Origin of the sequence: Desulfovibrio cuneatus DSM 11391 (genome assembly GCF_000430005.1) — a bacterium.
GTDB classification, from domain to species: domain Bacteria; phylum Desulfobacterota; class Desulfovibrionia; order Desulfovibrionales; family Desulfovibrionaceae; genus Frigididesulfovibrio; species Frigididesulfovibrio cuneatus.
In genome coordinates this window covers 53,598-111,268 of sequence record NZ_KE387019.1, presented here as the reverse complement: position 1 = coordinate 111,268, position 57,671 = coordinate 53,598, and the positions used below count along the sequence as shown (strand labels likewise).

Sequence of the window (57,671 nt, the reverse complement as noted above, 5' to 3'; positions counted from 1 at the left end):
ACTGCCTACCCCCAAAAAAATGAAGGAAAGGATGATAATGCCAAAAATTATCTGTGTGAACAGCGACGATGACTTGCCTCTGAAACGATCAAGCATGCACATTCTCCGGTGGTGGAACAACGTTGGTGTGAAAATACCACTCTGCCTGTATGCGTTGTGGCAGAATTAGCAGAAGGCTGCACCATTGAAAACGCTGAAGCTCAGTGTTTCCCATGAAGAATAACTCCGGTGCAGACAAAGTTGGGGCACCCCCCCACAACAGGGAGAATGCGTGAAAAAAGAACTTTACGACAGAAAGCTAGCTGCCGTCAATTGTAACCAGCTCTTTGCCCAGGGAAGGGTGAAATAAAACAAGTAAACGTTAAGAAGCGGCGTTCTCAAAGTTTACTTTTACAAGGAACCCCGTGTGAACGAGGAACCCAAAACACAGTTGGGCAGGCTACACCCCTTCTAACGGGTTTCCAGCTTCCCTGTATTCATTTAATTTATTACGCAATGTACGCACGGAAATACCCAAAAGTTCCGCGGCTTGGGTTCTGTTGCCATTGGTTTCCAGCAGCCCCTTCTGGATCATGATGCGTTCCATTTCATGCAGCGGAATAACCCCGCCAGCCAGAGCGGCCCCAAGCTGTGCTGCCCCTGGCAAGGCTGTTTGCCCCTGGGCTTGCAGGACATCTTCAAAGTTGGCCCCGGCTGCGCCATTTCCTTCCTCTTCATCCTCTTCAAGGTCCTGAAACAGGGGCCACTCGTCTGATTCCAGCAAAAAGTGGGCAGGGGTAATGGTGCCACCACCACACAGCAGCACGGCACGTTCCATCATATTTTGCAATTCACGCACGTTGCCCGGCCATTCATAGGTTGTTACCCAGGTAACGGCTTCCGGCGAAAGGGTAACCGGGGGCAAATTGTATTCGCGCACATACATACCCATAAAAAAGGCGGCAAGGCTCAGGGTGTCTTCCCCGCGTTCTTTCAAAGAAGGCAAGCGCAAGGGAATAACGTTCAGGCGGAAATATAAATCCTGGCGGAACTTGCCATCCTGCACCCAGCCTTCCAGGTTGCGGTTAGTAGTGGCAAGCACGCGCACATCCACCTTCAGGGTTTCAGCGCCGCCCACCCTGTCTATTTCCCCTTCCTGCAATACACGCAACAATTTAGCTTGCAAGCCAAGGTCCATTTCAGAAATTTCGTCCAGCAGCAAGGTGCCGCCAGAAGCCATTTCAAACTTGCCCAACTTGCGGGCAATCGCCCCGGTAAACGCGCCTTTTTCATGGCCGAACAATTCACTTTCCAGCAAGTGTTCTGGCAGGGCGGCGCAGTTTACGGCAATAAACGGCTTGTCTTTTCTGTCGCTATGGGCATGCAGGTAGCGGGAAAACATTTCCTTACCCGTGCCGGATTCACCAGAAATAAGCACCGTGGCTTTGGAATTAGCTACCTGCCGGGCAAGGGCCAACACCCGGCGCATAACAGGGTGGGTGCCTACAATGGTGGGGCCTGCCACTTCCGGCTTTGGGCTGCGCCCCCCAAGGGTGGTACTTGCCGGCACTGGGGCTGTGGGCTGGCTGGTGGGCATAGCAGCGCTGATTTTTTCAAAGGTCAGGGGCTCTACCCAATAATCTTTGGCCCCCAGTTCCAGCATACGTGTGGCTTCATCCGGGGTGGGCCTTTCGGAAAACACAATAACAGAAGGGAATTCAGGGTCTTCTTGCCCAACGGCAAGTAAATCTTCAATGGTATACCCTGGCAGCGTGGGGCGCGAAAGAATAAGGGCTGGCACCCCTTTGCGAATAAACGCCGAGGCCCCTTTAATATTTTCCGCTATACCAACTTCAATGCCCGCCTCTTTCATTTGGGGAAAGATGCGGGTGACTGTATGGGCAGGGGCCAAAAAAAGAATACGCGTTTCTTGCATAGCTGTTATTGTTCACCTCAAAAAAGCGTTTTTCGTGGAAGCGCTCAGCGTTCCCAAAAGCCATAAAATCTGTACTTCCTAAGGAAATACCAAGCCGCTGGTGCTTTCATGTGTTTCTCTATCACAGAACAAGACAAGAACACAAGCCGCGGTTTTCTTGCGTTCCTGCGGCGGAGGTTGTGCGGCGTGCCGCCTGCACCCTTGGTCTTCTGCTATTTTGAGGGCATTGTTGCAGGAGTGTTTTGCTGTGCAAGCACCACATAAATTCTTCCCCCTTTGCCAACAGCAACACACCACAGGCCTTGCTCTTTTACCCATACTCGTCTATTCAGCCTGTTTATCCATAGTAACGCCACCCGCAACCCCCTGAACCACCATGGCACACCCCACCTCCCCCCTCTCTTTTCCCATTGATGCCGTGTTCACGTGGGTAGACGGCAACGACCCCCACTGGCTTGCCCAGCGCAACGCCCTTTTGGGCTCTCCTGCCATGGCCCCTGCCGCAGAAGCACTGGAACAGGCACGCTTCCAAGACAACCAGGAACTGCGCTTTGCCCTGCGCTCCATTGCGGCATATGCCCCCTGGGTACGCAAGGTGCATATTATTACTGCAGGGCAAACCCCCACATGGCTCAATACCAGCGCTGCCAACCTGGTGTTCCATGAGGCTATTTTCCCCTCCCATATTCCCCTGCCCGTTTTCAGCAACAGGCCAATAGAGCTGTGCGCCCACCGCATTCCCGGCCTGGCAGAACACTTTTTGTATTTTAACGATGATTTTATGCTGGGCAGGGCCCTGTGCCCCACAGACTTTTTCACCCCGGCAGGCACCCCGCGCATTTGGGCTGTGCAGCGCGGCAAAAAAACCATGCACCGCCTGTTAGAACGGGCACACGAAAATTCCCACATTACGGCGGTGGCAGCCTCCCATAAATTAGTGCTGGGCAAGTTTGGCAAAACGCTTCCCATCACCATGCGCCATTTTCCTAAAACCATGACGGTTTCCACGGCAGAAGCCGCATGGCAAGCCTACCCGGAAGCTGTGGAGCAAACCCTGCATTCGCGCTTTCGCGCGACAACAGACATCACCATGACCATGCTTTACCCCCTGCACACACTGCTTACCGGGGCAGGCACCATGCGCCCTGTAAACGGCGTGCACCAATTGCTAGACGCCCCAAGGGGTATTGCCCACATTGGTGCCTCCCTTGGGGATGCCAACGTGCAAAAAAAGATGCGGGCCATACGCTGGCTACGGCCCCGCACCTTTTGTTTGAACGACTCCCCAGGGGCGAAACAGCAAGACAAAAACTCCCTGGCCCATTTTTTGTCCACCTATTTTCCCACTGCCTCCCCCTGGGAACACAAGGAAATACGCTAATGCTGGCCTCTTCTTCATTTTTCCGCCAAGCCCCCATGGCTTCAAAGCTGTTCTTCCTCAGCCTGTGTATGCTTTTTTTCCTGCTCCCCTTGCAGGCAGACTGCACAGCAACAGTGCTTATTACCTGCGCTTTTGGCTTATGGGCCATATATAAGGAAGGCATTTCCCCGCGCTTTCTGCTTACCCCGGCAAGCATGGCCTTTGGGGTATTTCTGGTCGTGATTATTGCCAGTTCCCTTTTCAATGCAGACACACTGCGCGCCCTGCCCCGCGTGGGCCTTTGGTTGGCATGCGTCCTTATTGGCTTGTGTGCCAGCCGCATATTCCCCCACCATAAATTCCTGTTTGCCGGTGCGTTGCTTATGGCCCTGGTGTATAGTGCCGTGCTGGGCGCGGGCTATTACCTTGCAGGCGCCCACGACAGCATTATGCAGGGTGACAGGCTGAAACTGTTTGCCGTGCACCCTTCCCGCCTGGCCCTGTATGCTGCCACGGGTTTTTATTTTGCCCTGCACTGGGCCATGACTGCCACAAAAAAAAGCACCATTGCCGGGGCCGGGGCGCTTGCCCTGTTATGTGGCGGGCTTATTGTACTTAGCAACACACGGGCCCTGGTGCTTATGCTGCCCGCAGGCATTGTTGTGCTGCTACTGGCGCTGCCTTCCCAAAAAAAAGGAAAGCTCATGGCGCTGGGGGCCGTGCTGGCGGCAGTGCTGGCCTGCGGCCTGTGGCTTACCAAAGAATCCCCTGCCACCCAACGGCTCATCTCAGCCGTGGTTAACCTGCGTAATGACGAAACCTTTGTTTCACGCCTGCCCATTTGGGAAGCAGGGTGGGCTGCATTCACCAAATCGCCTGTGCTGGGCAACGGCATACACAGCTACAAACGCCTGCATAAGGAATACCGCGAAGAAAACCTTGCCCGCTGGCAAAAAGAATACCCCTCCCATGAAGAAACAGTAAAAGCCGCACACAACCTTGTGCTGGGCAGACTTGTGGAGGCAGGGGCGCTGGGCACGGCGGGTTTTTTGGTGTTTTACCTTTGGGGCACGTGCGCTGCATGGCGCAGAAAAGACATTGCCTGGGTTGCCGCCATGCTGGTGTTTTACCTGGGTATAGGGCTGGTGGATGACCCCCTGTGGCGCATGAACGATTCTTACATACTGCTACTTGCCGCTGCGGCACTGGGCTATGGCGCAAACCACCCCGTAAAGGGGCAATTTCCTCGCCTGCCCAACGGAGCATGAATACGCAGCGCAAGCATTTCCCTGCCACTTGTCAGACAAGAAGCACAGTGCTATAGCAACGGCAGCAAAAACCGTGCGCTTTTTCCCACCCTGCGCAACGCACACCACCATATAAGAGTGCCCTTGGGCAAAGTATTTTTTCGCCATGAACATACTTATTATCACCTCTGCCAGTAACCGTAGCGGCGGGGCCCGCCAGGCGTTATACCTTGCCCAGGGTCTGGCAGAACGCGGGCACGTGGTGACCTTTTTCATTCCGCAAAACTCCCCACTGCCTGAACTTGCCCCCCAGTTTACCGGCTTTGTGCGCCTTGGCAAAAAAAACACCTGGAAGGCCAGCCTGGAAGCCGCCATGCCCAAAGACGGCACCCCCTGTGTGGTACATGCCTTCCATAACGCTGCGGTAAAAAAAGCCGCGTGGTGGGGCCTTTTGTGGTGGAAAAAAGCCGTGGTGGTGGCCCACCGCGGGGTGTTGTTCCGCCCTAAAAACCCGCTCCCTTACTGGAGCCCCGGCATTGCCCGCTTTGTGGTGAATTCGGAAATTTGCGCCAGCGTGCTGCGCGGCATTGGCCTTTCCGCCAAGCGGTTGCGCGTGGTGCCCAATGCCGTGCCCGATGAACGCGTTACCCCCAAGCTCCCCCGCGAAGAAGCCCGCCGCAGCATGGGCATTGGCCCGGATAATTTTTTGTTTGGCTGCATTGCCAACAACAACCCGGTAAAAGGCATTGAGCAGCTTATTACCGCCTTTGCCAAATACGTTGCCATTAAGCCCAAGTTTGCCCAGGCTCGCCTGGCCATTATCGGCATTAACCCCTCCCTGTGGGAACCATTGTGCCGCACCATGAGCGTGCTGGATAAAGTAATGCTCATCCCCCCCACGGAAGATGTGGCCAGCCTGCTTGGCGGCATGGACACCTTTGTGCTGCCTTCCCTTTCAGAATCCATGCCCAACACCCTGCTGGAAGCGGTGCGCATGGGCCTGCCCTGCATTGGCACCAAAGTGGGGGCAGTACCTGATATTATAGACACATGCGGCATTTGCGTGGAAGCGGGCGATGTTGCCTCATTAGGGGCTGCCATGGTGCGCATGTTGCACGACTCGCCCTTGCGCATCCGCTTTAAAGCTGCCGCAGTGGAGCAGGCCAAAAATTACAGCCCTGCCACCCGCCTGCAAACCCTGGAAACCATTTATACCGAAGCATTACACCAACGCGGGCTTGCCTGATGCATGGGGAACGCCACGGGGGGGAAGTGTATGCCCTGGCACGCAAGCTGAAAACAGCACCAGAACACTTGCTGGATTTTAGCAGCAACGTGAATATGTTTGCTGCCCCCCTTACCCAGGAACTGGTGGAGCGCACCCCCTACCCCTTTTTACATTACCCGGATAGCGGGGCCAGCGCCTTGCGCGCCCAGCTTGCCACCTTTGAAGGGGTGGAAGATGACCGCGTCCTGGTGGGCAATGGTTCGGCCGAGCTTATATGGTACCTGCTTTCCCGCCTTGCCCCCAGCCATGTCCTGTTTGTTGGCCCGGCTTTTTCAGAATATATCACGGCCTGTGAGGCCCTGGGCATACGTTACACCATTGTCACCCCCCCGGCCGAACATGGCTTTGCCCCCGGTGCAACGGAACTGGGCACCTTGTGGCGCACGGACGCCGACCTTGTAGTGCTGTGCAGCCCCAACAACCCTGCGGGCACGGTGTATGAAAACATGCCGGAAGTGCTGCAAATGACAGCCGCCCCCAGAGTGCTTATTGACAGCACCTACCGGGAATTTCTGGCCGGGGAGCCTGCCTACGAACAAAACAGCCATGCGGCCTATAAACGCTGCCTGCGCCCTGGTGTTTCCTTGTTCACCCTGCACAGCTTTACCAAGTTTTTCTGCTGCCCAGGCATACGCCTTGGCTACGTTATGGGCGACAGGCCCGCCATTGCCCGGCTGGAAGTAAAGCGCCCTTCCTGGACAGTGAGCCCCTTTGCCCTGATGATGGGGGAAACATTCCTGGCCCGCATGGCAGACTACCGCGCCACCCTGCCCACCCTGCGCGGGGCAGTGGCCCACCTGGGGCGTGAACTGCGCCGCCTTGCCCTGTTCAGCCCGGAAGATGTGTGGGAAGGGGTAAGCTTTGTCACAGCCCGCCTGCGCGAACCTGCAAATACCCAGGCCGTTACCACAGCCCTGCTGCGCCAGCATATGCTGGTGCGCAACTGCGACAGCATTCCCGGCATGCCCAATGGCTATGTGCGAATAGCTGCGCGTGAAGCGGATAGCATGGAAAAACTCATTCAGGCCCTTCTGTATTTACGTTAGGAAACACACGACGGAGTGGAGAAATGTATATTATAACCGGCGGCGCAGGCTTTATTGGCAGCGCCATGGTATGGAAGCTCAATACCCTTGGTATTGACGATATTCTTGTGGTGGATAACCTGGCCTGCACCGAAAAGTGGAAAAACCTGGTGCCCTTGCGCTACAATGCGTATATGCACCGCACCGAGTTTCTTGAAAAAGTGCGCGGGGATGGCCTGAAAGGTGCCATTACCGCCATTATCCACATGGGGGCCTGTTCCGCCACCACGGAACGAGACGCCGACTTTTTAATGCAGAACAATCTGGAATATGCAAAATCCCTGTGCCACTTTGCCTTTGAGCGCGGCGCTCGGTTTATCAACGCCAGTTCCGCTTCTACCTATGGTGACGGCTCGCTAGGGTTCAGCGATACAGCCAACCTGCACACCCTGCGCCCCTTGAATATGTACGGCTATTCCAAGCACCTGTTCGACCTGTGGGCGCAGCGCAAAGGCTTTTTGCCGCACCTTGCCAGCTTGAAATTTTTCAATGTTTACGGGCCAAACGAACAGCACAAGGGCGACATGCGCAGCGTGGTGAACAAAAGTTTTCACACCATTGCCGCCACAGGCAAGGTAAGCCTGTTCCGCTCCTGCCACCCGGATTTTGCCGATGGCTGCCAAATGCGGGATTTTGTGTATATCAAAGACTGCGTGGACATTATGTGGTGGCTGCTGCAAAACCCCGCCGCCGGGGGGGTGTTCAACGTGGGCACGGGCACGGCCCGCACCTGGGTAGACCTTGCCACTGCCGTATTCTCTGCCATGGGCAAGCCTGCCAACATCGATTTTATTCCCATGCCGGAACACCTTTTGGGCAAGTACCAGAACTTTACAGAAGCCCCCATGCACACCTTGCGGGCCGCTGGCTATACTGCCCCCATGACAAGCCTGGAAGACGGCGTGCGTGACTATGTCACCAACTATCTCGCCACAGCCTGCCCACACTTGGAATAAGCACAACCAGCACGGTAAAAATGATGTGCCTGTGGCAACAGCCCAAACAGAGCATATGCCCACACCCACCACCCGCATGCGGGTGGTGGGTGTTTTTTAGGTGTCAGCCAACGAAACAAGCTGTGACCAAGATGACAGACGAAAAGTTTTTGCTGCTGGACGAATCCTACTTTCCTGTTGTTGTGGGAATAGCTGGTGGCACCGCAAACTCTGGGACAGACATTTTTGACGTGGCAGAAGTGGAAACAATTACCCCACTCAGTAGTACGGAATGCAAGCAGTCCCCAAAGGCTTCTTTTATGGATAACGTGAAGACAACGTGGACTGCGCTGATGAAATAAATGTAAAGACAACAAAAGAACCGCTGTTCAATCGAATAGCGGTTCTTTTGTGAAAAACGTTTACGCTTACTCTCCAGTTTTTCTCCGTTACAGTAAAAATACTCCGTGCCTACAGGCGCTGGAACATTTACTCGTCAAACGGCAATTCTACTTCTCATCAAATTGCATTGAATGCGTCATGCCCTTCACCGCCACCTGCCCTGCCGCAACAACGGCCTGCCAAAAGGCTGTTTCCACCGTTTTTTGCAACGCCTCCAGGCACGGGCCAGCCCACACCCCAATGTGTTCCTGCCAGAAAAGCACCATGGCTTCCCCATGCTGGGGGCTGCCTTTTGCCGCGCCTTGCAGCAGAATAGCCACAAACAGCATTTCCAGCCCTATGTGGTCTGCTGGCTCGTTCTGGGCAACCAGCTCAAGGCCGAACGTTCTGTACCATTGCAATACTTCGTGCGTTTCCTGGGTAAAGTACAGGTGTTCGGAAGAAACCCAAAACGATTCCCAAAGGGGTACTGGGGCCGTTGGGTTCTGGAACACCCCGGCATACTCTGCTGTGGCTGTTTTGTATTCTTCTTCATTGGTGCCAGCAGTATGCAGCATTTGAGCAAAGGCCCGCAGGGTGGCTTTGTCTGCCTCGCTGGCGCACAGCGCTTCCCATTGTGGCAGGGAAGCACTGTGGGCAGCAAGGGCAGCCGCATTCATACCCTGAAAGCGGTATAACAACATACCAAGACAGGAAAACAGCGAAGTCCCCCCAAGGGAAACTCCTGTTTGAAGCATGGCCTGCATGCTTAAATGCCTATGCGGATGTTGGCTGCATAGAACAGCATTCTTCCGGCAACTTCACCCACAGCAATCAGGGCAAAGCCAATAAGCACCATGGCGTTGCATTTGCACCCGCGCACCAGGCCATAACACAGAATAAATCCACCAAGCACGGCTGCCAGCAAGCGGGGCAGACCAAGGCCATGTGCTATATTCAGGGTTTGCACCAGGGAACCTTCCGGCAGGGCCGCAGCCCCGCCCTGCAAGGCAAGCAAGGGCTGCACCAGGGAAAGCATGATACCTGCCACACACACACCGGCCGCAAGGGAAAGAGCCCGCGGGGCATCTTCCGCTTCCTTGGAGTCATGCAGGAACACAGCCAGCCCGGCCCCGCCAAGGGCCAGGGCAGTGCCAAAAAAGCCCAGTTCCGTGCCGATGGTGTTCCAAAAGGGCACAGCAGGCACACGGTACACCTGGCTGACAACGTACACAGTGCCTAAGCCCACCAGGGCAATAACCGGGTTCAGCTTGTTGCCCCCCACATTAAGCACACGCAGCAGCACCAGCAGGCCAAAAAAGCTTACTGAAGCAATTTCCCGTGAAAGCCACGCCGTGCCCACCTGGGTAAGGGTAAAGGGGGCATGCATAATGTTGGCAAGGTGCATGGTTGACCCGCCCAGGGCCACAACACCACATGCCAAAATCACACGCCACAGGCGCTTTTCCAGGGCAGGGTAATTGTGCACCCCGGCAAGCCACACAAGCAGGGCAAGCCCAGCGCAAAACTGGATAAGCACGGTAAACAGCACAAGAGCAAATTCATAGTGCATCATGACAGTTCCTCTTTATTGGCCAAAAAGGGTTTGCGTGTGTTTGCTGGCTGTGCGTCTTTGTGGGCCACAACGGCAAGGTTTGGCTCTGTCATGCTGGCAGGCGGCAGGGGGGCAATGTTGGCCCTGCCGTATTTGGCAATAAGCTCTTCGCGTGGGCCAAAATCCAGCGCCCTGGCGGGGCAGGCTGCCACACACAAGGGCTTTTGCCCTACTTCCAGCCGTTCACGGCAAAAGTTGCACTTGGTCATGTGCTTTTTGCTTTTGTCCAGTTGCGGGGCAGAATACGGGCAGTTCCACGCACAGTTGTTGCAGCCTACACAGCGTGTTGCATCCACCTGCACAATACCATCTTCGGTTTTGTGCATGGCCCCTGTGGGGCAGGCCTTTACACACACAGGCGATTCACAGTGGTTGCAGGCAACGGAAAGGTAGTAAGAAAACACGTTTTGGGTATACGTGCCATCCGCATGTTCTGCCCATGCGCCGCCAGTGCATTCCGGCACCCGCCGCCAGTTCAGGCCAAGGGGCAGGTCGTGCCCGTCTTTACAGGCAATGACGCATGCTTTGCAGCCCATGCAGCGGCTTGCGTCCATATAAAAAGCATATGATTTTTTCATAATAGTCTCGCTCTGCTCACAGTGTTACAGCTTGGAAACTTCCACAAGGTTTGTGTGCTGTGGGTTGCCTTTTGCCAGGGGGGAAGGACGGTACAGCGTAAGGGTGTTGGCACACCCGCCATGGTCCACCCCGTTGGCGTCTGGCTTATACCAGGCCCCTTGCGGCATGGTAACAACGCCAGGCATAATGCGCGGCGTGACCTTAACCGCAATGCGCACTTCGCCCCTGCCGTTAAACACCCGCACAATTTCGTTGTGCTCAATGCCGCGCTTTTGCGCGTCCAGCGGGTTCATCCAAAGCACCTGGGGCATCACTTCCAGCAGCCAGTCCACAGAAGCATAGTGAGAGTGGGTGCGCCCCTTGTAGTGTGAGGTAATCATTTGCAGCGGGAATTTGGCCTTGCCTTCCTTGTCTTCAAACCCTTCCCAGGTAGCCACATACTGCGGGCTGGGGGGAATTCTGTTGCCCAGCACGGGTTCCAGTTCCCAGGTTTTGCCAATGGTGTGCAACGCCGGGGAGAACAGTTCTATTTTTCCGGAAGGAGTTTTCAGCGGGTTTGCCACGGGGTCGTTGCGGAAGTCCGCAAAACGCACAGGCAAGGCATCCCTGTTTTTGGCCCGCATGAAAAGCCCTACTTTACGGGCTTCTGCCAATGTTTCCGGCAAGGTGGGCATGTTTTTCCGGCAATTTGTTTCATACAGGTATTCCAGCCAGTCTTCCCGGCTGCGCCCTTCGGTGAACTCTTTTTCAATGCCCAGGCGTTTTGCCAGGTCAACGCATACGTCATACACCGGGCGCGATTCAAAAAACGGTTTTACCGGGGTGGTAAAGGCCAGCCAGTCTGTATTCATGGCATAGCTTGGCCCCACAATGTCTGGCTGTTCCAGGTAGCTGGCAGAAGGCAGCACAATGTCTGCCCACTGGGCGCTGGCTGTCATGTGGGTGTCCATCACCACAATCATTTCGCACTTGGAAGTATCGCTCAGCACCCGGCGGGTTTCATTAATGTCGGAATGCTGGTTCACCAGGCAGTTGCCTGCATAGTTCCAAATAAACTTGATGTTGGCAGGAAAACGGTCTGCCCCTTGAATGCCGTCCCGCAGAGCAGTCATTTCCGTGCCGCGCTCCACGGCACGCAGCCACAAAAATGTGGGAAAGCGTGCCTTAACCGGGTTCGTGCCCGCTGGCAGGCGGGGGCTAACGCCGGGGCTGTAGCCGTCCAAGTCGCCATTGTTGCCGCCGCGCAGGCCAACGTTACCCGTTAGTGCCGCCAGGGCAGCCACGGCCATGGTATTCATTTCCCCGGCGGCCTGGCGCTGCAAGCCCCAGCCCTGGGTAATGTAACACGGCTTTGCCCCGCCAATTTCCCGTGCAAGCTGAATGATGCGCGTTGCGGGAATGCCCGTTAGGGCAGCCGCCCACTGGGGTGTTTTGGGGGTGGCGTCTTCCCCTGTGCCCAAAATATAATCTTTGTAGGAAAGGTTGGGGGCAAACCCTTCCGGCATGGAGCTGGCGTCAAACCCTTGCACATGGGTGCGCACAAAGTCGTTATCCACCATATTCTCGGTAATCAGCACATAGGCCAGGGCGGAAGCCAGGGCTGCGTCTGTACCGGGGCGAATGGGAATCCATTCATCCGCAATGGTTATGCAGGTGTCGGTGTAGCGAGGGTCAATAACAATAACCCGGGTGTTGCCCTTGCGTTTTGCTTCCAGCACTTCATACTGCAAGCCGCCGCCGCTCATACGGGTTTCCGTAATGTTCAACCCAAAAAACACTGCCAACTTGGTGTGGGCAATGTCGCTGGTAGGGTTACCGGAATACCCGCTTTGCCCATACAGGTACTTCATGCCGTACTGGTTCTGAGCAGAGCTGTAGTCGCTTGTGCCAAGGGCAAAGCCGCCCATAAGGTTCATGAGGCGGTAGAACGATTCCCGGCGCATCAATGCACCCACCTGCACGCCGGAAGCATACAGGCTGCATATGGATTCATTGCCATACTTGGTTTTACATTCCACCAGCTTGCCAGCAATGGTGCCTAGCGCTTCTTCCCACGAAATGCGCTCAAACTTGCCGCTACCGCGCTCGCCCGTGCGCTTCAGCGGGTATTGCAGCCTGTTGGGGGCATACATATGGCGGCGCATGGAACGGCCCCTGGGGCATGCCCGCACCTGAAATATCCCTTCCTGCCAGTTGTCTTCCACGGAGTTGTCTGTGTCTACCCGCATCACGCGGCCTTCTTGCACTACGGGGCGCAAAATGCAGGTGCTGCCACAGTTGTTGGCACAGACAGATGTTAAAAAATCTTCATGCGGCAAGGCCGGGGCCGCCTGAGCAGCAGGGCAAAAAATAGAGCCAAGGCCCAAGGAACCCACGGAAGCCATTGCGCCAGAAGCAACACCAAACTTAAGCACATTACGCCGGCTTACCGAGTGTGCCCCATGGTTGCTGTGGTTCTTCTTCATGTTATTCTCCATGCAAAATTCACCAGGTTACTCAATTGTAGGGGAACAACCCCTATTTCCATGCCGCTGTAAAAGCGGCTGCAAAAAATCAGTATTCCTGCTCTCTACAACCATGCACCGTGCACCAAGCAAAAACACATCGCCGCTACCAGCGGCAACAGAAAAAGGCCTACTGTAATAGCCCTATTTATTGGTAGCAAAAAGGCAGACAATGGTTACGCTACTAGCATGTGTGTATAAGCAATATCGCATGGTAACAAAGGGCGCAACCTTCCGTCAACGTTGCTATTACGGTAAAAATAATGCAAAGCAAGTCCACTTTACAGCATTCGGTTTCCCTTCTCCATTCCTCAGGCGTTTTTTAGAGTTGCCCCACAAGCCAATACGCAACAAAGCAAGCTGAAAAGGGTATTACATTGCCATGACTCAGAAAATTTCCCATGGCAAACCCTTGCCACGGGCAAAAAAAGTCTTACTACTGTAATTGGCACCCGTTGCACGCCCGGCTCCCCCCCCCATAGATAGAGCATTCTCATCTAAGCCGCTGTTTGTACAAGACATACTGTGGCGGGTGCCTGCAAAAAAAACCTTCCCAGAGCCATTTTCCGCAATGACTTCTTGAAGCATAGGGAGTACGCTCTGGATTCTGTTCCACCACACCTTCACCCAGGAGTTGTTATGAGCGAACCCAAAGATATGTGGCGTTGCCCTGTTGCCAACTGCGGATATATTTATGACCCCGACCGCGGTGACCGCAAAGGCAAAGTTCCCAAAGGCGTGAAGTTTGAAGACCTGCCCAAAGACTGGAAATGCCCGGTATGCGGGGCAAGCCCAAGCAAATTCCAATGCATGGGGTAATTCCACCATTTCCTTAATGAAACACAGCGGGGCTGCACTATGCAGCCCCGCTGTCGTAATTTTGGTGGAAACGCTGATTTTTTCCATTTGGCTGCGTTTCTCGTTTTTTTTGAAGCGGGGCAGGACCAAAGAGTCCAGCACCCGCGTCAAAAAAAGCTCGTGCCTTGCCAAACGAAAAAACTGAGCGTTTCCAACATACCGTTTATTCAGGCTTCCTTAGAAAAACACTGCATTATTACAATACGAACAGTATTCCCTACGACATATTCTACTGGTCCATGAGCATTTGCTTCAAGTCGATTTTGCGCAAACGCGCCTGCATAACAGCGACAAAATAAATACCTGTGCCAGCCACCGCCCAGGCAAGAATAACCTTCCAGCTATTCAGCAGCATTGAATAACTACAGTAGATAAGTGCTATTACAGAAACGCAGCCACCCAGTACCGTAAACCATACAGGGGGCTTTACCAGTGCCTGGTCGTATAGCTTGCGGTTGGCAAAAGGCAGGCAAATAAGCGCAACACCGTGAATAATATACAGCAGGAATATGGCTTGCAAGGTAACGGCCAGAATGGCGTCCAAAGTACGTGTCCACATCAGGAGCAGCGCCATAACCAGTGTAATTATTTGCCCAATATACGGAGTTTTGTACACAGGGTGCAACTTGCTGAACACTTTGGGGGTTAAATGGTCATCGGAAAGAACCAGCAGTAACCGGGGCGGTACCATCATGGTGGCGTTAATAGATGTGGTGCAGGCCATAATGGCCCCAATGGCCACAATAAGCGAACCACCTACAGGCAGGTATTGGGCCGCAGCGTCTGCCATTACGGTGTTAGAAGCCGCCGCCGCCTGGTAGGGCAACACGCCAAACGCCACCAGGGACATGAAGAAATAAATGACCACTGTGGCCACAAGACCGCGCACAAATATCATGGGCAGATTTTTTTGCGCTTCCTTGGTTTCCCCGGCGCTTTGGGCCAAGCTTTCAAACGCAGCGTATGAAATGAACAAAGGCGGAATAGCTGCCATAAAGCCCTTCAGCCCAAAGGGAAACAGGGGCGTGAAGTTTTCCAGCTTGATAGCAAACAGCCCCGGCCCTACAAGCAGTACAATGGCGAGCAACAACAAGACAAACATACCCACCTGGATACGCCCGTAAATGTTGATGCCAAAAAACTGGATACCCGCAAAAAATATGAGCGCAACAGAACCCGCTACGAGGGGATCAACTTCCGGGAAAATAAACTTCACATACTCCCCCATGGCAGTAGCCAAAAGCCCCAAGGCCCCCATGTAGGCAACCCCTTGCAGCCACACCGCCATGAACGCGGGAAATATGGCCCCAAAAGTTCTGGAAATATGCGTATACGCACCGCCAGGGCAGTTGCCCAGCGGCGTGCTCATGAACACAATATACCCCATGGCAGTGGCAAGCACTATGGGCAGCAACGCCAAATAGGCCAGTGGTACTGAAGGCCCCGTGAGCGCACCCGCCTGCCCCACCACAACAAATATACCTGAACCAACAAGAATGCCCACCAAGGTGGCATAACTCTCCAGCTTGCCAAGGGCCTTTTTTAACCCGGCAACGCCGGTGGTTGTGCTTTCAGATGACGACATACCATTATCCTTCGTTAAATGTGTGTGGCAATTTTTTCGTTATATTGGGGAGGCAGAGCCTCCCCAAATAGTAAATTAGTAATTTAGAGCAAACTAAACACTCAACACTTTCTCAGGCCTAACTCATCAAGTTTTGCTTGTGTGGGCAATCCGTTTGCTACATCCCAGCCTCTGGCGGTGTAGTATTCATCCAGCATGGAATCCAGGTCCACCACTTGCCCGGCAGATTCCCCTGTGGGCAGCGACTCTTTCAAAAAACGGTCTGGCAGGGTGTCGTCTTTGCGGCCCATGCCCAGGCGGGCCAGGTACAGGCGCTCCACGTTCACTATACGTTCGCAAGCAAGGCGCACTTCGTCACCATGCCAAGGTTCCCCGGTGAGCATTTCCAAAAGCTGCGCGGTTTCATCCCACAGCATAATTTCCATGTTCACCAGGGTATTTTTACATACATTAAGGGAATCCGAAAGGGCGCAGCGCTCTTCAAAATCTTTCAGCAAACGCCCTTTTCCCTTGTGGGCCAATCGGTTGGCCGACTCTGCCGCACCGTAGCGCCGTATACCTTCTTCATGGTCGTTGGAAAACTCGAAGGAAGGCTCGGAACGCAAATGGTCACCCCCGCGGCTGGCCACAGCAAGGCCTGCGGCATAGCCTTTCAGGCCCCGTGGGTCTGCCATGAACAACTCCAGCCCTTTTACCGACATGCAGTATTCACGGCCCCGGCCCAGCTTGCGGGCGGCTTCGTCTACGCCGTCGGCAAGCACGTCACCAAAGCCTTCGCGTTTGGCAATTTTTTCAATCAGGGCCGCAATGGTGGCTTCATTGCCCCAGCTCAAATCCAGGCCGTCGGCCTCAGCACTGGTCAGCATACCCCGCTGGTGCAGTTCCATGCAGAAGGAAATCACTTCCGCCGTGGTAATCACGTCCAGCCCCAGGCGGTTGCAGCGGTTGCAGGAGGAAAGGGAAAACTCCAGGCTGCTCGCCCCTACCCTGCCGGAAAAGCCCATAAGCCCTTCAAATTCCGGCCCTTCCCCTACCATTTTGCGCCCTTTGTACTCTGTTTTATACACTCGGCTGCAAGGCACCGTGCAGGAAAAACAGCCCCGGTTTTTCACTTTCACCCGCTCGGCCAGGGCTTCACCACTCACCTGATTTATAGTGCCCATGGTGCCTTCCTGAAAATGCTTGGAAGACAACGCCCCCATGTTGTTCAGGGCAGACATTAAAAAGGTGGTGCCCATTTGCAAACGACCAGCATATTGGGGGTGCTGCTTGATTTTAGTAATGAGGTCACACACCATGGCTTCAAATTTTTCCGGGTGGGCAGCGCGTACCGCAGTGTGCCCCAGCACGGCCACGGCCTTCACGTTTTTGGAGGCCAACAAGCGCCCCATGCCCGTACGGCCTGCTGCCCGCACGCCAGAGCAGAAAATGCCCGTAAACACCACCCCGGCATGGGCAGCAGGGCCAGCCACCGCCACCTGCACCCGCGGTGTACCCAGAGTTTTTTTAATGGAGGCTTGGGTTTCCACCACATCCAGGCCTTGTAAATGCGCAGCGGGGTTAAACTGCACCTTGCCGTTGTGAATGAACAGCCATACAGGCTTTTCCGCCTGCCCCTGAATAATGACCTGGTCATAGCCAGCATACTTTACTTCCGGCCCAAAGGCACCGCCCACGTTAGAGTCGCCCAGGTTCCCTGTTTGCGGGGAGCGCCCGCTAAAGTTCACACGGGCAGCCCCCGGCCAGGAAGTACCGTTTAACGGGCCAACGCCTATGTACAGGTTGTTGTCTTCATGCAGCGGGCCAGCCTGCTGCGGTGTTTCATAATACAGCCGCCACATGTTAAACCCGCGCCCGCCAATGAAGCCGCGCATAAGTTCCGTGGGGGTTGGTTCTACAGAATACGTCTGGTTGGTCAGGTTAATACGGAGTGTTTTCCCGGCATATCCCAACATGGCTACTCTCCCTTCCCCTTTAACGATCGTAAACTGAGGGCCCCTGTGGGGCAGCGCTCAATGCAAGCAGGCTTGCCCAAGCATAAATCGCACACTGATGCCTTGCCATTACGCAGCTTCATGGCTGTGAAGGGGCAAGCTGCCGCACAGGCACCGCACCCTGTGCAGGCTTGGGTATCAATCAAAATACCGCCGCTTTCATGCCGGGAAATAGCCCCGAACTGGCAGGCCGCAAGGCACTTGGCATGCCCGCACTGGTGGCAGGTCATGGGGGTGTCGGTGCAGGCTTCGTCGTCCGTAACAATTTGAATATGGGCCTGATGCGGCAAATATTCCTTGAAGTGGGTATAGGAACACACCAGTTCACAGGCCCGGCACCCGGTACACTTCAAGGGGTCTGCCACCAGCCGCTTGGCATTGGCAAGTGGCACAGCAGCCTTGGCAGAAGACAATGCTGAAGTGCCCGGCGCAGCGGTCACGCTGCCATCGTCATCAATCACTTCTATTTTCATCACCACCCCGCCGTCTGGGTCGGGACAAATAAACCGCTCCACGCGGGGAACCCAGTCGTTGGGGTCGTCGGTTGCCCGCTGGCGGGCAGGCAAAAAGGGCATAACGCTTTGCATGGCCCACATGCAAAACCTGCCCCCTTGCGGAAATACCAATGCGCCGGAACGCAACTCAAAATAGTCGCCAGGGCGCATGGGCATGTCACAAAAGCCCCGTACTTCTTCCACCGTTACTCGTAAATTTTTTATGGCCATTTTTTGCCCTCATGGTTCAATAAGCACAGACAGCAGGAAACAATGCACCTGTAGTTGATTCGCTCGCAAGAGTATTAACGGAGGCATTCTCAACTGGCAAGCAACCAAGTTGTGGAAACGCTATTTAATTTCCTTTGGTTGCGTTGCGTTATTTCGTATCAAAATGTTGAGGAAAGGGGATGGGGTGCAGGGGAAGGGGGAAAAAACCCTTTTATAAAAGGGGTTTTCCCCCTTCCCCTGCAAAGTTTCATATCATCAACTTACCCATGGCTTCATAAACTCGGCGACCGTACCCCCTGCTTCCAGGTGGCGCAACAAAGCACTGCCAAACACAGCGGCCTGGGGCTTTACCCGCAGGCTGGCAAGCTGCTGGGGGCTATGAATGCCAAAGCCAAGGGCCACAGGAACTGAAAACACACGGCTCACCCGTTCCAGGGCATCTTCCACCGTGGCATTCATGCTGTTAGTCCCCCCAGTGGTGCCCATGACGGAAACCACATACACATAGCCAGATGCCGTGGCAGCGTATTCACGCATGCGCTCTTCACTGGTGTTCAGCCCCACCAGGGGAATAAGGTCTATGCTGTGTGCACGCAGGGCGGCCCGCATGGGGGCATCTTCCCCCAGGGGCAGGTCTGGCACAATAAAGCCTTCCACCCCGGCCTTGGCGGCATCAGCGGCAAGCCGTTCCAGGCCATGCTGCAAGAAGGGGTTGTAATAGCCCATAAGCACCACTCCGGCCTTCAGGCGCGGGGTAAGCCCGGCAAGCTGTTCCAAAATCCACGGCAGGGTTACGCCCTGCTCCAGCGCAACGCGCGAAGCCGCCTCCACCACCGGGCCGTCTGCCACGGGGTCGGAAAACGGCACGCCCACTTCAATAACATCGGCCCCATGGGCGTCCAGTTCACGCAAAATGCCTACAAACTCTGCTTTGGTGGGGAACCCGGCGGTAATAAAGGGAATGCGGGCAATGCGCCCGGCCTTATTGGCCTGCTCCACACGTTGCTGCAATGTGCTTTTTCCCATTACGCATCTCCTTGCAGGGAAGGAAGCAGCCCTGCCACTATACCCATATCTTTATCACCTCTGCCGGAAAGGTTCACCACCACATGGGAACCGGGGGTAAACTCTTCACGATGTTCCAGCACAAAAGCCAGGGCGTGGGAAGATTCCAGGGCAGGAATAATGCCTTCACGCCGGGCCAGAGTTTCAAAGGCCCGCAACGCTTCGGCATCGTACACCACCCGGTAGTGTACCCGGCCCACCTGGGCAAAGTAGGAATGCTCCGGCCCTACGCCGGGGTAGTCCAGCCCTGCGGAAACAGAATGAGAAGGCTGCACCTGCCCAAAGGCATCTTGCAAGAGCATACTATGCTGGCCGTGCAGTACACCCGGCGTACCAAGGTTAATGGGGGCAGAATTATAGCACCCCGGCTCCCCTGTGCCGCCAGCTTCAATGCCAATAAGGCGCACGCCCTTGGCAGCATCGTCTGAAGCGAAGGGGTAAAACATGCCAATGGCGTTGGAACCGCCCCCCACGCACGCCACCACGGCGTCCGGCAGCCTGCCCATGCGTTCTGCTGCCTGTTTTTTGGTTTCCTGCCCGATAATGCTTTGCAGGTTACGCACCAGGGTGGGGAAAGGGTGCGGCCCTGCCGCTGTACCAAAGCAGTACAGGGTGTCGTCCTGCCGGGCAATCCAGGCCCGCAGCGCTTCGTTAATGGCATCTTTCAGCGTGCTGGTGCCGCTGTGCACAGGCACAACCGTGGCCCCGAACAGCTTCATGCGGGCCACGTTAGGGGCCTGGCGCACAACGTCGGTTGCCCCCATAAAAATGGTGCAGCCAAGGCCCATTTTGGCAGCGGCAGCGGCTGTGGCCACCCCGTGCTGGCCTGCGCCCGTTTCTGCCAGCAAATTCTTTTTGCCCATGCGCTTTGCCAGCAGGGCCTGCCCAAGGGTGTTGTTCACCTTATGCGCCCCGGTATGCAGCAGGTCTTCACGCTTCAGCCACAGGGTAAAGCCCAGATCCCTGGAAAGGTTGTCGCACCGGGTTAAGGGCGTTGGCCTGCCCGCAAAATTGCGCAGCAAATCGCCCAACTCTTCCTGAAAATCAGAGGAGGCCACAATGGTTTCACACGCTTCTTCCAGTTCACGCAGGGGCGGTACCAGGAGTTCCGGCACAAACTGCCCCCCAAATTCCCCAAAGTATCCTTTTTTCATGGCTGGTTCCTTAGTAAGTAATTAACAGTAAATTTAATTGACTTTTATTGGGGGACGCTGTCCCCCAGCCCCCTGCAAGGGACGTGACGCCCCTTGACCCCCATATTTGCCTTGCCCACTGATAGGGGTTCCAAGGAATCATGTCCTTTGAGCCGAAAGCCGTCGCTAGCCTTCCTTTAAGCCGACGGCAGTCGCGAGCATTGCGAGCCGTGGAGCAAGGGCGGAGGGCGTAGGCGGCTTAGCCGTCGGAGCATCTCCACGACACCCGAGCGGAAAAAGGGAGGGCTTGGGGAGGCAGAGCCTCCCCAAAAGCATCGTTATTCTACCCAACACAAACAACAGCAGCGTGCAAAAGGGCATAGTCTTTAATGCCTGGGGCTGTTTCCAGGGCGGAATTCATATCCACCCCGGTGGGGCAGCAGGCAGCAATGGCTTCGCGCACATTATGGGGGCCAAGCCCCCCAGCCAGCAGCCACGGGCGGGGTACTTTTAGTCCGGCCAGCAACTCCCAGTTCATAGCCTTGCCGCTGCCACCGCCACTTGCGCCTGCTTCCAGCAAGAACATGGCACACACCGGGGCAAACCGGGCAAGTTCCTGCTCCAACCCTTGCCACCCCAGCCGTTCAGGCCACAAGACTTTAATGACCCGTTGCGGGCCAACGGCACGGCAAAAGGCTTCATCTTCCCCTCCGTGCAACTGGGCAAAATCAAGGTGCGCTTCCTGCATGGTAGTTTGCACTTCCTCCACCGTGGCCCCCACAAACACTCCCACCCGCCGGGGGGCAGAATGAGGAGTGGGAGAAACCGAAATGCTTTGGACGGGCTCGCAGGAACGTAACGCTGCTGCCAGGGCAGGCGTGACCCGGCGTGGACTTTTGGGGGCAAAGATAAAGCCCACAAAATGAACACCAAGCTGGCAGCACAGGGCCACATCTTGGGGCCGGGTAAGGCCGCACACCTTAATAAGGGTATTGTGCTGGCACGAAGCCCCAACCCCACACGGCCCTTGTTGCCCAAGTGCATTACCCATGGCTGGCCCCGCGCAAGGCGGCAAGGCCCCCGCGCAACGCTGCTCCGCTCCCGCCTGGAGCATCGCCTGCCATAAGGGCACTACCCACCAGGGCCGCGTCATACCCAAGGGCCAGAAGACTTTGCAACTGCTCTGCATTACTGATGCCGCTGGCTGTTATCCAGCATTCACCGGGGCGCTTGGCTGCAATAAGGGCATGGGAAACAGCGGTATCGGTTTTCAGGGTGTCCAGGTCGCGGTTGTTCACCTGAATAATGCTTGCCCCGGCAGCCTGGGCCCTGGCAAGGTCTGCGGCATCAAATACTTCCACCACGGCTTCCAGCCCATAATGTGTGCCCAAGGCCAGCAATTCTTCTAGCAAGTCACCGGGCAGCATACGCACAATAAGCAAAAAGGCAGAAGCGGGCGTGGCGGCGGTTTGTACCACTTGCAGCGGGTGCAAAATAAAATCTTTGCGCAGCAGCGGCAGGCCGGGGCCAAGCATGCGGGGTAAAAAGGCAAGGCTGCCCTTAAACCACTCTTCTTCAGTGAGCACGGAAAGGGCACTGGCCCCGGCAGCGGCATAGGCTGCGGCAACGTCTTCCGGCTCCAGGGCCAGATTGATGTTTCCAAGGGAGGGGGAAGCCCGCTTATATTCGGCAATGACTACCGGGGACCTACCCCCAAGCAACGCACCGGAAAAGGATGGGCGCGGCCCGGCAAAGGGTGCAGGCAGGGTGCCTGCTGCTTCCTGCGCCTCAAGCATGGCAATTTCCGCTGCCTTGGCTTTACGAAATTTCTCAAGCATGCACATACCTCCCCCCTGCACCAGCCTGCACGGCGGCGCGGGCTTGCTGCATGGCCTCCTGCATACGTTGCGGGTCAAACCCGCAAGCAGGGTCTATGTGTTCTTCCCCGGTGTCCAGCCCAAGCAGGTACACGGCCAGGGCCAGGTTCAGGGCCACCATTTCCTGCATGGCTTTGGGGCCCTTGCCTTGCAAAATAAGGCGGAGCACGGCTTCTGCCTCTTCCGGCCCTTCCACGGCAAGGTCTGCTTCCGTACAGGGGGCTACCCCCAGCAGGGCGGGGTTCAAAGTGCCAGGGCGCACGGTGCCACCGCGCACAAACATAAGGGCGCATTCTCCCAGGGGAGTTGCTTCATCGTAGCCCCCGGCACCATGCACCACCACGCCTGTGGCGCGGGGGTCGCGGGCCAATGTGGCTGCCACCAGGGAAAGATGCGCCTGCCGTGCCACGCCAAACACATGGTGGGTGGGGCGGGCAGGGTTCACCAATGGCCCAAGAATGTTGAACAGGGTACGCACACCCAGTTCCCGCCGCACAGGCATAACATGGCGGAAGGAAGGATGGTAGCGCGGGGCATACAAAAACACAAACCCTTCACGCTCCAGGGTGGCGGGCACACTTTCCGGCGGGGTATCCAGGGGCAGGCCCAGGCGTTCAAGCACGTCGGCACTGCCGCAACGGGACGAAACAGAACGGTTGCCGTGCTTGAGCACTTTGTGCCCCATGCCTGCCAGGGTAAGGGCTGTGGCGGTGGAGCAGTTAAAGGAACTTTTGTTGTCGCCCCCGGTGCCCACAATGTCCACCGCCACCCCGGCAACAGGCGGCACAGGCACGGCCTTTGCCAACACGGCATTCACGGCGGCCTCCACTTCTTCCGGGGTTTCGCCTTTGGCCCGCAGCCCCAAAAGCAGCGCCCCGGCCTGGGAAGGAGTCAACTCCCCTTCCATCAGGCGGGTAAACGCTTCGGCTGCCTGCTGGGCCGTAAGGTCTTCCCCTTGGGCCAGTTGTTCAATAATGGCTGGCATTTGTATGGGGGCTGGCCCCGCGCTCCCCTGCATGGTTCCGCTAACGCCCACGTGCTGCTTGCCAAGGGCGGTGCGGGCGGCAAAGGTCAGCTCCGGCTGGGCGGTGAGCAGGCCGGAGGGGAAATTGGCCAGAAGGCGCATGCCTTCCGGCGTAAGCACAGATTCCGGGTGAAACTGCACCCCGGCCCATGGCCTGTTGTTCAGCACAAGGCCCATAACCTCGCCATCTTCCGTGCGGGCAGTCACGTGCAGTGGTTCATTGCCCTTGGGCCGCACCACCAACGAATGATAGCGCCCCACCTGCATGGGGGAGGTAACACCACTGAACATACCCGTGCCTTCATGCACTATGGGGGACTGCTTGCCATGGGCAGGGGTTGTTACCTCCACCGGTGCCCCGGCAAAATGCCCAAGCAACTGGTGCCCCAGGCACACCCCCAGCACAGGTACCTGCTTGGGCAAGCGCTGCAAAAAAGCAAGGCACTGCCCGGCATTTTCCGGCCTGCCTGGGCCGGGGGAAATGCACACCATGGCCAATTCCGGGTTTTCTGCCAGTTGCAGCAGGGAAGGGTCGTCGTTCTTCACCACCACAGGGGTGCGCCCAAGCTGGTAAAAAGCCTGCACCAGGTTGTAGGTAAACGAATCGTAGTTATCTATGAGCAAAAACATATCTAGCTCCTAAGGAAGCACTGATTAAATGGCATTTGGGAAACGCTCAGTTGTTTCGTTTGGCAAGGCACGAGTTTTTTTTGAAGCAGGAGTGGACTCTTCCGTCCTCGACTGTTTCAAAAAAAGCGAAGTAACGACGCCAAACGGAATAAATCAGCGTTTCCCTAAAGCTCTGGGCTGGGTACACAACGGGAGGAAGCAGCAGAACACTGCGGTTCTTCCCCCAACACCACCTGGCGAATTACAGCGGCTTTGGCCTGGCATTCCGCCCATTCCTTTTCAGGAACAGAATCATACACAATGCCAGCCCCGGCCTGCCAGCGCACCTGGCCCTGGCGCACCCACATGCTGCGAATGGTAATGCCAAAATCAAGGTGCACAGCGCTTTTATCCAGCCCAAGCCAGCCAATGGCCCCGGCATAGGGGCCACGGGGGGCGGCTTCTTCCTCTGCTATAATCTGCATGGCCCGCACCTTGGGGGCACCGCTTACTGTGCCTGCGGGGAAAGTGGCTGCCAGCACGTCAATGGCATCATTGCCCGGTGCAAGCTCTGCCCCAATGCGTGAAGTCAGGTGCATCACATGGGAAAAGCGCTCCACTTCCATGAACCGCTCAAGGCACACAGAACCGGGTACAGCCACCCGGCCAAGGTCGTTGCGGCCAAGGTCCACCAGCATCACATGCTCTGCTTTTTCTTTAGGGTCTTGCAGCAGGTCGTCGCCGAACATGGCATCTTCTGCGGCATCTTTACTGCGGGGGCGGGTGCCTGCAATGGGGCACAGGCGCAGGGTTCCCCCTTCGCACGTCACCAGCACTTCAGGGGAGGAACCAAGCAGCACCATGCCCGGCAGGCGCATGTAGAACATGTAAGAGGAAGGATTTACCCGGCGCAGCCTGCGGTATAAGGAAAAAGGACTTTCCGCCAAGGGCGCGGAAAAGGAAGTGGAAAGCACCACCTGCACCGCTTCACCCTGGGCAATCTGTTCTTTCACCCTGGCAACGGCAGCGGTATAGGCTTCTTTCCCCGGCAGCGTGGCGGGGGGGCGGGTTTCATGCTGGCCCTGGGCAGCAACCGTTTCCGGCAAGGGTTGCAGGGGGCCGCCTTCAAGGTAGGGGGTAAGACGAATAATACGATTATACACGTGGTCAAACAGGGTCAGGGTGCCGGGCAACACAAGGCAGGCTTCCGCTTCTTGCGGGGGCAACACCGGGGCTAGGGCTGGTTCCAAAAGCCCGGCAGCCCCATAGCCAAGGTAGCCATACAGCCCACGGGTAATGGCTGGCAAGTCCAACCCTTGGGGGGGCTGCACTTCCAGCGATTCCATAAGGCCACGCACGCCTTCAAAGTAGGGTTTGCCCGCATGGGAATGCAGGGGAGCAAGGCGTGGGTCTGCCGTGGTTAATTCCAGCACACCATTTTGGCACCGGGCAGTAAGCAAAAAGTCCGCAGCAATAACGCTGTAACGGCCCCAGCGCCCGTCTACATCTGTACTTTCCAATAAAATACCCTGTTTTTCACCCACCTGGCGGATAAAAAGTCCCACCGGGGTTTCCAGGTCGCTTTCCAAAAGCGTGGCATGTTGTGCCAAAAGAAGTGCCATGGGGGGCTCCTTTAGTAAGGACGCGGGCCTTGCTGCGGCCCCCCTGGCAAATACAAAAAAGGGCCGCAAGCATATGCCTGCGGCCCTTTGGTTTTTGTGTAACGATACAGCGCTAGACGCGAACCAATCCCGCAGAAAGAGCGCCTTGCCACCAACGACCAAAAGCAACGCCACATTGCGGGGCGAAGCTCAAGGAGCGTGCGGTGGAAATGGTCTGTTCAATCTGGGTAGTCATGGTATTATCCAAAGCTGTGTGTAAATAATTTCTATTTTTATAAAAGCAAAAGGAAAGGGCTGTCAACCTTTTTTTTTGTCATTCCCTAGCAAAAGGGTGCGTTCCGCCTCCGGCATGGCAAACCCATGTTCCTCTGCCGGGAACTGGCCCTGCTGCACGTCTGCCACATAGGCACTCACAGCCTGGGCCACCTGGTCTTTCAAGTTGGCATACTGCTTGACGAATTTGGGTATATGCCCGCTGGTAAGCCCAAGCATGTCGTGCAGCACCAGCACTTGGCCGTCGCACCCGGCCCCGGCACCAATACCAATGGTAGGAATGCCAATGCGCTGGGTAATATACTCTGCCACCACACTGGGCACTGCTTCCAGCACCAGGGCAAAGCACCCGGCTTCTTCCAGGGCTTTTGCGTCCGCCAGCATGGCCTTGGCAGAAGCTGCCGTGCGGCCCTGCACCTTGAACCCGCCAAAAATAGCGGCCCGCTGGGGGGTTAAGCCAAGGTGCCCCATTACAGCAATACCGCTTTGCACCAGCGCCCGCACCTGGGGCAAAATGTGGGCACCGCCTTCCAGCTTTACTGCCCGCACCCCTGTGGCCTGGGCAAGGCGGGCGGCGTTGGCAAGGGCTGCTTCCACCCCGGCTTCATAGGTCATAAAGGGCATATCTGCCACCACAAGGCTATGCTGCACAGCCCCCACTACGGCTTTTGTGTGGCGAATCATATCATCCAGGGTTACGCTCAGGGTGTCGGCTTCCCCCAGCACCACCATGCCCAGGGAATCGCCTACAAGAACAATATCAACCCCGTTGCCGTCCACAAGGCTGGCAAAAGGAAAATCATACGCCGTAAGCATGGCAATTTTACGCTGGCCTTTGGCCTGCCGAATAGCTAAAGCGCTGCTGCGCGGCTTTACGGGAACACTCATGGGCTTATCCTTATGGAAGAATGGAAGAAAAATAGCAAGGAGGAGATTCACCCCTAAGCCCACCCATACCCCACCCAGGCAGGAAGGTAAAGACCTGAAGCGGACCGCTCATTTAGTTACCCGCAAAAATGAATGGCTGCACCACCATTTCCTTCCTTTCCATTTCCTGGTATACTTACATGCCCTGCAAGCCATGGCAGCCTGTACTGGCAGCCTGTACTGGCATGGCCTGCCACCACCTGCCCCCTTAACCCTGGTACCTACGCATGAATGCACTCTTTCTGCTGCTACGCCCCGCCTGCTTCGCCTTGTATGCTGGCCTTTTTCTGCTGTGTTCCCCGGCCCTGGCGCTGGCTGCCCCAGTAAACCAAAGCATGCTGGACTATGACGACTACACAGATGCCGCCAAAACAACGCCTAAAAAGAGAGTGACGAATACACCCCCAAAAGCTTCGGCCAACCCGATGCAACCTGGGCAAACCATACTGCTGGCCCCACTGCGCGTGCTGATGAGCCCAGCCCCCAAAGCCGCGCCACAAGAAACAGCTGAAGCCACAGCACAGGCGGTGCCTCCCATAAATTCTTCCATGGCACAGCCTGCCGCAGCCCTGGAACAGCAGTTTATAGCCATACTCATGGAAACGCTGGCAGAAAGGGGCCTGCGGGCTGAAATGGCTGTACCCACTGCTGCAACCACCACGGAAGCCATGCCCCTGCCCCCCTTGCGTGACGTGCGCGACGAACAAAACAAAGCCCTTGCCCTGCCCAAAGAGGCCAAACAGGCCGCCACCAAGCACAAAGCCCCCGAAGTACCCACCCCGCTGCCCGGCACTGGCACATTGGGGGGGGAACTGGAAATAACGCCTGCCTTGCTTATTGCCCAGGAACCGGAAGCCAAGAAAAAAGAGAAGCGGCGCCTGCGGGCCGAAGCGGCCGCCACCCTGCGGTATTCCATATTACTGGAAATACCGGGCAGCAAGGCCATGCTCCTGCGCGGGGAAAAGCAAGGGGCGGCTGCCCTGCACATTCCTTTTACCCAAGAACAGGAAACACAGGCCACACTTGGGGCCACCACACAAAAACTTGCCTTGCAGCGCCTTGCGCAAAACGTAGCCGATGCCCTTATGGGGCAACTGCCTGTGCCGCAACAAGCAACCAAAGCAAAAACCAAGGGCAAAAAACGCTCCCGCTAAACCACCATTGCCGTGCACGCCCGCTACTGCCCTTTCCCTTGCTTGTAGGAAATGCTTTCGGTATAGTGTGTGTGCAGCATAATAAGGTCGCATAGCACCATGTGGCCCACCGTTGCGCATAAGGCTGTCCTTTCAGAAAAACACATAACCAGCGTTTCCTGAACAATGCAGACGTATTCACTAACCAGCACACCAGGCCAATAAAGGTTTTACCATGTAACCACATCAGGGAAGGAGTGTTTTGTTATGACACAAAGCAAAAGCGATTTCGGGTTCATCCTCAGGCTGCTTTTGGGCATTGCCGCAGGCGTTGCCATAGGAAGTGTGGCAGGTTTGAACACCATGCAAGTGGTAGGTTCCATCAAGCACATTTGCGGGCAGCTAATTTTTTATGCTGTTCCCCTGGTTATTATCGGGTTTGTAGCTCCTTCCATTACCAAGCTTGGGCAAAACGCCAGCAAAATGCTCACCGCAGCTATTGTCATTGCCTACACCTCTTCCATTGGCGCTGCCTTTTTCGCCATGGTTACCGGCTACACCATTCTCCCGCACCTTACCGTTCCCACAGAGGTAGCCGGGCTGCAAGCACTGCCGGAACTGGTATTCAAGTTCAATATTCCTCCCCTTATGCCCGTTATGACAGCCCTGGTAACCGCCCTTATTTTGGGCATTGCCACCTTAATTACCCAGGCCAAAACGATGGAAAGCCTGCTGGACGAATTTGAACGCATTATGATGCTGGTGGTACAAAAGCTGGTGCTGCCCATTTTGCCTATTTTCATTGCCACCACCTTTGCAGAACTGACTTTTGAAGGCAGTATTACCAGGCAGGCCCCTGTATTCCTGGTGGTTATTCTGCTGGCTCTGGCAGGCCACCTTGTGTGGCTGACCGTACTGTATGCTATTGCCGCCATTATTTCCCGGCGCAGCCCCTGGCAGGTGGTGCGCCACTATGGTCCTGCCTACCTCACGGCTGTAGGCACCATGTCCAGCGCCGCCACGCTGCCTGTTTCCCTTTCCTGCATCCGCAAGTCTACCATGGTGCGCCGCGACATAGCCGACTTTGCCGTACCCCTTGGGGCCACCATTCACCTGTGCGGTTCTGTTCTTACTGAAACGTTGTTTGTTATGCTTATTTCCCTGCTGCTTTACGGGGCACTGCCAAGCCTTGGCACCATGGTACTGTTCATTCTGCTGCTGGGCATATTTGCCGTGGGTGCCCCTGGCGTGCCAGGGGGCACGGTTATGGCCTCCCTTGGTATTGTTACCACGGTGCTGGGTTTTGACGCTGCTGGTGTGGCCTTGTTACTGGCTATTTTTGCCCTGCAAGACAGCTTTGGCACCGCCTGCAACGTAACCGGCGACGGAGCCATTGCCCTTATGCTGGACGGCATTTTCAACCCGGAAGCAAAAAACCTGCAAACTGGCGTGTAGGCGATACTGCCAATCATATGATAATACTCGAGAATTGGTATTACACAGCCTGTGCAGACAGGCGCCAAAACCAATTTTTTAAAGATGCAAAGCGGTTGCGCCGTGTTCGCCGCTCCCCAAGGGGAAACGCCTTTTACTTGGAAAGCGTATGGTAGGTAAAACACAGGTAAGCACTTTGCCTTTGCAGCACCGTGCGCACAGCATTACCCAATTTGTATGAAACAAAAAAGCCACAGGGGTAACACTGAATACCCCTGTGGTGAATACATCGGGCAAACCGGACTAAATATCTAGTAATACGTCGCAATTTTCCTGCGGGCAGTGTTGTCCATTTTTTCACACACCTAGTATAGACTTATATATCTTGCCAAACCGAAATTAATTCTGCATACTGCTTGTTCAGTTTCGCAAGTGCAATATACTAAGAGAATGATTAGGAGTTCAAATTCGCGGAACCCCCATTCCCTTACTCAACAAACGTGGCAAACGGAAAAAACTGGTGATTATATTTTGTAGGTGTTTTGCTTCTGGCATCCAACGTACCTTTATCGGCTAAATGTACCAAGTGTAAACAAAGGGTGCCCCAAGCTCACTTGCTTTTCTTGTTTTTCTTTCACGTTTTTTTTCAAATTTGTACATTATAGACAACAATGTTCAGAAAAACGGAGCGCACCCATGCCTCTTAGAGCGCAACACATCCTCCATCGAGAACACATTACCGAGCTGCTTAGTGCAGCTGTCGCCCAGCACCCCCTGGTTGTCATTACTGCCCCCACAGGCTACGGCAAAACAGTAGCAGCCCAAGAGCTGGCCGAGCATTTGTCCTATAAAACTTTTTTCCTTACCGCCCCGTTTGAAGCACAAAGCCTTGCCTACCAATGGGAACGCCTGTGCAGCCAATTGCATGCCCAAGGCGCAGAACTGGCAGAAAACATGCTCCGTATGGGGTTCCCTGCCAACAGCACGCAACTGCAACGCATGCTGGAACAATGGTGCGAAGCCCTGGCCAACCACCCTACCCTGCTTGTGCTGGACGACTACCAGGCAATTACAGCCCCGGAGATTAGTGAATTTTTAGCAGGCCTTGTGCGCCTTCGCATTCCCAGCCTGCACATTTTGGTGCTTTCCCGCAGCCGCCCAGGCTTGCCCCTGGAAGATTTTCGCCTTAAAGGCCTGGCAGCCCTGTTCACCCAAGACCTGCTCGCTTTTTCAGAACAAGACGCCATCAACCTGTTCAAGGCACAAGGCATTTCCAACAACCGTGCGGCAAAACAAGCCTGGAAAGAAAGCGAAGGCTGGCCCGCAGCATTATGGTTAAGCCTATGCAATTTTCAAGCGACAGGGGCCTTATGCCCCACAAGTGACATTGAACACCTGCTGGAAGCCACCCTTCTCCTTTCCCTTGACATGGAAGAACGCCGCCTGATGCTTGCCACTTCCCCCCTGCCAAGCTTTACTCCCCAGCAGGCTGCTTTCATTATGCAAGACCCGGCCACCCCGCGCCGTTTACGTGCCCTCCTGGAAAAGAACGCATTTATCAATTTTGACCCAGGCACTGAAACGTACCGCATGCACAGCATTCTGCGCGACATTCTACAGCGTCGTCTTGCAGAAGGGGTTTCTGCTGCGGCGGCAACCATTGATAAAGGTGCCCTATACCTGCGCACTGGCAATTGGTTTGCAGGCGCAGACGACCCCCTGCTTGCCATGCAATTTTTTACCCGTGCCGGCACCGACGATGCCCTGGTGAGAATTTTGCAATTATTTGAGAACAAGGAAACAACTACCTATTTACCATTAGACCCAGAACGGGTCACCGCCATGGTAAACGCCATTCCATGGCGGGTGCGCATTCGTTGCCCCATGGGATACTTAACTTTTTTATACCATTACATGGCTCATGTGGAAAATTCTCCCATGGGCACGGTGCTAGACGAAGCGGAAGAAATTTTCACGGCAACAGACAGCCTGAGTGAACCCATCAAAGGAAAAGTTTTGGGAGAAATTGAGTTGCTGCGTTCTGTGGACGCATTCAACGACCTGGTTGCCATGCGTGAATACCATATGAAGGCCTACGCCTTATTGAAAAAACAATCCTCCAGCATTGCCCGGCGCGACAATATTTGGAACTTTTGCTGCCCTCATGTGGCATTTTTATACCTTCGCACCCCCGGCACCTATGCCCGCATAGTGGACAACGCCGAAAAACATTTGCACATTTACCAGGAACTGAGCAACGGGTGCGGGGCTGGGGCCCAAGACCTAACCCGTGCGGAATTTCTGCTGGAAACGGGCAGCGTAAAGCGGGTAGAGCATTTCCTCATGAAATCAAACTACCGCGCAACACTGAAGGAACAACATGCAGTTGTTATAGGGGTCAATTTTACCCAGGCACGCCTTGACATTGCCCAGGAACGTTCCGAGCGAGCCGTGCAACTTATGCAAGAAGTGGCGAGCCAGGTGGCAAAAACCACAAATCCTCTTCTTATAAACACTGCCGACCTGTTTCAAGGCTACATTGCCGCCGTACTGGACATGCCCGAAGCCATTCCCCTGTGGCTACGCCAGGGCGACCTGGAAAAAGGACATGCCTTTTACCAAAGCAAAGGCTTTGCGTACCTTGTGCATGCAAAAGCCTTGCTTGCCACAGGCCAGTGGGCCCAACTGGAAGCCATGGCTGAAGACCTGCCAAAGCTTTTCGAACCCTACCAAAACCTGATGGGGTTCATTCATGCCTACCTGCTGCAAGCGCTGGCTGCCCAACACTTCGAAAAAGAGCAAAAGGCAAAAACCTTGCTTCGCAAAGCGCTGAAGCTTGCCAAACCCGACCATATTCTCACCTCCATTGCCGAATATGGCAGACACCTGGAGCCGTTGCTGCGCCAACTGGCTGGTGAAGGCGAACGCGACTCCTACATTACGGCCATTATCGGCCTTGCCAAAAAGCACGCCAAAACCCACAACCCGCAGCCCAAATTGGCCCCCAGGGAACAGGAAGTGCTGGAACTTACCCTGCTGGGGGAAAGCAACGCAGCCATTGCCACAACCCTTGGGATTAAACCCATTACCGTGGGTAAAACCCTTACCCGTGTGTATGCCAAACTTGGCGTAAAAAACCGGGTGGCAGCAGTGCAGAAATGGCGGGAACTCAATAGCTAGGGAAACGCTGATTTATTCCGTTTGACGGCGTTGCTTCGCTTTTTTTGAAACAGTCGAGGACGGAAGAGTTGACTCGGCCCGTCCTGGGCCTCGGCCTTCGGCTCCCGCCCTTCGGGCGGTTTCTAATTCCGCTTTCCTGCGGAATTGTCACTCCTGCTTCAAAAAAAGCTTGCGCACAGGGCCTGTGTCCCCGACCTTGCCAAACGAAAGAACTGCGCGTTTCCAAACTGTTGTTTAATCAGTGCTTCCCTAGGGAAGCGCGTAGTTATTCCGCTCAAGCTTCGTGGAGATGTGCAGGGCTTGGGGAGACAAAGCCTCCCCAAACAAGAAACGTCACGCCTTTTCTGCTACAGGCAACAGCACAGGCACCACGGCCACCAGCGCTGCCGCACCCATAAGAATATACACCAGTTCCATGCTGGTTATGGCTGCCAGGGCACCAAACAGCAGGGGTAGCGTCATGTTCACGCAGCCGCGCACAAAAGAACTGCCAGCAAAAACTTCTTCATAGGACTGCCCAGGCACCACGGCCCCGGCCAGAATGGTTTGCACTACAGGCACAGTGCCTTTGGTTACCATACCCAAGGCAAGGGCCGTGGCCACTATGCCCACTGGGGCACTTTGCCCCACCAGCAGCACCAGCAGGCCTGCCTGCACCACCTCTGCCCCAACAAACACAGACCGGGCACCCCACAAATCCACCAGCCTCCCGCACAGCACCTTGCCTGCGAAACACCCCACAGTAAATCCAAGGGCAAAAGCCCCCATAATTTGCGGGGCAATGCCTTTACCAAGCAACAGCAAGGGCATGAATGTAAAAATATGGTCACTGCCAATGGTATTCAGCACAGTAGCGCTTAAGGCAAGGGCCATTTTTTTCTCCTTAAGCAAAGCAAGGGAAGGGAACACCCGCCCATGGGCTGCGTTCCCGGCTGGGCGGCAGAACCGGACTTTTCGGCGCGATTGCCACAAAAGCCACCCCCCGGCGAGCAAGGCAAGAGTCCCATAACTGGCACATACCACACGCCAGCCAGCTATTCCGGCAATGGGCAGCGCCGCAGCAAAACCCGCCAGGGAAACAAGAGGAATGCGGCCTATGTCGCCAATGGCGGTAAAGTCACTTAACGCTCTGCCAAGGGCGGTCTTGGGGGTTTCCTGGGCTATCCAGGAAAAAGCCAGGGTATGAAACACCCCATGCCCGGCAATGGCAAACACAAAACATGCCCCAACCAGTAACATGCTGGCACTGCATGATGCCACCACAAACCCCATGCCATAGCACAGGGCAACCAGGGCAAGCGCCCCGGCTGTGCTCAAACGACGGGAAAACCACACAGCCCACAGCCCCGCCGCAGTGCTTGCCATAAGCCCTGCAGAAACAACACTGCCTACCATTTTTTCCCCTGCGCCAAAGGCCAGCACCACAAATGCCAGCAACACCGGAACTGAATCATACAGGCCATCCACAAGCACATGGTAGGTGTTGAGCAGGGCAAATGTTTTTTTCGTAATTCCTGCGGGCTGGGCAGCAGCTTTCACAGGTTGCACGCCTGGACTATGCATACATTTTACCCATACAAGGTTACACTGTTCAGGCCAGCTTGTGCCTGGCTGGAAAAAATACGTCCACACACCTTCTTGCCATGAGACAACCCGCAAGCCACAAGCATACGCCTATACCCCAAGCCTTACCTGCTGGCCAGGTACACGTCAAATACAAACTGCCGGGTAATAGTGTCCGGCTATCTTTTTTTCTCTGCCAAGCATTGCCGTAAAAGAGTAGGCAAAAAGAGATGATTATAAAGGCAAGCGACACGCTGCGCTGGGTAATTTTGCGAGCAAAATCGCCCCAATGCTATCCGGTTTTTAGCCGGACAGCATTGACTACCGGGTAAACCAAGAGCAAAATATGTAGACTTTTTTCCTATACGCTATATACATAAAGTTGTTATTTACCACATTGCGACATAATCAACCAACGCACATATGTACCGCAACAGTGTGTGCGGGCTGACAACGGTACAAGGAGAGAAAGTCATGTCACAACTATCTGAACTTCCTGCCAGCGAAGTGGTGTACCTTGACCACCTGAGAACACTGGTGGTGGATGTACGTACGGCACCGGAATATGCCGACATTCGCCTTGCTGGCCCCCATGCATTTATGCCCCTTGATACCCTGGACCCAGAGCAACTGCTGTTGCAGTATGGCATTACCCGCGACACCCCGGTGTATGCGTTGTGTGCCAGTGGGGCACGTGCCCGCAAAGCAGGGGAAGCCCTGCTGGCAGCCGGGTTTACCCGTGTTGCCCTGGTGCAGGGCGGCATTACAGCCCTGAAGGGCGTTGAGGTGCCACTGGCCGGCCCTGGTGCCACCCGCAAGGAGCAGGGCAAGGGTATTCCACTGGAGCGCCAGTTGCGCATTGCCATTGGTATTCTGTTCGTTTTCATCACAGCACTGGCGTGCTGGGTACATCCAATATTCAGTGTGCTGGCCTTCCTGTTCAGTGTGGGCCTTGTGGCAAGCGCAATACTTAACCGCTGCGGCCTGGCATTTTTACTTGCCAAAGCCCCGTGGAATAAACAGCAAAGCTGTTCTGGCAGTAGCTGTTCCATCGGCGGTGCCAACAAACCCGGCGCAAGCTGCCAGTAAGGAGGTTTCCCATGCACACACCCAATGTTCGCGGTTTTTTTGACCCAGCCACTGCCACCTGGACATACGTTGTCTGGTCTACTAATAACGCCGTGGCCCAATGCGCCGTTATTGACAGCGTGCTGGATTACGACATTTACTCCTGCACCACCAAAACCACCTCTGCCGATGCTGTTATCGACTTTATCCAGGAAAAGCGCTTAAGCTTGCAGTGGATACTGGAAACACACATTCATGCTGACCACATTACGGCGGCCCATTACCTACAGCAAAAGCTGGGGGGCACAATTGCCATAAGCAAGCACATTCTGGCTATTGTGCACACGTGGGAGGCCTACTTCCAAAACAGTGCAGACACCCCCCAGGACGGCAGGCAGTTTGACCACCTGTTTGAAGATGATGAAGAATTTACCATTGCCGACCTTCCCGCAAAAATCATGTACACCCCTGGCCACACCCCGGCAGATACCTCGTACATTATCGGCAATGCCGTGTTCGTGGGCGATGCCATGTTCCTGCCCGATGTAGGGTCTGGCCGGTGTGACTTCCCGGGCGGAAGCGCGGAAGATGCCTACGATTCTTCCCGCAAGCTCCTTGCCCTGCCGGGTGACTACCGCATGTATGTGGGCCATGACTACCCGCCAGAAGGCATGCGAGGCCCACGTTGTATGGCAACCATTGACCAGCAGCAGCAAACGAACAACCGCCTTTCCTATTCGGTGGACAAACACAGCTTTATTGCCCGGCGCAATGCAGACGACACAGGCAAACCTGTGCCTCACCTGCTGTTGCCCTCCATCCAGGCCAACCTGCGGGCGGGCCAGTTTGGAGAAGCTGTTAATGGAGTGCAGTTTGTGAAACTCCCGGTGAATATGCTGTAGCGACTCTCCAACAAAACAGACAAAAGGCGGCATACAGCCGCCTTTTGTCTTGTAAAAAATCGCCCCCGCAGGACTATTCAAATGGACAAAGCTGTGGTAACACGAATGCATACTAAATAAGTCGCCTATTATTCCCCCATACCATTCCAACCACAGGACATTGTCATGCGTTTACTGGCAACCATATTCCTTTTTGCCGTGCTTGGGGCAACCCCTGCCCTGGCATTTGGCAACCTTTTTGGCGGCAGCTTTGAAAATGTTTCCCCTGCCAACGGTGTTGTTACCCTTGATGCTTCCGGCCTTGAAAAGGGGCAGTCACAACATTACCGATTGAAGGAAAACGGTAAAACCATCCGTTTTTTTGTTGTGCGTGACAACCAGGGGACCCTGCGCGTAGCCCTGGACGCCTGCGACGTGTGCTGGCGTGAAGACAAAGGCTACATCAACAAAGACGGGGGCATGGTCTGCGTTAACTGCGGGCAGAAGTTTGCTTACAACCGCATCGGGCAGGTGCACGGCGGCTGCAACCCCCACCCCGTGGCCTTTACCGTGGCTGAAAATACCGTCACCATTCAAGCCCAGGTACTGCTGGACGGTGCTGGCTATTTCCCTGGAAATGCCCGATGAACCTGCTTACCCTTCCTGTACGTTATGCCAGGGCGAAATGGCTGCGCACCCTGCTGCTGGTTGCCATATTTGCCCTTGGTGTTGCCTCCATGACCGGTTTGCATCAGGTTTCCCAGGCCGTGGGGGAAAGCCTGGAAAAAAAACTCCTCAGCTATGGAGCCAATATTCTGGTTACCCCCAAGCGTGAAGTGCTTACCGTAAGTTACGGCGGCTATACCCTTGGGGACGTTACCCTTGAGGAACACTGAATTCCCCTTACCAAGGCCATGCAAGGTATTAATGCCATGCCCCTGCGCGCCAATGTGGCCATTATCGCCCCCAAGCTTATAGCCACAGCCAAAATACACGGCAAGGCCAGCGCCGTGGTGGGGGTAGACTGGCAGGAAGAACTTGCCCTGAAAGGCTACTGGGAAGTGCACGGGGAGTTCCCTTCCCCCACCGCCACCCATGATGCCCTGGTGGGTGCCAGCCTGGCCCAAAGTTTGGGCATTGCCCCCGGCCAAACCATACAGGTACAAGGCCAGGATTTTACGGTACGCGGGGTACTACTGCCCACAGGCAGCGACGACGATGCTGTGTTGTTTGCCCCCCTTGCTGCCGTGCAAACCATGGCAGGCAAGCAAGACCAAGCCACCTTCCTGGAAGTGGCGGCCCTGTGTTCCGGCTGCCCCATTGAAGATATTGTACTGCAATTGCAGGAAGCCCTGCCCGGCACAGAGGTAAAAGCCCTGCGTCAGGTGGCGGAAAGCCGTATGTATGCCGTACATTTTGCCCAGGACCTGGCCTTTTATGTCAGCTTGGTTATTCTGGTTACAGCCCTTGCCATGATTATTATGTCCATGCTTTCTTCGGTGAACGAGCGCAAAAAAGAAATCGGCATCATGCGCGCTGTGGGTTTTTCCCGCAGCAGCGTATTTGCCGTGTTTGTTTCCGAAGCCTTGGGCATTGGAGCCCTGGCAGGACTGCTAGGCTATGTGGCGGGGTGCTTTCTGGCAACCTATGTGCTGGCAAGCCTGCACCTGACAGAAGGCCCGGTACAGCTTTTTTCCCTGCAACATCTTTTAGCCACAACCGCGCTTGTGGCAGGCGCTGCGGCCCTGGCCGCCGCATTCCCTGCCTGGAAAGCTTCGCTGGTTGAACCAGCCGATTCGCTGGCGGCGGTATAACAATGCAAAAAACACACACTTCCCCCTTCATTCAAGCCGTGCAGGTAAGCAAGCGCTACCCAGGTGCTGTCAAGCCCGTGCTGGAAGACGTGAACCTGCAAGTGCAGCGCGGTGAATTCCTGGCTATTCTGGGGCGTTCCGGCTCTGGCAAGTCTACCCTGCTCAACACCCTTTCCTCCCTGGTACTGCCCGACTCCGGCAGTATTTATATGGAAGGAACAGACATTTGCAAGGTCAAAGAAAAAGAACGCAACCGCCTGCGCAGCCATACATTTGCCATGGTATTCCAGCAGCACCACCTGCTACCCTACTTAACGGCCCTGGAAAACGTGCTGCTCCCCTTCATGGGGGGACTTGGGCATGTGACCAAAGCCCAGCGGCAAGCGGCCCTGGACATGCTGGAAAATGTTGGCCTGCAAGGGAAAGAAAACTCCCGCCCCGGCACCCTTTCCGGCGGGGAACAGCAGCGCGTGGCCATTGCCAGGGCCCTGGCCCGTGGGGCCAAAGTGCTGTTTGCCGATGAACCCACAGGAAGCCTGGATTCTGTTACAGGCGACGCCATTATGCAACTGCTGCACTCCCTGAACAAGCAGGGGGTTACGGTAATTATGGTTTCCCACAACCCCGAGTATGCCCGGCAGGCCCAGCGCATGGTGACCATGCAGGATGGCCGCATCGTGGGCATTGCACACGCCCCCAATGAGTAACCTATTATGATAAGCGCCCTGGAAATGTTCAAGGTGGGCATTGGCCCCTCCAGTTCCCACACCCTTGGCCCCATGAAGGCTGGCAAAGACTTTGTCCTGCACTTGCAGGCACAAAATCTGTTACCGCAGGTTGTGCGGGTTGTGGTCAATCTGTACGGTTCCCTTTCCCTTACGGGCAAAGGCCACCAAACTGACCAGGCCATTGTGCTTGGCCTGATGGGGGAAGAACCGGGCACTGTAGACATAGACACCATTCCCGCCCGGATGCAGGCCCTTGCCACCAGCCACACCCTTGCCCTGGCAAACGGGGCTGCCTGTGTCCCCTTTTCCCTGGAAGCCGACATATGCTTCCATGAAACAGTACTGCCACTGCATGAAAATGGCATGCAACTGCAAGCCTTCTCCGCCAGCGGGTTGCTGTTTCAGGAAGAGTATTATTCCGTCGGGGGCGGCGTGGTGGTGCGGCGTGAAGAGTTTGGCAAGCCTGTGCCAGACACGCACATTTTCCCCTACCCCTTTGCCTCTGCCGAAGATTTGCTGCGCCATTGCCAGGAAACAGGCCTTTCCCTTGCCAGTTTGGTCATGAAGAATGAATGCAGCCTGCGTAGCAAGGAAGAGGTGACAAATTACTGCACCCATATTTGGGAAATAATGCAGCAGTGCATGCAGCGAGGCATGCAAACAGAAGGATTGCTGCCCGGCCCCATGCGCGTGGGCCGCCGTGCCCCCAACCTGCGCCGCCTGCTGGCAAGCCGCACGGATTTGCGGGAAGACCCCTTGCTGGCCATGGACTGGGTAAACCTGTTTGCCCTGGCTGTAAGTGAAGAAAACGCCGCAGGCGGGCGGGTGGTAACGGCCCCCACCAACGGGGCATGTGGCATTATTCCGGCTGTCATGGCCTACTACAATAAATTTGTGTGCCCCCTGGGGGAAGAAGAGCGCACCCGCTTTTTCCTTACTGCCGGGGCCATTGGCCTGTTGTTCCGCATGAATGCCTCCATTTCCGGGGCGGAAGTGGGCTGCCAGGGGGAAGTGGGCGTGGCATGTTCCATGGCAGCGGCAGGCCTTGCCGAACTTATGGGGGCCTCCCCCCAGCAAACCTGTGTGGCTGCGGAAATTGGCATGGAACACAACCTGGGCCTTACCTGCGACCCGGTGGGCGGGCAAGTACAAATTCCCTGCATTGAACGCAACGCCATTAACGCTGTTAAAGCCATTAATGCAGCACGCATGGCGTTAAAGCGCTCCTCCACCCCGGCGGTTTCCCTGGATAAAGTTATTGAAGCCATGTTTGTGACAGGTAAAGACATGAACGCCAAGTACCGGGAAACGGCCCAGGGGGGGCTGGCTAACGTCGATCTTGTCGGTTGCAGTTAGAAAGGGGTGTCTTTTTTCGTTTGGCGGCGTTGCTTGCTTTTTTGGGAGGGGGGCAGGGTATAAGAATTGACTCGGCCCGTCCTGGGCCTCGGCCTTCGGCTCCCGCCCTTTGGGCGGTTCCCAATTCCGCTTTCCTGCGGAATTGTCAGCATCCGCCTCAAAAAAAAGTCATGCCTAGCCAAGCGAAAAACTCACCCCTTTCTTTTCGTGTTCCTATCGCAGTTATGTAATCTAGGGTACTCGTTACACATTTCCTCGAAGCCCAAGCGGAAAAAAGTTTGGGGAGGCAGAGCCTCCCCAAATTCAATGCAATACTAGCAATTGTACAATGGTCTCCAATTACGTTGTTTGAATGAAAAAACGTTCCACATCCACAGCATCAACCTGTTTTTCTTTCAGGTACTTTTTCCCATACTCCAGGTAAATACCTGATTGCAGGAAGTGGTTGAAGATATTCACGTCCACATGCTGTTCTTGAGCCATTTTTGCCAGCAGGGTCATAGCCTGGGAAAGGGTTTTTCCGTCTTTGTATGGTCTGTCTGAAGCCGTAAGGGCTTCAAATATATCTGCTAGCACCATCACTTTTTCCGCAATGCTCATTTCACTGCCCTTGCGCCGCCGGGGGTAGCCTGTACCATCTATTTTTTCATGGTGGTTGCCAGCAATGTCCGGCAAACGCTTCATGGTTTTTGGCAAGGGCAGGGCAGAAAGCATACAAATGGTTTGCACAATATGGTCGTTAATTTTAAAGCGTTCTTCTTCCGTCAGGGTGCCACGGCGAATGCTCAGGTTATACACCTCGCCATAGTTATACATGCAGGCAGGCAGTTTCATGTCAAACCCAAGGCTATTGCGCGGGTCTGAAGGCTGCACAGGGGGAATACGCTCACCCCAGGGAATGATGTGCGACTGTTTGTCTGCCAGCAGCATTTCCGGCGCAGGCAGGGGTGCGTCTTCCGCATGGGCGGGGGTGCGCAGCAACTCATCGCGAGAAAGCCCAAGACGGTCGTCAAAGTAACGCATCCAGATTCTGCCAGAAATACTCTTCAAACGGGCCACATCGTCATCAGACATGGCCTCACCACCAATATTGCATTTGGCGATAAAGGCGTATTCTTCCTGAAGTGCCTGCTGTTCCCGTGCGCATTCTTCTTGCGCCTGCGCTTGTGGCACGCCAGCCTGAATGGCTTCCAGGCTGCGCATGGCGGCGTCTCTGTGCAGCACCTCAAAGCGCATGCGTATTTCATGAATGCGGTTGTAAATGGTTTCCAGCTTAGTGGCTTTGTCCACCACATATTCCGGGGTGGTAATTTTACCACAGTCATGCAGCCAGGCGGCAATGCGGAACTCTTCTTTCTGGATGGCAGTAAGCCCATAACCACCAAACACAGGATTTTGCGAAGTGCAAATGCTGTCCATAAGCATGGTAGCAAGCACGGGAACACGCTGGCAATGCCCCCCTGTATATTGCGACTTGGTATCAATGGCATCTGCCACCAGTTTAATAATGGAATCAAGCAGGGCTTTTTGAGCCAGAATAAGCTGCCGGGTTTCAATGGCAACAGCGGCGGAACCGGCAATTCTGTGGGTAAACTGGAGCAGTTTTTCCCGCAGGGCAGTGCCTTCCTGCCCGCCTCCCAGCACAAGCAGGCCCGTCAGGTCCTGTTCGCGGTTACGCAGAATAACGTGAATATCCGAACCGAGCTTGTTTTGCTGAATGGATGCCAGCAATTCTTCGTCGCCGGGGTTTGCGCCAGGCAGCAAAATAGCGTCCAGCGGCTGCCCACCCTTATGCACAAAGGGCACCAATTGGTTGCCACTGTCATCCAGCAGGTATACAGCGCCGTATTCTTGTTTGGTCAGGGTTATGAGCTGGTCAAGAACGGAAAGCAGCATTTTTTCCAGGTTCTGTTCCTTGTTCAAGGCAAGGGAAATGGCCTGAAAACTGCCAATGGCAGCAGCCATGTTGCCCAGCACCTTGCCAAGCTCCTGCACTTCACGCACCACAGTGGTAACACCCACTGGCTGCGTAAAGTCAAAATTTTCCAGGGCGCTTATCTGGTTGCGCAATCTGGTTACGGGGTCGATAATAACAGCACGGCTAAAGAACATGCTAAGGGCCGTAACAACCAGGGCAAGCCCCGCCGCAACAGCCATTTGGAAGTATACATTGGTCCAGGCCTGGGCCAGCAATTCCCGTGCAGGTATTGCCACCAGCATGGTAATATCATCTGTTTCCAACGCGCTGATAGTTTCTTTAAAACCAAACCACTCCTGGTTGCCATCATGCAGCCTGAAGGTGAGCTGCCCTGCTTCATCTTTTTGGCTATTGAGCTTAGTCAAAATGGGAACATTCAACGTTGTCAGGTCTGCCAGTTGCAGGGAATCGCCATTTTGCACCAACAGGCGGTCCGTGTCTGGGTAGGCAACAAGCCTGCCATGGGGGTCAACAATGGCAACTTCTGCATGGGTACTCAAGCGCAACGTTTCCAGCAATTTACCCAGGTTTTCTATGGTGGAATCAAGACCAAAAACAGCGTTTCTGCCCTCTGCCTGTAAGGCCATGGTCAGGCCTATTTCTTTGGTGGAATAAAACAGGTAAGGCGAAGTAATTTCTATGGTTTCCGAAGCATTGGCTAACTTGAACCAGCTTCGCTCGCGCGGGTCAAAGCGATATTCTGGCAAGGGGCGCGTTTCCAGCAATTGCAGGCCAGCACTGTAAAGCAGTAACGTGCCTTTTGCCTCGCCTGCTGCATCACGCTCCACAGACTGGACAAGATAGGCGGTGCGTTCCGGCACGGGCTGTGTAAGAAGGGGAATTTCACCTGCATACTGGCGCAACATGAAAAAATCACCGTTCTTGTAGCCCACATAGATAGCGTTGAACAAATCATTACTTTTAATAATTTCAGCCAGCATGGGCAGGCTTGGTAACCGTTCTTCCAGTGTTGTTGCCTCAGCAAGGCTATGGTGGCTTAACATGCGCATGGTCAGCATGGCGGGATCAAGGGTTGCCTTAATGCTGAAATTGGCTGTGTTGGCAAGATGCTTTGCCGTAATGGAAGTGGCATTAAGCAAGTTGCGTTCGGTATTTTTAAACCCTTGGTAGAGTAATAGAGAAGCAAGAAGAACCATGCTGCCCACTACGGAAAAAAGCACAAGAATTTTTAAAGAAACAGAGTTACGTTCCTTCTTCATAGGAAGCTCCGGAGTTTTTCTGGCATATGCCCATAAAAACAGGCGCCCAAATAGTTACTATAACACTACCATACAGTTACATATATCTGTCTATAATGCAATATTCCGGTTCAATGCTGCCCGGCAAAAAAGCCGGACAGCATTGGGGCAAAGCGGTTGCTTAGTGTAAATAAGGGCTCTTCCCCCGCCCGGCAATGCGGCTGTGCTCTTGTTCCGTGGCAGGCACTGGCAGCATAATGGTGAACATGGTGCCCCTGCGCGGGCAGGATTCTACCACAATGTCGCCCCCATGTTCTTCAATGATTCCTTTGGCAATGGGTAGGCCCAGCCCGGTACCGTATTCCTTGGAGCTGTAAAAAGGCTCAAACACCACGTCCAGCTTTTCTGCGGGAATGCCGGGGCCGGAATCGGTAATACGCAGGCAGGCGAACAGGGCACCTTTGCCATCTTCATGCACAAATTCTTCCAGCACCAGGTTGCCGCTATAATCCATGGCTTCGCAAGCGTTCAGCAGCAGGTTCATAATCACTTCCCGCAGTTGTTCCGGGTCGGCTTCTATGCCTGGCATGTTGGCATAGCGGCGCACAGTGGTGCTTACCGGAAAGGCCGCCAGTCTGTTTTCCAAAAGACGCAGGCAGGCGTCCAGTGCGGACCACAGGCTGGTGCGCTGCAATTGCAGCCTGGGCCTGCGTGAAAATTCCAGAAAATTGCTCACCACGCTGTCCACATGGCTGATGGCATCGGTAATTACCCGAAAATCCTCCTGCTGCTTTGCCCCAACTTCCATAGTGCGCTCCAGGGAAAACAGGCGCAGCTTCACAGCCGTTAAGGGGTTACGCACGCTGTGGGCCACCCCGGCAGCCAGCTTACCCACCATGGCCAGTTTTTCCACTTGGCGCAACGTTTGGTGACTTTCATCCAGCTCCACCTGTTTTCTTTCCACCTGTTCGCGCAACGCTTCCACCCTGGCAGCCACACGCCCAAGGGGAGAGTGGGGAATGCCTTCCTGCTCCATACCTTCTGCAATGGCTTCAAGGGGACGCAGCACTTCCCGCGAAACAATGCTCCACAGCAGGGCAAGCATAACAAGCACGCTTCCCACAAGCACCAGCACAGCCCAGGCAAACATTTTGCCGGAATTGGCCGGGGCAAAGGACGTTATTTCCAGTAAGGCCAGGGTAGCAACTGCTGCACAGGCCAGGGCAATAAATATCAAGCTGAAGGCAAGCCGTGCCCCAAGCTGTACAGGCATGGGCAACAGCCGTAAAAAAGAATAGTTCATACCGTGTCCTTTTCTCTTCCTAAAACATATGCAACGTGCACATGCTCTCAACCTAAACCATGGGAAAATTACGTTTTGCGTGCTTTTCCATCATATTTCGTCCTGGCTGCACATACCGAAACAGGCCCTAAATTACAATAAACACTCATTTTACGGGAAAATTACTCTCCCCTATGGGTGTGTTTTGGAGCTTCCTTCCTGCGGGAAGCCACCTTAAGACTATTTCGCAATAATCTTAAACCACAATAACGCTGCGGGCAATGCATCTGCTCCCCTCACAATATGCAATAATTGTTACAGAATGCACAAGCAAACCTCTTGGCGTTTTGCCGAGAATTGGATACACTCACGGGTGTTCATTCTCTATGCGCCTGTACTTACCTGGAACAGCTTCAACGCCAGGAACCATAGTGTGCGGGCAAACAGCCCAAGGCAAATGGCAAGCCAAAACATAAGGGCCAAACGCAAATAGCTGAATTGCCCAAAGCCCAGCCTGTTGCACAACCTAGAAACTGCCCCGCCGGGGAGAGGTGTTTATGAAACCCATTCGACTGCTCATCATTGATGATGAGGCAGACTCCGGAGAGATTCTAAGCATGCGTTTGAACCGCCGTGGCATGGAAACACACTATGCCTCCAGCGGGGAAAAAGGCCTTACCTTTTTGCAAACTACCCCGGTAGATATTGTTCTTCTTGACGTCAAAATGCCTGGTATGGACGGGCTGGAAGTGCTTGCTCACATAGCCGCATTATACAAACAAATGGGCGTTATCATTATTTCTGGCCATGCCGACATGGACTCCGCCGCGCGAGGGCTGGAACTGGGCGCAAGCCATTACCTGCTGAAACCTGTTAATTTTGAGGTTCTCTTGCATAAAATTGAAGATACCTACACCCAGAAACAACTGGCCGGGCAGGATAGCGCATGCTAAGCCTGCTGCGCCGCATGTTCAAAGGGGTTTTACCTGAAGTCCCTGCCCCGCAAAAAGAATCGTTTGCCTCACGCTTTCATCGTTTCAAGCTGTTTTTAAGTGCCCACATTGATGCCTACAGCGAAATGATGACCTTTGAAGAGCGCCTTGCCAGCGAAGTGCCCGTTGGCATGCCTTTTTTGCGGGCCTGTACCGCCCGCCTTGGCATTGCCACCATGCAGTGCATTATGCACGTGCAAGCCCTTGGCGGCCCTGCCTTTGCCCGCCTGAATGAGCCCTTTAATGCGTTGCGGGCCAAAATTCAGCAACAACTGAACGCCAGCACCTGGCCCCTGCAAGGGCCACTGGTTGTGCCCTACCCCGCCGTGACGGAAGAGCACACCCCTATTATTTCTGCAAGCGTGACAAAAATTTCGGCCATTACAAAGCAGCACCCTGAATACGTACCCAGCGGGTTTATTGTAACTGGTGCGGCATGGTGGAATTTTGTGCAGCACCCTGCCCTGCATGATGAAATTGACCGCATCATGCTTATTTCCCAAGAAGACCCCAATAGCTACCACGAAGCGGCTATGGCCATACGCGAGCGCATTCTTTCTTCCTTTAGCCTGCCAGACAACCTGAAAGAAGAACTGGACGCTGCCTTTGAACAGCTCAGGGAAGAACTGGCTGCCCCTGGCAAGTGCCTGCTTATTCGCTGCCTGCCTGTGCGCACTGAACACAGCGCCCTGCGCCTGCCGGAACAGGTTATAAACACCCCCATTACCAGCAGCACCGCCCTGTACGACTGCCTGCTGCGTGCCTTTACCCTGCCCTACCGCCCCCGCGCCATGCTTTACCGGCTCAAGCTGGGCATTCGCGACCGGGCCATGCCTTTTTGCGTGTGCTTTTCCGTTCACTCCGCCCAGCAGGCCCGTGGCAGCGCCCACCGCCCGATGGTGCCCGGCACCCTTGCCAATGAAGTGGAAGTGCACCTTCGCCGCAACTATACCTGTGCGGAAGGAGAATCCACCCTGGACGTAAGCAGCCTGCCCGGCTCCATGCTGGAAGAGTTGCGCCAAAAAAGCCTGGAAGCCCTGGTGTGCCTAAGCGACGCCCCGGTGCCAGGCAACCGCCATGAAATTTACTGGGTTGTGGGGGAAGACGGCACCTTTGCCGTGCTGGGGGCCATGGCCCTGCCAGACCCGGACGCGGAAACCCTGAACATTACCCTGCCAGCAGACCAGGGGTTTATTGCCGGGGGCAGCGCCAACTACCCTGGAGTAGCCTATGGCAAGCCCCACCTGGTGCGTAATTTTAATGACGCCCTGCTGTTTCCCATTGGGGGCATACTGGTGCTGCAACAGGCGGCACCGCGCTGGACATTTTTGCTGGATTTTGCCTCTGGTGCCATTGCCTGCGACGGCTCCGGCGCTGGCCCCTTTGCCCTTACGGCGCGCCGCTATGGCAGGCCAACCCTGTTGCAGTGCCCACAGGTACTGGAAGCCATTGACCCGGATACTGAATTATTGCTTATTGCCAACCCCCACGGCAATTCCGGCTTGCGGCCCTGCCCCAAAGGGGAGAACACCTGCCCGGGGGAAGGGCTGGAAGAGTGCACCCTGCCTACCGTGCACAGCCTGTGCCAACTTGCCCAAGACTATAAAGCACGCCAGTGCAAAGGGCACAGCACCGACCAGGGCTACCTGTGGCTTTCCGGCAGCGACATTGCCATTATGGCCCGCAACCTTGCCCCCCTTGTGGCCAGCCTTTCCATACCCGATTCCGACGCCCTGGACTTCCGGGCAGAGAACTGCACTACGTTTCACGACTTTTTGGCCTATTGCCACGACCACGCCGTGCGCGAAATGTTCCGCCATGGCACCTCCAGCAAATCTGCCCACGTACCGGCAAAGCAACTGGTGTGCGATGTGCCCAAACAGTTCTGGATTATTAACCTGGAAGACGGCTTTTATGGCGACATTAAAGGCCCTGCGGTAAAGCTGGAAGAAATCGCTTCCTTGCCCATGCGCACCCTGTGGGAAGGCTTTTCCGACAAACCCTGGGATGGCCCGCCACAACTTGATGCCAAGGGCTTTCTTTCCGTGCTGTTTGAGGCTACCCAAAACCCCAACCTGGACCCGGCCTCTGGCGCAAGCCACTATTCAGAAAAAAATACATTCCTTATTTCCCGCCAGTTTTGCAGCATGCGCTGCCGTTTTGGCTTCCACTTTCTTTCCCTGGACTGCTTTTTAAGCAGCCGCCCGCGGGAACGCTTCATTGTGTTCCAGTTCAAGGGAGGCGCTGCCAACCTGAGCAGACGCATACGCCGCGTGCATTTTGTGGCAGAACTGCTGGCCCAGTTTGACTGCTCCACGGAAATTGTGGGCGACACCCTGACAGCTCGGATGGAAGGTGGGGAAGAAGAACAACTGCTCAGCACCTTACGGGTTATTGGCTACCTTGTTATGCACACCCGCCAGCTTGACATGATTATGACAGACGAACAGGCACTTACCATTAAACGCCTGCAAATGCTGGAAGATATGGTGGTGCTGGCACGCCGTCCCCCCATGCAACTACCTTAGGAAACGCTGAGTTATTCCGTTTGGCTACGTTACTTCGCTTTTTTTGAAACAGTCGAGGACGGAAGAGTCCACTCCTGCTTCAAAAAAACTCGTGCCTTGCCAAACGAAAAACTCAGCGTTTCCAAAAAGTTACTTCATCAGCAGTTCATAAAGAGAACACTGAATTATTGTTTTCGGCACTACCACCAGCATGTATTCCTTCCCTATTTCCCCAGCAAGCACCAACACCTCAGGAACGTTATGCCAGAACAGAAAGAAAAACCCGTATTTACCATACAACTGCAACAGGGTGCAGACAGCCTTGCCCGCTGTTCCTGGTGCGGCACAGACCCTTTGTATATGGCCTACCACGACGAAGAATGGGGTATGCCCCAGCGCGACCCGGTACGGTTGTTTGAAAAAATGTGCCTGGAAGGGTTTCAGGCGGGCCTTTCATGGATAACCATTTTGCGCAAGCGCCCGGCATTTCGCACGGCCTTTGCCAGCTTTGTAGCAGAAGAAATGGCTGCCTTCACCCAAGCGGATGTAGAACGCCTGGTGCTGGATGCGGGCATTATTCGCCACCGGGGCAAAATTGAAGCCGTTATCCACAACGCCCAGCTTGTAACCCAGCGTTTTGCCCAGGAAGGGAGCCTCACAGAGTTTCTGTGGAGCTACGCACCCAAGCAGCACACGCCGTTGCAGCCTGACAACATTCCCAGCACCAGTGCGGAATCGCACGCCCTTTCCCGCGACTTGCGCAAACTGGGGTTCAAGTTTGTTGGGCCCACCACCATGTATGCCTTTATGCAGGCCACAGGCATGGTAAACGACCACCTACCGGGGTGCCACTGTTATGAAAAAGTGGAAATAGCCTGCGGCAGGGGGGAAACATATTGAGTAAAAACCTAGAAAAACACTGATTACGTGGCCTTTGGGAAACGCGCAGTTATTTTGTTTGGCAGCGTTTCCCTAACGCAACTGGCTATCTTTACTGCCCTTTCGGTTATACCCCGAAAAGGCAGTTTGTGTTTTATCCTCTTCTGCATGGCAGGCAAGGCACAAACATAATCTTGTGGCGCTGCCCATGGCTATGGCCGCGGGGTTGTGCGCAGGCGCTGCCCACGCGCCGCAAACGTCCTCAATTTTCTTGTACGGCAGCAAATAGTTTTTTGCTTTTTTGTAGTACTTATGGCAATAAAAAACTGCTTGATGATGCAGCGAAAAAGGTAAGAAATCACTCGTTGCATAGCGGTTCCTTAAAACGCCCTGTTCATCGGGGCATTGAGGCAGGCTCACTGGAGGTTTTCACGGTGCACGCCCTTATGGCTGCCCATGAACGCACTGGAGAGATTGGTGCAATAACTGCGAACAAAGCACCCCATTTTTCACTTTTTTACCCGGAGAGACACTGTATGTTAAAACGTTTTGCTTTAGCTGTGTGTATGGTGGGCCTGTTGTGCGGGTTTCAGCTTCAGGTGGGCAGAGCCCTTGATGCTGGCTCAGACGCAGTAAGTGCGGCCACGTTGACCAATGAAGACCTAGTAAAAGCTTCCCGTGATGCCCGCAAAAAGGGCGACCAAATGAACAATGTCGCCCCTGCAAGTGACAAGTATGCCCAGCGCCTTGCAAAACTGACCAAAGGCCTGGAAAAAGAAGACGGCCTGAACCTGAACTACAAGGTATACCTGGTAAAAGAACCCAATGCCAACGCCATGCCAGATGGTTCTATCCGGGTACATGCTGGCCTTATGGATATGTATACTGACGATGAATTGTTGTATGTTATTGGGCACGAAATTGGTCACGTTAAAGGTGGCGACGGCCTTGCAAGTATGCGCACAGCCCTTCTTGCCTCTGCTGCCCGCAAAGGCGCTGGCGCTGCTGGCGGCCCTGCTTCAGCCCTGAGCGACTCCCAGTTGGGTGACATTTTTGAGGCCGTTATAAATGCCCAGTATTCCCAAAAGCAGGAATACGCAGCAGACGCCTACGCCGTGGCCTTTATGAAGCGCCATAAGGCCGACCCCAAAGCTGCTGTAACTGGCCTGAACAAACTTGCGGCCCTCAGCGGTGGCGCTGGTGGGGGCATAATTGCCAGCCACCCCAACCCAAAAGACAGGGCTGCACGCATAGCTAAAGAACTGGGTAAGTAACTGGCATATACGGACAGCGTTTACACGTACCCATTCCCTGTTTCATTTGTATGCCCATGGGTTTTCCTGTGGGCATACAGCGTTGTAGCAATTGGCAAGCACCTGGATTTCCTTTTTCCCGCGTAACCTGATGTAGCAAGGTACACTATGAACATCCTTCTTGTGCTCTGTATTTCGTTGGCGGTTTTTTACCTTGGGGCAAAGTTTTACGGACCGCTGGTGGCCCGCTGGCTGGGGGAAAACCCCACCCGCCCCACCCCTGCTGTGGAAATTAACGATGGTAAAGACTACGTACCCACCAACATGAATATTGTATTTGGGCACCATTTTTCCGCCATTGCCGGGGCTGGGCCCATTGTTGGCCCCACCGTAGCCGTGCTGTTTGGCTACTTACCGGTTTGGGCCTGGGTGCTTGTGGGCAGTGTACTTGTGGGTGCCGTACACGACTTTGTTTCCCTGTTCATCAGCCTGCGTGAACGCGGTAAATCCATTGCCGAAATTACCCGTACCTCCCTAGGAACCACGGGCTTTTTTCTGTTTATCTGCTTTGCCATTCTGCTGCTAATGCTGGTCACTTCTGCCTTTTTAAGCATGACGGTGCAGTCGCTTACCAGCACCGCCCCCCTGGAACTGCTGGGCCTTGGAGCAGACCAAACCATTCTGAACACCATTGATAAAAATGGGGTATTGCACGGGGTAATTGGGGGCATTGCCTCCACTTCCGTTATTATCATTACCCTGTTCGCCCCACTGCTGGGCTACCTTATTTACAAACGTAATTTGAGCACCACCCTTGGCTATATTTTTGCCGCAGTGGTGGCGCTGGGTTCCATTAAGGTGGGCATGAATTACCCCATTGCCCTGGACCCCCAAATATGGATGCTGGTACTTTCTGTTTACGTAACCCTTGCTTCGGCCTTGCCTGTATGGCTTATTTTGCAGCCCCGCGACTTTACCAACGTACAAATTCTGTACGTGGGTCTTATTGCTATTTTCATTGCCATTATTGTGGGGGGTTTTCAAGGCATTACCCTACAAACCCCGGCTGTGGCCATTGAAACGGGCAATGCCAAACTGGGGGCCATTTGGCCGTTTCTGTTCATTACCGTGGCTTGCGGGGCTGTTTCTGGCTTCCACTCCCTTGTTTCCACTGGCACCACGGCCAAGCAGTTAAGCAAAGAATCCGAAGCACGCAAAGTGGGCTATAACGCCATGATCCTGGAAGGCATTCTTGCGGTGGGCACCATTATTATTGTTGGTGCCGCACTAAGCCAGGAACAGTATTTACGCATTGTGTGGCCTGCCCCCGGCGCTGGCAGTTCCAACCCCATTCTGGCATTTGCCCTGAGCATGGGCCTTATGCTTAATAAAACCCTGAACTTTCCGGTCTATTATGGCAGCGTATTTGGCATTCTGCTGGTGGAAGGCTTTGTGGTTACCACCCTTGACGCCGCCGTGCGCCTCAACCGTTACCTGTTTGAAGAACTGTGGAACGTTATGCTGAAAGGCAACGCGCCTGCCTTTATGCGCAGCATTTGGTTTAACTCCGGCCTTGCCGTGGTGCTTATGCTGTGGCTGGCGTGGAACAACTCCTTCACTGCCCTGTGGCCCCTGTTCGCCACCACCAACCAGTTGCTTGCTGCCCTTACCCTGCTGGCGGTTTCTTCCTGGTTGCTTAAACGCCGCCGCCAAGCCTGGTTTACCATTTTCCCGGCCCTGTTCATGGTGGCGACTACCCTTGGGGCACTGCTGCTGCTCTTGCGTTCGTTTATCGGTAAAATCCAGACAGGCGAAAACCTGAGCGGCCCCATTACCTTGCTGGTAATGGACGTGCTGTGCATTGGCCTTGCCGTGGGCGTGGTGATTATGGCTGCAAAAGCCTTCCGCCAATATCGCAACGCACCTGCCCCGGAAAATACCCCTGCGGAAGAGTAGCAACAATGGGGCGCTGCCCCACGCAAAGCAACTAAAAAACAGAGGAACACACTTACAGGTGCGTTCCTCTGTTTTTCTTTGGTAAAAGAGCTAGGCGAAACAAGCCGCTGGCAAGGCGCACGCTTTTGTGGCGGGGGGGCTGGGCTTCTTCGGCCCTGCCCCTTTGTAAAAAAAGCGAAGCGGCGCCGCCAAACGGGAAACTACGCGGTTCTTAGGGGAGGTCCTGAAGCCGGACAACCCTCACCCCCGCATCCCGCGTATGCTGCCATTCTTCCAGGGCTGCCAGGGTTTCCGCCAGGGGGTGCCCAATGGCAATGGCAACTCCATAGCGTTTTGCCTCTGCCTCTGTTTGACGCAAGCGGGCAAGAATGCTTTTTCTGTCGTGGCGCACATCCAGGAACACATTACGGCAATACGCCTGCATACCCCGGCGTACCGCTTCAGCATAAAACACACTGCGGGGGTGGGTAAGGCTGTCCAGCATGAACAAGCCGTTACGCTGCAATACATCCAGCACAGCCTGTACCCCTGGCCTGCTTTGGGTAAAGCGCGACCCCATGTGGTTGTTCAGGCCCACGGCGTGGGGAACTTTTGCCAGCCCTTCCTGCACGGCCACGGCAACGTCCTGGGCTGTCATGGTACGCAGCAAGGCATTGGGGCCGGGCTTTACTTTGGGGTAGCTCACAGGTTCCATGGGAAAATGCACCAGCACTTCTTCCCCTGCCCGGTGGGCCATGGTTGCCCCTTCCTGGGTGTGGCTGCCATGGGGCCAAAAGGCAAATGTGACGGGAAAATTCAGGTCAATTAAACGCTTTACCGGAGCAATGCCCATGCCCAGGTCATCCATCACCACCACCACCATGGGGGTTTGCCCAGGCTGCCTGCGGGGCATAGCGCGCTCTTTGCCTTCCCCTACGGGCTGGCGGCCCACCTCTGGTGTCAGATCTTCCTCATAGGGCAAGGCCTGCAACTCTTGCAGCGCTGCCTGTACTTCAGACTGTGTTTTAAAGGAAAGCGCCTGCGGAACCTCGCCTTGCGGTGGAATAGCCTGGGGTGCCCCGCCTTGTGCAGAAGAAGCCATGCCTTCTGCGGCCGGAGCGGAAGAAACATCGCGCGGCACCTCTTTCCCGGCGGTAGGAGCAGCCACAGCAGAGCTGGCAGACGTTCCATTGGCCCCGCCCACCAGGCCGCGTACTGCCCCTTCTGCCTGAGCAGCAGGAACAGAAGAAGAAGTACCACCCGTGGCTGTTGCGGGAGAGCCAGAAGAGGCTACTGTAGAGGAAGCGACAGGGGAAGCGGCAGACGAAGAACTGGAAGCAACAGAGGCAGGAGAGGGCTGTGGTTCAATACGTGGCAAGCGGAAGGCGGGGAATGGTGCGGTCTCCACAGGTGCCTTTTCAGGCCCGGTGGCAGGGGGTGCGGCCTTTTCTGCTTCCTTGCGTTTTTTGTCTGCCACAACCTGCGGGGTGGAAGCCTTTTCCCCAACCGAGGCATTGCCCTGACGTGCAGTTTTTTTGGTTTTTTGCTGAACCTTGGCAACCTGAGTTGTTTCCTTGGTTGCGGTGCCGCGCTGCATGCGTTTTTCAAAAAATTCCTGCGAAAGAAAAACCACCACAAACAAGGTCAGCAATGAGCCTGCCAAAAATGCCGTAATAGCCGGAGAAATGCTGGTAAACCGCCAGTGCGTATTCTTTCCCTTGCGGGCCTTACTGCGCTTTTTGCCACTGGGGCTGCTGGCGCGGCTGGGCTTACGGGGCGCAGCAGGTTTTGTGCCTGCGGCTTTTGCCGTTTTTTTGGGGGAAGTTCCTTTTGCAGACATATGGGCCAACACTACTCTTTTTGCTCGCAATCGGAGAGACCATTGCAAAATAAATGTTATTGACTTTTCTTAGGGGACGCTGTCCCCCAGCCCCTGCAAGGGGAATGATTCCCCTTGACCCCCCATTTGCGTTCATTTTCCCGCAGAGCGGGAAAATGAACGCTGATGCGAGTTCGAAGAAGACAATTGTGCAGGAAGCACAATTGGGAATCGCCCGCAGGGCGGTAGCCGAAAGCCAAGGTTCAGAAAGACCGAGTCAATCATGCCCTTGGCGGAGGGGACTGTGGAGGAAGAGCCTCCCAGGGAAAGTGCAATAATTTCAATTGTACAACTTTCTCAGTGGATAGAATTCAACCTAAAAGAGGCCTGTCCAAACAGGCCTCTCAAACATGTGGCCTGGGGTTGCCCCCAGGCCACATTCGTGCAAACCCGTTATTCAGACTTTATTTCAGAAATACGGGGCAAACCACGCACCATTTGCAAGCCCATGCGGAGCTGGTTGTCTTTTCCAAGAATCTTGCGGGTTTCTTCTTCCACAAGCTTCGCTTTTTTGGCTTCTTTGGCAGTGCCATTGGTGGGGGCAGCTTCCGTCTGTTTGGTGGCGTTCTTTTCCAGGTGGCCGGAAAGGTCTTTTTCCCTGGTGTTCAGGAAGCGGGCCAGCTTGGCATCCTTTTCATCTTCCTTAATCACCTCAAAGGGCAGTTCAATGTCCGGCACAATGCCCTCAGCCTGAATGGAACGCCCGCTGGGGGTGTAATACAGGGCAATGGTCAGCTTGATGGCGGTGTCGTCCCCCAGGGGCACAAGGTTCTGCACAGAGCCTTTGCCAAAGGAACGTTCACCCACCAGCAACGCCCGCTTGTGGTCTTGCAGGGCGCCTGCCACAATTTCAGAAGCAGAGGCCGTGCCAGAGTTCACCAGCACCACCATGGGCACATTCATTTTGGGAATGTTGCGGCCATTGCTCACATCATACTTTTCCATAATTTCGCCGCCGCGCCCGCGCATGCTCACCACGGTGCCGCTTTTCAAAAAGCGTTCCGTCACGGAAACAGACTGGTTCAGCAGGCCGCCAGGGTTGTTGCGCAAGTCCAGCACAATGCCTTTGACATTTGCCTTTTTCTGGGCAGCGGCCAGGGCCTCGTCCAATTCATCGGTTGTTTTACTGCTGAAACGGGTTAAACGCAGCCACAGGTACCCGTCTTCATCCAAAAAGCGCGACTTGACGCTGATAAGGGGAATGGTATCACGCACAATGGTCACAGCTTCCGGCACCTTGGAATCTTTATGCAGAATAAGCAGTTCCACGGGAGAGCCCTTGGCCCCGCGAATTTTGGAAACGGCTTCCTGCAACGACATATCTTGCGTTGGCAGGCCATCAATACCCAAAATAGCATCCCCTGCTTTCAGCCCAGCTTTGTAGGCCGGGGTATCTTCAATGGGGGAAACCACAATAAGCTGGTTATTTTCCATGGAAATTTCAATGCCAATGCCAAAGAACTCGCCCTGTGTAGTTTCCTTCATTTCCTTGTAATCATTTTTATTCAGAAATGTAGAATGCGGGTCCAGGCTTTGCAACATACCTTTAATGGCACCATCCATCAGCTCGTCATTTCCCATATCACGCACGTAGGTACGCCGTACCTGATCATATGCATTGGAAAAACGCTTCATGGCGTCGTACTGATTTTCATTCTTTGCAGGGGCTGCCCAGGCAGATTGAGCCACTAAGGCAAGGCATGCCACCAATGCAATGCGAGGTAAAAGGCGCATTGATTCCTCCATGTTATACGGAATATGCTGTGGAAACTACATGTTGAGCAACTCAGAAAAACCCGCCACCGTAGCAAAAGGCGCTACCGTTGAACGAGCCACTCTTGGGGGTTAATCGCTTTTTGATGAAAACGCAATTCAAAATATATGCCCGGCCCTTCCACCACAGGATACATGCCTGCTTTGCCAACCTGTGTTCCGGCGGTAATAGAAGTGCCCACTTCCATGGGGCTTTCCTGCAAAAAGGCATACAGGCTATAATACTCCTGCCCGTGTTGCAGCACAACCACCCGGCCAAAACCGCGCAAAATATCGTTATGCACCACTGTACCAGCGGCCACGGCTTTTACCGGTTCCCCTTCAACCGTGCGCAGGCCAACCCCCCTGTAAGGGGGCGTGCTGCCGGGGGTAAACGCTTTTTCCACCCGCCCGTTCACGGGCCAGGGAATGCGCCCTTTCAGCGTTTTCAGGTCGGTTTCATAGGTTTTTACCTGAAAGTGCAGGCTTTCAATAAGCTTCATGGTGGTGGCCAATTCTTCTTCAGCATCAACCCGCTTTTCCCGCAGGCTGTCAAGCTGCTGCCCGTACCGCACCCTGGCCTGCAACAGCTTTGCCTTTTCAAGCTCTGCCGCTTGCAGGTTTTCCGCCACCTCGTCAGAAATTTTCTTGCGCCGCCCAAGCGCCTGGGCCAAATCTTCTTCCTGTTTGTCCAGCAAGGTCCGGTGCTGTTCCAGCGCACTGAACAAGGCCACAGACCATGCATGCTCCCGGTCCATGCGGGCCCAGTCATACAGCTCCCGCCCCCCGGTGCTGATGTGCCTTCCCGTAAGTTCCCACAAAAAATGGGCTGTTTCCTTCAGAGCTTTTTCCGTTTTTTCTTTTTCCAGCAAAAGCTGCTCATAGGCAACACGTTCAGTTTCATCGTGTACCACCAGGTCTTCCAGCTTTTTCTGGTAATTTTCAAGCCCTTCTTCAATGGCCAGAATGCGCGCTTCTGCGGCTGCAAGGCCTTTATCCAGGGTGCGCTCTTCGGTTGTGAGGCGTTCCAGGCTTTCCTTGCGTTGCTGCGCTCTTGCCTGCTCTTTTTCCAATGTGGCCTTCACGTCCCCAAGGCGAACAGCGCATTCCCCCTGCCCAGCTCCCCAAAACAGGGCAAGGCACACGGCCAAGGAGCACAGCACACCCCGTGCTGCCACCCTGGCAGCCAATCCCCCCCAGCACATGGGGGGCATGGCCTTGCTATTCCACGGCACGCTCAAGAAAGCCCCCCAAAGGGCATTCCTTACAGCGGGGTTTGCTTTTTGCGCAAAACTCCTTGCCTGTGCGTACAATAAGTGCATGGTATTCATTAAAAAGGGCTGTTTCCTGTGGCAAAACATCACTGAAAAAGGCTTGCAATTCATGGTAGTTTATTTTTGGTGGCACAACCCCGTGCCTGCTGCACATGCGCCTTGTGTAGGCATCTACTACAAACACCGGGCGTTGCAAGGCATACAGCAAAATACAATCTGCCGTTTCCGGGCCAATGCCGTTAATTTCCAGCAACATGGGGCGCAGGGTCTCTGTTTCCAGGTGGCGCAAAAAGGCAAGGCTGGGGTCATTTGGCGGGGAAGCCTGCCCTGCCACCCTGGCAAAAAATGCCAGAAGCGCCCGCAGACGCTGTGCTTTCATACGATAAAACCCGGAAGGAAGCAAACATGCTTCCAACTCTGGCAAAGAAAGTTCATGCATGACCAGGGGGGAAAGGGCATTTGCCTGCCGCAGCAGGCCCATGGCCTTTTCCACATTGCGCCACGCTGTGTTCTGGGTAAGCACGGCCCCCACTGCCACCTCAAAGGGCGTTTCACCCGGCCACCAGTGGCTTGGGCCAAAATGCCTGTGCATGGCAGCATAATACTGAAGCAGCATTTCGGCCTGTTGCATGACATACTCCTGTCTCTTCAATGCGTTGCTTGCCCCTTTCTTTTCTCCGCTCGGGCTTCGTGGAGATGTGCGGGCAGCAAAGCCGCCCGCACCCTCCGCCCTCGCTCCACGGCTCGCTACGCTCGCGACTGCCGTCTTTCTTGCGGTCGGGCTTCGTGGAGATGTGCGGGCAGCAAAGCCCCCCGCACCCTCCGCCCTCGCTCCACGGCTCGCTACGCTCGCGACTGCCGTCGGCTTTAGTGAAGGCTCTTGCATAACGCTAGGCAAACCTTGAGGTTAGCTCCCTTGAAAAAAAGCGAGCAAAGCCACCTCCGCCCTCGCTCCACGGCTCGCTACGCTCGCGACTGCCGTC

General features: G+C 55.0%; 46 protein-coding genes (1 of these 46 only partly in view). 22 read left to right on the top strand and 24 right to left on the bottom strand.

Translation table 11 applies throughout. From position 1 onward, the window contains the following. Both G497_RS0115515 and G497_RS0115510 read right to left on the bottom strand, forming a co-directional pair. A protein-coding gene (locus G497_RS0115515; RefSeq protein WP_027188831.1) for a SurA N-terminal domain-containing protein crosses the window boundary here: on the bottom strand, window positions 1-96 show its start. 1,827 nt of this gene lie to the left of the window's left edge; the window shows 96 of its 1,923 coding nt (coding positions 1-96); it begins with the start codon at window positions 94-96; its stop codon lies beyond the left edge, outside the window. Window positions 97-439: 343 nt separating this feature from the next. Next, complete coding sequence (locus tag G497_RS0115510) at window positions 440-1,915, bottom strand: sigma-54-dependent transcriptional regulator (protein ID WP_027188830.1); 1,476 nt, start codon at window positions 1,913-1,915, stop codon at window positions 440-442. A 376-nt stretch (window positions 1,916-2,291) separates the two neighbouring features. Between G497_RS0115510 and G497_RS0115505 the strand changes: the two genes are divergently transcribed. From G497_RS0115505 to G497_RS18665, 6 genes are all read left to right on the top strand, one after another. Further along, a complete protein-coding gene (locus G497_RS0115505) occupies window positions 2,292-3,296 on the top strand; it encodes a stealth family protein (RefSeq protein ID WP_027188829.1) in 1,005 nt (334 codons plus the stop codon). Next, a complete protein-coding gene (locus G497_RS0115500; RefSeq protein ID WP_027188828.1) occupies window positions 3,296-4,543 on the top strand; it encodes an O-antigen ligase family protein in 1,248 nt (415 codons plus the stop codon). Before G497_RS0115505 ends, G497_RS0115500 begins: the two co-directional genes overlap by 1 nt. A gap of 145 nt (window positions 4,544-4,688) precedes the next feature. After that, window positions 4,689-5,768: a glycosyltransferase family 4 protein gene (locus G497_RS0115495; protein ID WP_027188827.1), complete on the top strand. Its 1,080-nt coding sequence runs from the start codon at window positions 4,689-4,691 to the stop codon at window positions 5,766-5,768. Then, a complete protein-coding gene (locus G497_RS0115490) occupies window positions 5,768-6,856 on the top strand; it encodes a pyridoxal phosphate-dependent aminotransferase (RefSeq protein ID WP_027188826.1) in 1,089 nt (362 codons plus the stop codon). Before G497_RS0115495 ends, G497_RS0115490 begins: the two co-directional genes overlap by 1 nt. A gap of 23 nt (window positions 6,857-6,879) precedes the next feature. After that, complete coding sequence (gene rfaD / locus G497_RS0115485; RefSeq protein ID WP_027188825.1) at window positions 6,880-7,851, top strand: ADP-glyceromanno-heptose 6-epimerase; 972 nt, start codon at window positions 6,880-6,882, stop codon at window positions 7,849-7,851. A gap of 122 nt (window positions 7,852-7,973) precedes the next feature. Beyond that, window positions 7,974-8,192: an HdeA/HdeB family chaperone gene (locus tag G497_RS18665; RefSeq protein WP_169727021.1), complete on the top strand. Its 219-nt coding sequence runs from the start codon at window positions 7,974-7,976 to the stop codon at window positions 8,190-8,192. Between the two features lie 147 nt (window positions 8,193-8,339). Here the strand turns inward: G497_RS18665 and G497_RS0115475 are convergent, their stop codons facing one another. The 4 genes from G497_RS0115475 to G497_RS0115460 are packed head-to-tail and all read right to left on the bottom strand — an operon-like array spanning window position 8,340 to window position 12,870. Then, a complete protein-coding gene (locus tag G497_RS0115475) occupies window positions 8,340-8,969 on the bottom strand; it encodes a TorD/DmsD family molecular chaperone (protein WP_169727020.1) in 630 nt (209 codons plus the stop codon). Window positions 8,970-8,980: 11 nt separating this feature from the next. Beyond that, window positions 8,981-9,787 (bottom strand): dimethyl sulfoxide reductase anchor subunit family protein, encoded by an 807-nt coding sequence (locus tag G497_RS0115470; protein ID WP_027188823.1) that lies wholly within the window; start codon window positions 9,785-9,787, stop codon window positions 8,981-8,983. Continuing rightward, the gene (locus tag G497_RS0115465; protein WP_027188822.1) at window positions 9,784-10,404 is read right to left on the bottom strand and encodes a DMSO/selenate family reductase complex B subunit; all 621 of its coding nucleotides are present in this window, start codon (window positions 10,402-10,404) and stop codon (window positions 9,784-9,786) included. The genes G497_RS0115470 and G497_RS0115465 overlap by 4 nt, the downstream gene beginning before the upstream one ends. Before the next feature lie 24 nt (window positions 10,405-10,428). Further along, a complete protein-coding gene (locus tag G497_RS0115460; RefSeq protein WP_027188821.1) occupies window positions 10,429-12,870 on the bottom strand; it encodes a DMSO/selenate family reductase complex A subunit in 2,442 nt (813 codons plus the stop codon). Between the two features lie 678 nt (window positions 12,871-13,548). Between G497_RS0115460 and G497_RS0115450 the strand changes: the two genes are divergently transcribed. Then, window positions 13,549-13,728 carry a rubredoxin gene (locus G497_RS0115450; RefSeq protein WP_027188819.1) on the top strand — a complete coding sequence of 60 codons (180 nt, stop codon included), beginning with the start codon at window positions 13,549-13,551 and terminating at the stop codon, window positions 13,726-13,728. A 268-nt stretch (window positions 13,729-13,996) separates the two neighbouring features. On the opposite strand, the gene G497_RS0115440 is transcribed toward G497_RS0115450, so the two are convergent. From G497_RS0115440 to panB, 10 genes are all read right to left on the bottom strand, one after another. Beyond that, window positions 13,997-15,352, bottom strand: coding sequence for an APC family permease (locus tag G497_RS0115440; protein WP_027188818.1), 1,356 nt, complete (start codon window positions 15,350-15,352; stop codon window positions 13,997-13,999). A gap of 101 nt (window positions 15,353-15,453) precedes the next feature. Next, window positions 15,454-17,307: an aldehyde ferredoxin oxidoreductase family protein gene (locus G497_RS0115435; RefSeq protein WP_027188817.1), complete on the bottom strand. Its 1,854-nt coding sequence runs from the start codon at window positions 17,305-17,307 to the stop codon at window positions 15,454-15,456. Between the two features lie 2 nt (window positions 17,308-17,309). After that, window positions 17,310-18,071 (bottom strand): TIGR04076 family protein, encoded by a 762-nt coding sequence (locus G497_RS0115430; RefSeq protein ID WP_051258210.1) that lies wholly within the window; start codon window positions 18,069-18,071, stop codon window positions 17,310-17,312. A gap of 255 nt (window positions 18,072-18,326) precedes the next feature. Then, window positions 18,327-19,097, bottom strand: coding sequence for a tryptophan synthase subunit alpha (gene trpA, locus G497_RS0115425; RefSeq protein WP_027188815.1), 771 nt, complete (start codon window positions 19,095-19,097; stop codon window positions 18,327-18,329). Continuing rightward, the gene (gene trpB, locus G497_RS0115420; RefSeq protein ID WP_027188814.1) at window positions 19,097-20,290 is read right to left on the bottom strand and encodes a tryptophan synthase subunit beta; all 1,194 of its coding nucleotides are present in this window, start codon (window positions 20,288-20,290) and stop codon (window positions 19,097-19,099) included. The genes trpA and trpB overlap by 1 nt, the downstream gene beginning before the upstream one ends. Window positions 20,291-20,612: 322 nt before the next feature. Further along, window positions 20,613-21,320, bottom strand: coding sequence for a phosphoribosylanthranilate isomerase (locus G497_RS0115415; protein ID WP_084516363.1), 708 nt, complete (start codon window positions 21,318-21,320; stop codon window positions 20,613-20,615). Next, window positions 21,313-22,107 carry an indole-3-glycerol-phosphate synthase gene (locus G497_RS0115410; protein WP_027188812.1) on the bottom strand — a complete coding sequence of 265 codons (795 nt, stop codon included), beginning with the start codon at window positions 22,105-22,107 and terminating at the stop codon, window positions 21,313-21,315. The genes G497_RS0115415 and G497_RS0115410 overlap by 8 nt, the downstream gene beginning before the upstream one ends. Beyond that, window positions 22,100-23,800: an anthranilate phosphoribosyltransferase gene (gene trpD / locus G497_RS0115405; RefSeq protein ID WP_027188811.1), complete on the bottom strand. Its 1,701-nt coding sequence runs from the start codon at window positions 23,798-23,800 to the stop codon at window positions 22,100-22,102. The genes G497_RS0115410 and trpD overlap by 8 nt, the downstream gene beginning before the upstream one ends. 164 nt (window positions 23,801-23,964) lie before the next feature. After that, complete coding sequence (locus G497_RS0115400) at window positions 23,965-25,401, bottom strand: anthranilate synthase component I family protein (protein WP_027188810.1); 1,437 nt, start codon at window positions 25,399-25,401, stop codon at window positions 23,965-23,967. A gap of 297 nt (window positions 25,402-25,698) precedes the next feature. After that, on the bottom strand, window positions 25,699-26,562 hold the full coding sequence (gene panB / locus G497_RS0115390) for a 3-methyl-2-oxobutanoate hydroxymethyltransferase (protein WP_027188808.1): 864 nt from the start codon (window positions 26,560-26,562) through the stop codon (window positions 25,699-25,701). 266 nt (window positions 26,563-26,828) lie between these two features. On the opposite strand from panB, the gene G497_RS0115380 reads away from it, so the two are divergent. The 3 genes from G497_RS0115380 (at window position 26,829) to G497_RS0115365 (ending at window position 32,348) form a co-directional block, all read left to right on the top strand. After that, the gene (locus tag G497_RS0115380) at window positions 26,829-27,755 is read left to right on the top strand and encodes a hypothetical protein (RefSeq protein WP_027188807.1); all 927 of its coding nucleotides are present in this window, start codon (window positions 26,829-26,831) and stop codon (window positions 27,753-27,755) included. 246 nt (window positions 27,756-28,001) lie between these two features. Further along, the gene (locus tag G497_RS0115370) at window positions 28,002-29,189 is read left to right on the top strand and encodes a dicarboxylate/amino acid:cation symporter (RefSeq protein ID WP_027188806.1); all 1,188 of its coding nucleotides are present in this window, start codon (window positions 28,002-28,004) and stop codon (window positions 29,187-29,189) included. A gap of 675 nt (window positions 29,190-29,864) precedes the next feature. Further along, entirely contained in the window at window positions 29,865-32,348 is a 2,484-nt protein-coding gene (locus G497_RS0115365; protein WP_027188805.1) for a winged helix-turn-helix domain-containing protein, read from the top strand. 333 nt (window positions 32,349-32,681) lie between these two features. Here the strand turns inward: G497_RS0115365 and G497_RS0115360 are convergent, their stop codons facing one another. Next, on the bottom strand, window positions 32,682-33,911 hold the full coding sequence (locus G497_RS0115360) for an MFS transporter (protein ID WP_051258224.1): 1,230 nt from the start codon (window positions 33,909-33,911) through the stop codon (window positions 32,682-32,684). Window positions 33,912-34,385: 474 nt separating this feature from the next. On the opposite strand from G497_RS0115360, the gene G497_RS18660 reads away from it, so the two are divergent. The 7 genes from G497_RS18660 (at window position 34,386) to G497_RS0115330 (ending at window position 39,758) form a co-directional block, all read left to right on the top strand. Next, window positions 34,386-35,000 carry a rhodanese-like domain-containing protein gene (locus G497_RS18660; protein WP_051258209.1) on the top strand — a complete coding sequence of 205 codons (615 nt, stop codon included), beginning with the start codon at window positions 34,386-34,388 and terminating at the stop codon, window positions 34,998-35,000. Window positions 35,001-35,011: 11 nt separating this feature from the next. Then, window positions 35,012-35,881, top strand: a complete 870-nt coding sequence (locus G497_RS0115350; RefSeq protein ID WP_027188803.1) for an MBL fold metallo-hydrolase — start codon at window positions 35,012-35,014, stop codon at window positions 35,879-35,881. A gap of 165 nt (window positions 35,882-36,046) precedes the next feature. Next, the gene (locus tag G497_RS0115345) at window positions 36,047-36,508 is read left to right on the top strand and encodes a DUF2318 domain-containing protein (protein ID WP_027188802.1); all 462 of its coding nucleotides are present in this window, start codon (window positions 36,047-36,049) and stop codon (window positions 36,506-36,508) included. Further along, window positions 36,505-36,756: a hypothetical protein gene (locus G497_RS20670; RefSeq protein ID WP_051258208.1), complete on the top strand. Its 252-nt coding sequence runs from the start codon at window positions 36,505-36,507 to the stop codon at window positions 36,754-36,756. The genes G497_RS0115345 and G497_RS20670 overlap by 4 nt, the downstream gene beginning before the upstream one ends. An 18-nt stretch (window positions 36,757-36,774) precedes the next feature. Continuing rightward, window positions 36,775-37,674, top strand: a complete 900-nt coding sequence (locus tag G497_RS18655) for an ABC transporter permease (RefSeq protein ID WP_051258207.1) — start codon at window positions 36,775-36,777, stop codon at window positions 37,672-37,674. A 2-nt stretch (window positions 37,675-37,676) separates the two neighbouring features. Further along, the gene (locus tag G497_RS20285; RefSeq protein WP_156908144.1) at window positions 37,677-38,381 is read left to right on the top strand and encodes an ABC transporter ATP-binding protein; all 705 of its coding nucleotides are present in this window, start codon (window positions 37,677-37,679) and stop codon (window positions 38,379-38,381) included. A 6-nt stretch (window positions 38,382-38,387) separates the two neighbouring features. Continuing rightward, a complete protein-coding gene (locus G497_RS0115330; RefSeq protein ID WP_027188800.1) occupies window positions 38,388-39,758 on the top strand; it encodes an L-serine ammonia-lyase in 1,371 nt (456 codons plus the stop codon). A gap of 339 nt (window positions 39,759-40,097) precedes the next feature. Here the strand turns inward: G497_RS0115330 and G497_RS0115325 are convergent, their stop codons facing one another. Together G497_RS0115325 and G497_RS18650 are read right to left on the bottom strand one after the other, a co-directional pair. After that, window positions 40,098-42,956, bottom strand: coding sequence for an HD domain-containing phosphohydrolase (locus tag G497_RS0115325; protein ID WP_027188799.1), 2,859 nt, complete (start codon window positions 42,954-42,956; stop codon window positions 40,098-40,100). A 160-nt stretch (window positions 42,957-43,116) separates the two neighbouring features. After that, window positions 43,117-44,238 carry a two-component system sensor histidine kinase NtrB gene (locus G497_RS18650; protein WP_051258206.1) on the bottom strand — a complete coding sequence of 374 codons (1,122 nt, stop codon included), beginning with the start codon at window positions 44,236-44,238 and terminating at the stop codon, window positions 43,117-43,119. Window positions 44,239-44,774: 536 nt separating this feature from the next. On the opposite strand from G497_RS18650, the gene G497_RS0115310 reads away from it, so the two are divergent. From G497_RS0115310 to G497_RS0115300, 3 genes are all read left to right on the top strand, one after another. After that, window positions 44,775-45,170: a response regulator gene (locus G497_RS0115310; RefSeq protein ID WP_027188798.1), complete on the top strand. Its 396-nt coding sequence runs from the start codon at window positions 44,775-44,777 to the stop codon at window positions 45,168-45,170. Then, on the top strand, window positions 45,164-47,737 hold the full coding sequence (locus G497_RS0115305; RefSeq protein WP_027188797.1) for a PEP/pyruvate-binding domain-containing protein: 2,574 nt from the start codon (window positions 45,164-45,166) through the stop codon (window positions 47,735-47,737). The genes G497_RS0115310 and G497_RS0115305 overlap by 7 nt, the downstream gene beginning before the upstream one ends. A 240-nt stretch (window positions 47,738-47,977) precedes the next feature. Further along, a complete protein-coding gene (locus G497_RS0115300; RefSeq protein ID WP_034638250.1) occupies window positions 47,978-48,616 on the top strand; it encodes a DNA-3-methyladenine glycosylase I in 639 nt (212 codons plus the stop codon). A gap of 72 nt (window positions 48,617-48,688) precedes the next feature. Here G497_RS0115300 and G497_RS20280 read toward each other — a convergent pair whose 3' ends face one another. Beyond that, a complete protein-coding gene (locus G497_RS20280; protein ID WP_156908143.1) occupies window positions 48,689-49,015 on the bottom strand; it encodes a TraR/DksA C4-type zinc finger protein in 327 nt (108 codons plus the stop codon). 116 nt (window positions 49,016-49,131) lie between these two features. On the opposite strand from G497_RS20280, the gene G497_RS0115290 reads away from it, so the two are divergent. Together G497_RS0115290 and G497_RS0115285 are read left to right on the top strand one after the other, a co-directional pair. Next, window positions 49,132-49,869 (top strand): M48 family metalloprotease, encoded by a 738-nt coding sequence (locus tag G497_RS0115290; RefSeq protein ID WP_027188795.1) that lies wholly within the window; start codon window positions 49,132-49,134, stop codon window positions 49,867-49,869. A 147-nt stretch (window positions 49,870-50,016) separates the two neighbouring features. Continuing rightward, complete coding sequence (locus G497_RS0115285) at window positions 50,017-51,804, top strand: carbon starvation CstA family protein (protein WP_027188794.1); 1,788 nt, start codon at window positions 50,017-50,019, stop codon at window positions 51,802-51,804. Between the two features lie 211 nt (window positions 51,805-52,015). Here the strand turns inward: G497_RS0115285 and G497_RS19470 are convergent, their stop codons facing one another. The 4 genes from G497_RS19470 to G497_RS0115265 form a co-directional block, all read right to left on the bottom strand. Further along, window positions 52,016-53,623: a divergent polysaccharide deacetylase family protein gene (locus G497_RS19470; RefSeq protein ID WP_051258205.1), complete on the bottom strand. Its 1,608-nt coding sequence runs from the start codon at window positions 53,621-53,623 to the stop codon at window positions 52,016-52,018. A 432-nt stretch (window positions 53,624-54,055) separates the two neighbouring features. Beyond that, complete coding sequence (locus G497_RS0115275; protein WP_027188793.1) at window positions 54,056-55,396, bottom strand: S41 family peptidase; 1,341 nt, start codon at window positions 55,394-55,396, stop codon at window positions 54,056-54,058. Window positions 55,397-55,479: 83 nt separating this feature from the next. Further along, window positions 55,480-56,649, bottom strand: coding sequence for a murein hydrolase activator EnvC family protein (locus G497_RS18640; RefSeq protein WP_051258204.1), 1,170 nt, complete (start codon window positions 56,647-56,649; stop codon window positions 55,480-55,482). Next, window positions 56,636-57,319, bottom strand: coding sequence for an endonuclease III domain-containing protein (locus G497_RS0115265; protein WP_027188792.1), 684 nt, complete (start codon window positions 57,317-57,319; stop codon window positions 56,636-56,638). The genes G497_RS18640 and G497_RS0115265 overlap by 14 nt, the downstream gene beginning before the upstream one ends. Window positions 57,320-57,671 lie beyond the last annotated feature (352 nt).

Excerpts from the sequence above, each read along its gene's own strand:
- G497_RS0115510 (WP_027188830.1), bottom strand. The coding sequence starts at position 1,915 with ATGCAAGAAACGCGTATTCTTTTTTTGGCCCCTGCCCATACAGTCACC.
- G497_RS0115505 (WP_027188829.1), top strand. The coding sequence starts at position 2,292 with ATGGCACACCCCACCTCCCCCCTCTCTTTTCCCATTGATGCCGTGTTC.
- G497_RS0115500 (WP_027188828.1), top strand. The coding sequence starts at position 3,296 with ATGCTGGCCTCTTCTTCATTTTTCCGCCAAGCCCCCATGGCTTCAAAG.
- G497_RS0115495 (WP_027188827.1), top strand. The coding sequence starts at position 4,689 with ATGAACATACTTATTATCACCTCTGCCAGTAACCGTAGCGGCGGGGCC.
- G497_RS0115490 (WP_027188826.1), top strand. The coding sequence starts at position 5,768 with ATGCATGGGGAACGCCACGGGGGGGAAGTGTATGCCCTGGCACGCAAG.
- rfaD (WP_027188825.1), top strand. The coding sequence starts at position 6,880 with ATGTATATTATAACCGGCGGCGCAGGCTTTATTGGCAGCGCCATGGTA.
- G497_RS0115475 (WP_169727020.1), bottom strand. The coding sequence starts at position 8,969 with ATGCTTCAAACAGGAGTTTCCCTTGGGGGGACTTCGCTGTTTTCCTGT.
- G497_RS0115470 (WP_027188823.1), bottom strand. The coding sequence starts at position 9,787 with ATGATGCACTATGAATTTGCTCTTGTGCTGTTTACCGTGCTTATCCAG.
- G497_RS0115465 (WP_027188822.1), bottom strand. The coding sequence starts at position 10,404 with ATGAAAAAATCATATGCTTTTTATATGGACGCAAGCCGCTGCATGGGC.
- G497_RS0115460 (WP_027188821.1), bottom strand. The coding sequence starts at position 12,870 with ATGAAGAAGAACCACAGCAACCATGGGGCACACTCGGTAAGCCGGCGT.
- G497_RS0115450 (WP_027188819.1), top strand. The coding sequence starts at position 13,549 with ATGAGCGAACCCAAAGATATGTGGCGTTGCCCTGTTGCCAACTGCGGA.
- G497_RS0115440 (WP_027188818.1), bottom strand. The coding sequence starts at position 15,352 with ATGTCGTCATCTGAAAGCACAACCACCGGCGTTGCCGGGTTAAAAAAG.
- G497_RS0115435 (WP_027188817.1), bottom strand. The coding sequence starts at position 17,307 with ATGTTGGGATATGCCGGGAAAACACTCCGTATTAACCTGACCAACCAG.
- G497_RS0115430 (WP_051258210.1), bottom strand. The coding sequence starts at position 18,071 with ATGGCCATAAAAAATTTACGAGTAACGGTGGAAGAAGTACGGGGCTTT.
- trpA (WP_027188815.1), bottom strand. The coding sequence starts at position 19,097 with ATGGGAAAAAGCACATTGCAGCAACGTGTGGAGCAGGCCAATAAGGCC.
- trpB (WP_027188814.1), bottom strand. The coding sequence starts at position 20,290 with ATGAAAAAAGGATACTTTGGGGAATTTGGGGGGCAGTTTGTGCCGGAA.
- G497_RS0115415 (WP_084516363.1), bottom strand. The coding sequence starts at position 21,320 with ATGGGTAATGCACTTGGGCAACAAGGGCCGTGTGGGGTTGGGGCTTCG.
- G497_RS0115410 (WP_027188812.1), bottom strand. The coding sequence starts at position 22,107 with ATGCTTGAGAAATTTCGTAAAGCCAAGGCAGCGGAAATTGCCATGCTT.
- trpD (WP_027188811.1), bottom strand. The coding sequence starts at position 23,800 with ATGTTTTTGCTCATAGATAACTACGATTCGTTTACCTACAACCTGGTG.
- G497_RS0115400 (WP_027188810.1), bottom strand. The coding sequence starts at position 25,401 with ATGGCACTTCTTTTGGCACAACATGCCACGCTTTTGGAAAGCGACCTG.
- panB (WP_027188808.1), bottom strand. The coding sequence starts at position 26,562 with ATGAGTGTTCCCGTAAAGCCGCGCAGCAGCGCTTTAGCTATTCGGCAG.
- G497_RS0115380 (WP_027188807.1), top strand. The coding sequence starts at position 26,829 with ATGAATGCACTCTTTCTGCTGCTACGCCCCGCCTGCTTCGCCTTGTAT.
- G497_RS0115370 (WP_027188806.1), top strand. The coding sequence starts at position 28,002 with ATGACACAAAGCAAAAGCGATTTCGGGTTCATCCTCAGGCTGCTTTTG.
- G497_RS0115365 (WP_027188805.1), top strand. The coding sequence starts at position 29,865 with ATGCCTCTTAGAGCGCAACACATCCTCCATCGAGAACACATTACCGAG.
- G497_RS0115360 (WP_051258224.1), bottom strand. The coding sequence starts at position 33,911 with ATGCATAGTCCAGGCGTGCAACCTGTGAAAGCTGCTGCCCAGCCCGCA.
- G497_RS18660 (WP_051258209.1), top strand. The coding sequence starts at position 34,386 with ATGTCACAACTATCTGAACTTCCTGCCAGCGAAGTGGTGTACCTTGAC.
- G497_RS0115350 (WP_027188803.1), top strand. The coding sequence starts at position 35,012 with ATGCACACACCCAATGTTCGCGGTTTTTTTGACCCAGCCACTGCCACC.
- G497_RS0115345 (WP_027188802.1), top strand. The coding sequence starts at position 36,047 with ATGCGTTTACTGGCAACCATATTCCTTTTTGCCGTGCTTGGGGCAACC.
- G497_RS20670 (WP_051258208.1), top strand. The coding sequence starts at position 36,505 with ATGAACCTGCTTACCCTTCCTGTACGTTATGCCAGGGCGAAATGGCTG.
- G497_RS18655 (WP_051258207.1), top strand. The coding sequence starts at position 36,775 with ATGCAAGGTATTAATGCCATGCCCCTGCGCGCCAATGTGGCCATTATC.
- G497_RS20285 (WP_156908144.1), top strand. The coding sequence starts at position 37,677 with ATGCAAAAAACACACACTTCCCCCTTCATTCAAGCCGTGCAGGTAAGC.
- G497_RS0115330 (WP_027188800.1), top strand. The coding sequence starts at position 38,388 with ATGATAAGCGCCCTGGAAATGTTCAAGGTGGGCATTGGCCCCTCCAGT.
- G497_RS0115325 (WP_027188799.1), bottom strand. The coding sequence starts at position 42,956 with ATGAAGAAGGAACGTAACTCTGTTTCTTTAAAAATTCTTGTGCTTTTT.
- G497_RS18650 (WP_051258206.1), bottom strand. The coding sequence starts at position 44,238 with ATGAACTATTCTTTTTTACGGCTGTTGCCCATGCCTGTACAGCTTGGG.
- G497_RS0115310 (WP_027188798.1), top strand. The coding sequence starts at position 44,775 with ATGAAACCCATTCGACTGCTCATCATTGATGATGAGGCAGACTCCGGA.
- G497_RS0115305 (WP_027188797.1), top strand. The coding sequence starts at position 45,164 with ATGCTAAGCCTGCTGCGCCGCATGTTCAAAGGGGTTTTACCTGAAGTC.
- G497_RS0115300 (WP_034638250.1), top strand. The coding sequence starts at position 47,978 with ATGCCAGAACAGAAAGAAAAACCCGTATTTACCATACAACTGCAACAG.
- G497_RS0115290 (WP_027188795.1), top strand. The coding sequence starts at position 49,132 with ATGTTAAAACGTTTTGCTTTAGCTGTGTGTATGGTGGGCCTGTTGTGC.
- G497_RS0115285 (WP_027188794.1), top strand. The coding sequence starts at position 50,017 with ATGAACATCCTTCTTGTGCTCTGTATTTCGTTGGCGGTTTTTTACCTT.
- G497_RS19470 (WP_051258205.1), bottom strand. The coding sequence starts at position 53,623 with ATGTCTGCAAAAGGAACTTCCCCCAAAAAAACGGCAAAAGCCGCAGGC.
- G497_RS0115275 (WP_027188793.1), bottom strand. The coding sequence starts at position 55,396 with ATGCGCCTTTTACCTCGCATTGCATTGGTGGCATGCCTTGCCTTAGTG.
- G497_RS0115265 (WP_027188792.1), bottom strand. The coding sequence starts at position 57,319 with ATGCAACAGGCCGAAATGCTGCTTCAGTATTATGCTGCCATGCACAGG.